Genomic DNA, 53,368 nt, shown 5'->3' with positions numbered 1-53,368 from the left:
AGCGTGAACATCGTGCGCGGCGCCACGCTCAAGACGGGGCCGCTGCGTGCGCTGGGCGAGGTGCTGCACTGTGGCCGCCAACTGGCCACGGCCGAAGCCCGCATCGTGGGGCCGGATGGCAAGCTCTACGCCCACGCCACCACCACCTGCTTGGTGTTTGAGCTGCCCAGCGCTTGAGCAGTGTGTTGGCTCACACTGCTCCGGGCTTCAGTTCTTGATGATAAATGGGGAATTTTTAGTGGACATAAAAAAGGCTACAGAATGCGCTTTGGTGATTTAATAGTCATTTAAACGGCTCTAATTTCATTCTGCTGTGACGCCCTCCGACCTCAACCTCGCCTCTTCAGCTGAGATCATGCAAGCGCTGGGTCAACGCCTGCGCGAGCAGCGCTTGGCCAAGCTCATGACGCAGGAGGAGTTGTCGCGTCGCGCAGGCGTGGCCCTGGGGGCCGTGAAGAAGCTGGAGTCCTCTGGCAAGGTCACCTTGGAGACCTTGGTGCAGGTGGCGCGCGTGCTGGGCTTGGTAAATGAGCTGTCGGGTTTGTTTGCTGTGCCCGCCTACGCCAGCATTGCCGACATGGAGCGACACGCCGCGCCCAAGCGTCAACGCGCACGCAAGCGAGCGGGTGTGGCGCCATCATGAAGAAGCTGGACGTCTTCTTTGGCGGCTGGGGCCAACGTTGGCTGCTGGGCACTTTGGCGGACGATGGGCGGCAGTTGTTGTTTGAGTATTCAGCAGAGGCCTTGAAGCAGGGCCTTGAGTTGTCTGCCCTGAAGCTGCCCTTGCGCGCGCAGGCCTATGGCGGTTTCCCGCCCTACCTCAGCCGCCTGCCTGGCTTGGTGGCCGATTCCCTGCCCGATGGCTGGGGCCTGCTGCTGATGGACCGCCTCTTCTTGCAGAGCGGGCGGCCCTTGGCAGGCATCTCGCCGCTGGATAGATTGAGCTTCATTGGTGAGCGGGGCATGGGCGCCTTGTCCTTTGTGCCGGCAAGCCAAGCCTCTTTGTCGGCAGACGACCTGAGCCTGTTGCAGATGGCCCAGGCGGTGCGCGAGGTGGTGGCGGACAGGGACACGGCGGCCTTGCAGCAATTGGCCATGGTGGGCGGCTCCCCCCATGGCGCGCGACCCAAGGTGCTGGTGCAAGTCGACGCCCAGCACCAGCACATCAGCACCTTGGATGGCGCACCCGGCACGCCCTGGCTCATCAAGTTCCCTGCCGGGCAAGAGCACAAAGAGGTCTGTGCCATTGAGCAGGCCTACTGCGGCATGGCTCGCCGCTGCGGCTTGGAGGTGCCCACCACGCGGCTGTTTGAGATCAATCGCAACCTGGCTGCGTTTGGCATCGAGCGCTTTGATCGCGAGCGTGGCATGCGGGTGCCGGTGCAGTCTTTTGCTGCTGCACTCCACGCGGATTTCAGAGTCCCGTCTCTGGACTACCAGAGCATTCTTCGGGCGACGCTGTACTTCACGGCAGATGTCAGGCAGGTCGAAGCGGCCTTCCGGCGCTGTGTGTTCAATGTGGTGTTCAACAACCGCGACGACCACGCCAAGAACTTTGCGCTGCGCATGAATGAGCAAATGCAATGGCAGCTCGCACCCGCCTATGACCTGACGTTCAACAGCGGCCCCGGCGGCTACCACCAAACTTCGGTGATGGGCGAGGCGCTTGAGCCGGGTCGTCGACAACTGTTGGCGCTGGCCGCCGATGCCAGCCTCAAGAAGCGCGTGGCCGAGGACATCCTTGACACGACGTTAGAGGTGGCCTCCAGCATTGCCAACGAATTGCAGGCCTACCCCTCGATCCGAAAGGGAACCGTGGCCATGATCACGTCTGCAGTCGGTGCCAATATGAATCGTTGCGCTTGAGTGTGGAGCGATTGGCGCTGCGAACAGGCCAGCCCGTGGCAGCGAGCGAGCCATCGTGCGGCTCTGCACTCGGGCTTAACGTCTGATCACCCCGCAGCCTCTGCCAACTCCCCCTGCACCACCTCCACGCCCTCCGTTTGCATGGGTGTCGCCTGCGCCAAGGCCATCCACACCTCAAAGGGCAGCGTGCAGGGCGCGTGCCGGGCAGGGCGCAGCATTTCAAGGCGGCCGCCTTCGGTGTCGCTGTGCAGCACCCACACGCCCAGGTCTTCGGGCAGTTCTTTGGGCTCGGCCATGCCGGCGGGGAAGACGTAGTAGCACTCGCTGCAAAGCCATTGGTACGAGGCCCGCTTGGCCTTGTTGCGCAGGTCGGAAAACAGATCCGCCCGGCTGACTTTGATCTCGTGCACCATGGCCTGCAGATAGGCTGGGTTGCTGGTGCGCCGCACCGAGAACAGATCAGGCCGGGCCAGGCGCCATTGGGCGGCGGGCTTGGGCGGCGTGGGGGTGGCGTCTGGGTTGGCTTCTTCATCGGCCCACAGACTGGGGCTCGCCATGAAGGGTGCGCGTTGCGGGCCTGGAGATGACGCAGTTGTTAAGGGGGGGGCCTCGGCGGGCGCTTCAATCTCAACCTGTGCCCGCAGCGACAACTCATGCCACACCAGCCGGCCGGTCTCGACCAGCAGGTCGGCCATGCGCAGGGCCAGCTTGTCATGCGTGCTGGCGGCGCGGCGCTGAGCTTGGCGGCTTTGGGCCAGCAGGGCCAGGCCAGCATCGGTCAGCTTCAGGCACTCTTGGGCGGGGTGATCACCCACCAAGCTCACCCAACCGGCGGCCAGCAGGTCTAGGTCTATCGGGTCTCGGCTGGGCCAACCGGCAGAGCGCCAGAGCTTCATCAGCCGAGTGAGGTGGGCCCGTGTCGGGAGAATGGAGGCGTGAATACTGCTGCTCATGGCCATGCGCCCGGATGAGTCATTGAAACTGTATAAATATACAGTATATGAACCAAGGTGAATGCGCCGCCGCGTAACGCCTATTCAAACCCCGGTGGCGGCACAAAGGCGCGGTATTCGGCCTCTAGCCAGCGGGCAAAGCGCAGGCAGACGGGGTCGCCAAAGGCGGGGCCAATGAGTTGGGCGCCGATGGGCAACTGGGCCAGGCCGGGGGCGCTGTGGGTGGCCAGTGGCACGGCGGTGGCTGGCAGGCCCACCACGCCGGGGTAGCCGGCCCAAAAGAGTTGGTCGGTGCTGGGCTGGGGGCGGCCGTTGACTTGCAGCATGCGCTCCCAGCGCTGGCCCGCTTGGTTGTGCTCAAAGGCGGGGGTGGTGGCGGTGGGGCAGATCAGCAGGTCGTAGCGTTCGAAGAACTGCGCCCACTGGCGCTGCAGCTTGCGGCGCACTTGGTCCAGCTGCACCCAGCCGTGGTGAGACAAGGTCTGGGCGCGTGCGATCCAGGCGCCGTAGCTGCGGTCGTCCTCCGCCAAGGCTTGGGCCTGTTGTGTGACCAGTCGGTGTTGCGCTGTGTCCATCATCGCGCCGGTGGCCGAGCGCAGCAGGCCGATGTAGGTTTGATAGGCCTCTTGGCTGTCGACGGGCCGCACGCCTTCGTCCACCTGCACGCCTTGGCTGCGCAGAAAGCGGGCCAGGTCGGCCAGGGCCTGTTGCACGCTGACGTCGACCTCGGCGCAGGGGTCATCCAGCAGCATGGCCACGCGCATGCGGCTGGCGGGTGCGCCTGCGTCGCGCCAAGTGGCAGGCTGCCAGCCATGCGGGCCAAAGCTGCGCACGGGGTGGGCCAGCACGTCCATGGCCAAGCTCAGGTCGTGGGCGCTGCGGGCCATGGGGCCTACCACGGCAATGTCCAGCGCGTCTATGCATTCGGTGCCCGGCAGTTGCTGGCCTTGCATGGCGACCACGCCCCAGGTGGGCTTGTGGCCATACACGCCGCAGTAATGTGCCGGGTTGCGGATGGAGGCGCCAATGTCGCTGCCCAACTCCAGTGCGCACAGCCCAGCCGCCAGCGCGGCGGCTGAGCCACCTGAGGAGCCACCGGGCACGCGGCTCATGTCCCATGGGTTGCAGGTGGTGCCGTAGACGGGGTTGAAGGTTTGCCAGTCGGCCAGGGCGGTGGGCACATTGGTCTTGCCAAAGACCACGGCGCCCGCGTCTTCCAGGCGCTTCACCGCATCAGCATGCTCAGTGGTCCGGTGCTGGCGCTGGGCTTCAAAGCCCCAGGTGGTGGGGGTGCCCACCACGTCGAAGGACTCCTTCACCGTCATGGGCAGGCCGTGCAGCGGGCCCCACAGCTCGCCGCGAGCCAGGGCGGCATCAGCAGCGTGGGCGCGGGACAGCGCGGCCTCGTCTAGGCGCACCACCACGGCATTGAGCTGGGGGTTGAAGCGGTCGACTCGATCTAGGTAGAGCCGCAGCAACTCCACCGCACTGATCTGCCGCTGCCGCAGCAGGCGGGCCAACTCATGGGCGGGCCGCATCGCCAGGGGGCTGGCGCTGGGTGGTGGGCTGGAGGAGGGCGTGGTCATGCGCGCGATCTTGTCCAGCCGAGGCTGCTTTGGCTAGCACGGATTGGCAAATCGATGTCGGTTCGGCTGGCGTTGTGCAAAGCCAATCATTGACAGCCTCCAGCGGCCAGTGCCATTGGCTCGTCATGTGGCGCACCAGCAGCCAATGCGGGGCGCGCTGCGGCTCAAACGGGCCGAAGTTGGCGACGTAGAGGGCCAGCATCTTCACGCTTTCGCTCAGGTCCTCGCCTTCACCCACCGTGGCGTCGAAGTAGCGCAGGTACTGGTTCGAGCTGTGATGGATGTAGCGCCCGGTGGGCAGGCGCTCGCAGAGCGCCATGTACTCCTGGGTTTGCAATATCCAGGCGTGCCAGATCTCGTCGATCTCGCGCGACACCGGGATGGAGCCGGTGCACTCGTCCGCGATGAACAAGAAGCGCAAGGTCTCCTCGATCTGCACGGCCAGCTCATCGGCGGATAGTTGGGGAAACTTGCACCGCAGGTAGTTCAGCATCGCTGCGTCCAAGAGCTGGGTGCTCAACATCTGCGCTGCGCTCATGGTGATGCGGCCTCAGAGTGACTTGATGGGGTTGGTCACGATCTGCCGCTTGGCATTGGGGCAGCAGGTGCCACCGTCGGGCTTGCAGCAGCCGTCTTGGGCCATCCTGGCGATGACGCCGCGCTCGATCAAATGACTGATCGACTCTTCATTGACCACGCGGGCGCGCTTGCTCAGCTCTTGCACCAAGTTGTCGAGGCGGTTTTGGGTGACGGTCTGCATGGCTTGCAGTTGCGAGACGATCTCGGTGTTCATGGTGGGCTCCGTTCGGGTGGGCTGCCTCCCAAGGTGGCAGGCATGCAATGCACAGTAACGGGCCTGCGGGCATTGGCTAACCCGGCGCACAGGGGGGAGTTGCTGGGCAAGCTGGGGGGGTGTTGGGCTTGTGCAGCTAGTGATCTAGGGGGGCGGACAGGTCGTGATCGGCGTACGCTGAAGTTGTGCGGCAAGAAGCGGCCAGGGCGTCTGGCGGTACGGGCCACTTGTACGAGGAGACGGGCCACATGACCTTCAAGAGCAAACTCATCAGCGTGGGCAGTCTGGGTCAATTGTTTTCCCACAGAAGCACGCGCAGCAACCCCGCTCCTCCCACCACCTCCGATGACTTGCGTCAGATCAACCGGGTGGTGGTGCCGGTGGTGGTGGGGGCCGTATTGGCGGCCTTGTGGGTGGGCTGGAAGGCCGACGCCGTTGGCCCGGTTTTGCTGTGGGTGTTTGCGTCGGTAGTGGCTGGCGGTATGGCAGGATTTTTATTCGGCATACCGAAGTCTGGGATGGCTGGCAAGGCGGAGGGCACGACCAACACCACGTCGCCCAACACCCCAGCAGCGGTGGCGGGCGCCGCAGCAATAGGCACCACAACGCCAGCCCAGGCGGGCGGCGCTTCCCCCAGCGACGCCGCCACGCGGGCGCGACCCAACACCAATCTGGAAGAGGTGTCCGACTGGTTGACCAAGATCATCGTCGGCTTGACCTTGGTGAACTTCACCGAAGTGCGCAATGAAATCACCGCCGTCTGCCACAACGCTGCAGCGGCCATGCGGCCGAATCCCACCGCAGCCGATGTCTCGGCCGCCACCGCTTTGGTGGTGGGCTTCGCGATGCTCGGCTTTCTGGCGGTGTACCTGTACATGCGCTTGTTTGTGCAAGGCGCCATTGGCCGGGCGGACGACGCCATCGCCCGCTCAGAGGCGCACTACCGTGATGCGCTGGACTACGCCAATCAGCTTGAAGAAAAGGAGCCGACCACAGCACAGTTCATGAGCGCCGATGGCTCAGACCCCGTGCCCGTAGTGCCCTCAGCCGCCAGTGTCAGCGCTGCACAAGCGGTGGCCGATGCGGCCCCTGCAGACGCTACTGTGGTGCTGCAACCGCTGCGCCAGTTGGCGGGCGAGTACGAAGCGCTGCGCGGCCGAAAGGAATACTCCAGGGAGCGCACGAATCAGATGACCGACATCGTCCGGCGCATGCGGCCCCATGCCATTGCCGCCGCACCTTACATCGGCGACTTGATCCGCAGCACGTCTACCGGCGAGCACCTTGCCGCCACCGTCATCTTGCAGATGAAGTACATGCCCGATCAGATGGAATGGCTGGCCCGCCGCTTGGTTGAAGAGCGGGCCTTCATCGGCTATCAAGCCGCCAGCGCCTTGCTGGCCCGCGTGCGCGTGGCAGGCCCGCCGGAATGCACAGCGCTGAAGGCGGCCGTGCGGCGCGCCCAGGAAGAGCGGGTCAGCAGCGGCAACGTCGAGGCATCGCTCGACAAACTGATTGAACAGATTCTGAATGCGGAGTGATAGGCCGCAGCACTGGCTCGGCTGCCAGGGCGTTTTCATCGCAGGCCGTGGGCTAGGCCACTGACACGCCCCAAGACAGACGCGCACGCAGTCCGCCCAAGGGGCTCTCGCTCAGGCTCAACTCGGCACCATAGAGCTCGGCCAACTCACTGACGATGGCCAGCCCCAGGCCGGAGCCTGGTGTGTGCTCATCCAGACGCTGCCCGCGCTGGCACATCAGGGCGCGTTGGGCAGCGGGGATGCCGGGGCCGTCGTCGTCGATGGTGACGGCTCCTGCCGCGTCCACTTGGATGCGCACCTGGCTGCGGGCCCACTTGCAGGCGTTGTCGATCAGGTTGCCGAGCATGTCGTGCAGGTCTTGTTGCTCAATCGGCGCATGCAGGTTCGGGTTGGCGCTCTCTATGCTGATGTGCAGCGAGCGCTGGGCGTGGACCTTGCTCATCACCCGCTGCAGGCCTTGCAGTGTGGGCAGCAGAGCACAGCTTGGCCGCTGCATGCTGGCGGCGCTGGCCGCAGAGCGGGCGCGGCGCAGATGCCAGTCGATGTGCTGTTGGGCCTTGTCGACCTGCTCTCGGATCTGCTGGCCCACCTGCTGCATGGCAGGGGCTTGCGCTGGCTGCGTGGCGCCCTCGGCCGTGTGGCGCAGCACCGCCAGCGGGGTTTTGAGCGCGTGGGCCAGGTTACCGGCTTGGGTGCGGGCGCGGGTCAGTCCCTCTTCTTGGCGTTGCAGTGCGCGGTTGAAGCCGTCGGCCAGTGGCTGTATCTCGGCCGGAAAGCGGCCACGCAGCCGAGCCTCTTGGCCGCTGTCCAGCGCCAAGACCGCCTGCTTGAGTGCGCGCAGGGGTGCCAGCCCCACCCACACTTGGGCGGCGGCGGCCAAGGCCAGCAGGCCCATCAACACGGCCAGGGTGCCTGCCAGCACACGGGCAAAGCGGCGGGCGGCGTCTTGGGCTTCGCTGGCGTCGGCCGCCACCACCAGGGTCCAGGCGCTGCTGTGGGGCGCGGGGGGGCGGACGGTGCGCTCAATCGCCAGCAGTGGCCGCCCCGAGGGGCCTGCAATCTCGTGCAGGTGGGTATCGCCGTCGGCCACCACATCGGCGGGCAAGGTCAGCACTTCATCCCACAGCGAGCGCGAGCGCAGCACACCGGCAGCCGCCGCCGGCTTGGTCGTGGGGGCATAGACATCGACCTGCCAGTAACGGCCCGACAAGGGCTTGAGCCAGCGCGGGTCACTCAACTGGCTGGGGTCTATCACGGGCTGGCCGCTGGCATTGAACTCCAGGCGGGCGGTGAGTTGTTCGAGTTGCACAGCCAGATCCGCTTGAAACTGGCGCTGCACGTGGGCGCTGAACAATTGGTAGAGCGTCAAGCCTGTCAGCGCCAAGGCCAGGGCAATGCCTGCCAGGGTGACAAGCAGCAGGCGCCATTGCAGAGAGCCGCGCAAGCCCGCCAGCCAGCGCTGGATCATGCCGGGGCCACCAAGCGGTAGCCCAGGCCGCGCACGGTCTCTATCAGGTCGGGCGGCAGCTTCTTGCGCAGGCGGCCCACAAACACCTCAATGGTGTTGGAGTCTCGGTCGCAGTCTTGGGCGTAGATGTGCTCGGTCAGCTCGGTGCGCGAAACCACCGCATCGGGGTGATGCATGAGATAGGCCAAGACCTTGAACTCATGGCTGGTCAGGCTGATGGCTTGGCCGTGCACGGTAACTCGGCTGCTGCGGGTGTCTAGCTCGATGGGGCCACAGGTGAGCAGTGGCGATGACAAACCACTGGCGCGGCGGATCAGGCCACGCAGGCGTGCCAGCAGCTCTTCGGTGTGGAAGGGCTTGGTCAGGTAGTCGTCGGCGCCAGCGTCTATGCCGGCTACCTTCTCGTGCCAGTTGTCGCGGGCGGTGAGGATCAGCACCGGCATATGGCGCCCCGCAGCACGCCAGCGCTTCAGCACCGTCAGCCCGTCTATTTGTGGCAAGCCCAGGTCAAGCACCACGGCGTCAAAGGGTTCGGCGTCGCCCAGCGCCCAGGCGTCTCGGCCATTCACACTCACATCCACGCTGTAGCCCGCTTGCTGCAAGACCATGTCGAGCTGGCGGTTCAGGGTGGGTTCGTCTTCGACCAGCAAAATCCTCATGGTTCGTCCTTGGGGTGGGGCAGGGCTTGCGCAGGGTTCAAGATTTGCGGCGCGGCTTGGCGTGCAGCAGCACGCCGGTCTTGGCGTCGAGCTTGAGCTTGACGATCAGGCCGCCTGTCTCCAGTTGCTTGATCTCATACACCCACAGCCCTTCTTCTTTCTCCAGCTCGACCTCCAGAACTTGGCCCCCAGGGCGCTGCTTCTCCAGGTGCTGAAGCACTTGCTTCAAGGGCAGCACCTCGCCCCGCGCCACCGCGCGGCGGGCTTGCTCGTGGTCGTCGTCGCTGCTGGCCAAGGCGCCACCAGCGGCCAGCAAGCAAGCGCACAGCAGGCCTTGCTGAAGCAGGCGCAACGGCCGGGCAAATGGGCTCATCACAGCTCCTTTCAGGGGCTCAGCATACCGTGGCGCGCCTCAGCGCAGCTCAAACGCTTCTTGATGAAAGCGCAAGCGCCAGCCCAGCTTTTGGCGCAGCGCGCTGCGCACCTGCTGCCCCAGGCCTGCCGGGCCGCAGAACCAGACTTCTGTGCGCTGGCGGGCCTGTGCCGATTCAGCCACCAGGTGCTGCGCGCTGGTCTGCGGCGCAGCCTGGCTGTCATGCACATGCAAGCGCACACTGGGTACGGCTGCACAGCCCGCTTGCAGTTGCTGTGCAAAGGGGTCTTGCGGAGCATTGCGGGTGAAGTAATGCAGGTCAGCGTCGGGCGTGCTTTGGCCCTGAGCTGCAGTGCGGGCCAGGCTGTCTAGCCAGGCGAGAAAGGGTGTCACGCCCACGCCACCCGCGACCCAAATCTGCCGCGCCTTCTGGCGCTGACGGCCCAGCTCAAAGCGGCCATAGGGCCCTTCGATGGCGACGGGTTGGCCCACTTGGGTGTGCTGGCCGAGGTGCCTCGTGAAGTCGCCCAAGGCCTTGATCTGGAAGGTGACCAAGCCGTCGCCATGGTCGGCACTGGCGATGGTGAAGGGGTGTGCGCCCTCAACCCAATCGAGTGTCAAAAACGCAAACTGCCCGGGCTGGTGGCCCCGCCAGCCGCCCGGGAGGCGGCAGACCAACTCCGTCACCCCCGGCATCGGCGTGGCCACGCTGACGATGGTGGCCGCATACCGCCGGCTGCGGCCGACTTGGCCCGTCAGGGTCCAGGCCGCGGCCAGAGAGCCCAGTGTCAGCAGCCCGGCCAGCAGCAGGCCCACGGGTTCAGCCCAGTAATGGGGTGGGGCCAGCACGGCGGCATGCAGGGCCAACACCAAGTACAGCACCGGCATGGCGCGGTGCAGGTGGCGCCACAGGTGGTAGGGGAAGCGCTTCCAAAGCGTCAGGGCCAGCATGGCCAGGGCGACATAGAGAGCGCCTTCGCCCAAGTCTTCGCCCAGCTCTTGCAGTGCGCCAAGCCAGCCGTCGTACTCCGACTCGGCGGGGCGGCCAGCGCGGCCATACACGGCCTTGACGAGGTCATCCGCCATCTCCAGCAACCAGTGCAGCGCGGCGAACAGCACGGCTGCGATGCCCGCCCATTTGTGCAGCCGGTACATGCGGTCAACCCCACCCAGGGGGCGCTCCAGCCAAGGGGCACGTACCGCCAACACCATGGTCAGCGACATCAGTGCGATGGACAGCAAGCCGCTCAAGTAGAAGGACTGGGTGTAGACGGCCCAGGGCAGAGAGTCCGTGCCCGCGCCATGCGCCCAGAGCGCGCTGCTCCAGGCCCAGGCCATGAGGGCGATGAAAGCAACAAGGGGGGTGAGCGCGGACATAGGGTGACCAAATGGCTAGGGTGATCACCATTCTGGGTGTCCGAAGGTGAACGTGGGATGAACGCCGGCTTCAGCAACGGTTCAAGCCTGGGCCGCGAGACTGGCCGCCATTGCTTCCCGCCTCCACTCTTCAAGGAACCACCATGACGCTTCCCCAGTTTGTCTCGCGCTTGGCCCCTGGCCCCCGCCGCAGGCATACCTTCTCTGCCTTGGCCGCCTGTGCGGCGCTGCTGTGCCTGGGTGCTGCTGCACAGGCCGCAGACACCAGCCCCGCCGGGCAGCTCCAGCGCTGGACGGCGGAAGCCGCCGTGCCGGCCTCCGCAGAGCGGGGCAAGGCCTTCTTCAGCAAGCGCTTTGGTGGGGAGTGGAGCTGCGCCTCTTGCCACAACGCGCCGCCCACCACTGAGGGCAAGCACCCCAACACCGGCAAGGTCATCCCGCCGCTGGCGCCGAGCTTCAACCCCAAGGCCTTTACCGAGGAGGCCAAGGTGGACAAATGGATTCGCCGCAACTGCAAAGACGTGCTGAGCCGTGAGTGCAGCGCGGGCGAGAAGGCGGATGTGCTGGCTTACTTGATCACCCTGAAGTGAAAGGCGCAGACACCATGACCACCCTTCAACGATGGGCGCATACCGCCGCCATGGCCCTTGGCATGTGGGCTGCAGCGGTGCCCCTGGCCGCGCTGGCGGACAGCAAGAACCTGCAGCCCCGCAATGAGCTGAAGATCTACAAGGAGGAATGCGGCTCTTGCCACCTGGCCTATCCACCGGGCTTGCTGCCAGCCGCTTCTTGGAAACGCATGATGGGCTCGCTGAACGTCCACTATGGCACCGATGCCTCCCTGGATGCCGCCACCGTGCAGCAGATCAGCACGTGGCTCCAAAGCAATGCCGGCAGCTACAAAAGAGTCAGCGCCCAAGACAAACCGCCCGAAGACCGCATCACCCGCAGCGCCTGGTTTGAACGCAAGCACAGCGACATCAACACGCCCAAGGTGTGGCAGCACGCGTCGGTGAAGAGTGCAGCCAACTGCGCGGCTTGCCACACCACGGCTGACAAGGGCAACTTCAGCGAGAAGAGCTTGCAGTTCCCCAAGGGTTTGGATGCCCGCTTCCGCCCCGCTTTTCAGGACGACTGATCATGAGCCAATCCACCACGCCCTTTGCTGGCCCCCTGGCGGACGCCGCTCCACAGGCCCCAGTGGCGCTACCCCGCGCCCCCACGCGGCGGGTGATTGATGCGCCGACGCGCATGTTCCACTGGCTGTTTGCGCTGAGCTTTCTGGGAGCCCATCTCACGGCTGAGGGGGAACGCTGGCGCATGCTGCATGTGACCCTGGGCTACACCATGGCGGGGCTGCTGGTGTTTCGCCTGGTTTACGGCTTGGTCGGCCCGCGCCCGGTGCGGCTATCGGCCCTCTGGGCCAAGCTCAGCGGCGGTGCCGAGTGGCTGCGCAGCGCGGGGCGTGCCCCTGCGCTGGCCAGCGTGAACTGGCGCCAAGGGCAAAACTTGATGATGGCGCTGGCTGTGGTGCTCATGCTGGTGGCGGTGCTGCCGGTCACCTTGACGGGCTATGCCAGCTTCAACGAGTGGGGCCCTGCGCCGCTGGCCGAGAGGCATGCCGCCGCAGGCGATGCCCTGCTCTACGTGGTGCTGGCCCACCTGGCCGCCTTGCTAGGCCTGAGCTTGTGGCGCCGCAAAAATCTCTCGGGGCCTATGCTCACCGGTCGCACCGAAGGCCGTGGCCCCGACCTCGTCAAAGAGAACCAGGGGCGCTTGGCTGCGCTATTGCTGCTGGTGGTGGGCGCTTATGTGGCCTGGGAGTGGCATCAGTCGCCTCAAGGCCTGATCGACTGGGCCAGCCTGCGGGCGGCCTGGGGCCGGTGATGGTAAAACCTTGAACAAGGAAACACGATGAAAGCATGGTTGTGTGTGGTGTGTGGCTTTATCTACGACGAAGCGGAAGGGCGGCCAGAAGACGGCATTGCGCCGGGCACGCCCTGGGCGCAAGTGCCCGAAGATTGGAAGTGCCCCGACTGCAACGTGGCCAAGAGCCAATTCGAGATGGTGGAACTCTGAGGCCAACACGGAGTCTCAGCACCGTCTCCTACCCTCTGAAAGCTAAGACATGAATTCGCAAGACCAAAAATCGCTACTCGCCATCGCCCTGCACGCCGCCTTCGCGGATGGGGCCAAGCATGACCGAGAGCGCGAAGAAATTCGCCGCATCGCCGAGTCTTTGGGGTCTGAGGCCTCGTCGCCGGACCTCCGCTCGCTCTATCAAGACGTGCTGCTCAAGCGCTTCACGCTGGAGCAGGCGGTGGCCGGCTTGGGCGACGAGGGCCTGCGCCACTATGCCTATGAGGTGGCGCTGTGCGTGTGCGAGGCCGACGGCCAGATCACCGATGTCGAGCGCAGCTTTTTGCAGCAGCTCAAGGCCCGCTTGGGGCTGGGGGAGGCGCAAGCGCAAGCCATTCAGCGCGAGGTAGAGCCCTTCATTCCGGTGGCGAGCGCTGCTGTGCCTGCGGCCGTCGTCGCTGCGGCTCCACTGCCCGCCAGCGCTGCGCCGGTGCGCGCCAACGATGCTGAGTTGGACCGCTCCATCCTCAACTATGCGATCCTCAACGGCGCGCTGGAGTTGCTGCCGCAGTCTTGGGCGTCGATGGCCATCGTGCCTTTGCAGATCAAGATGGTCTACAGCATTGGGCAGGCCCACGGCGTCGCGCTGGACCAGGGCCACATCAAAGAGTTCATCGCTGCGGCGGGGGTGGGCATCACCTCGCAGTACGTGGAGCAGATGGGCCGCAAGCTGCTGGGCGGCTTGCTGGGCAAGGTGGCCGGCAAGACCATGGGGAGCATCGGCGGCGCCGCCACCGGCATGGCCTTTTCCTTTGCAACCACCTACGCGCTGGGCCAAGTAGCCAAGCGCTACTACGCAGGCGGCCGGGTCATGAGCACCGATCTGCTGCGCGAGACCTTCCAAAGCCTGCTGGGGCCGGCCAAGCAATTGCAGTCTCAGTACCTGCCCCAGATCCAGAGCAAGGCCTCCTCGCTGGACGCCAGCCAAGTCATGTCCATGATCCGAGGCCGTTGAGCGTAAAGGCTGCCGTGCATCAGGAAAGAGAAGAAGCTTGATGTCTGAGTTTGTTGAACAGGCGCTGCGGGGTTTAGCCGCGCAAGCTGACGAGCTGTGCCGTGCCTATGGTCCTGACGGGCCAGGCTTTTGCGCCGCTTTGGTCGTCAAGGGGGAGGTGCTTGCACAGCAGGTCCATGGCCTGGCGCACTTGGAGTGGCAGCAGCCCATTGATGCCAACACGCGCTTCTACTTGGCCTCCGAAGCCAAGCCTTGGACAGCCGCATTCATCATGCGCAGCGTGGCGGCAGGCAAGATCGCTCTGGATGAGGATGTGCGTGGCCGCCTACCGGCTTTGGCCTCCTATACCCAGCCCATTTTGCTGGGCCATTTGCTGCGGCACACCAGCGGTATCGACGACTACCTCACGCTGTGGCACGCCCAGTTGGGGCGGGGTGACCACGATGTCTTGCAGCCCGAGCAAGCCTTGGAGTTGATCCGCAGGGCTCATGACGTCCGGTTTACCCCCGGCAGCCAATATGCTTACAGCAACAGCAACTATGTGCTCTTGGCCGAGCTTCTGGCGCAGTTGGAAGGTTGCAGCCTGGCCGAGTTGGCCGCGCAGCTTTGCTTCAAGCCCTGGCGCATGCCCAGCACTAGTTTTGAGCGGGATCCTTGGCGGGTGATGCCCCGCCGCGCCCGCAGCTACGAACCCGATCCCTTGCACCCCGGCGCCTGGCTGGATGCACCCGTGCCTTTGGCCACCTGGGGTGACGGCGGCTTATGGTCGACCTTGGCCGATTTGACCCAGGCCGAACGCCAGTGGCAGCAAGACCCGCAAGTCCCTGCCCATGAGCTCTTGCTGGCGCGCTGCTGTGCCGAAGATCAACGCTTCGCACCGGTCGGCCAAACCTACCGCTTTGGTGTGGAGGTGCTGCACCACGCGGGCCGCGAGTTCGCCTTTCATGGTGGCTGCTATGCCTCGTTCACGTCGCTGGTTTTGCGCTGCCCCGCAGAGCAGCTATCGCTGCTGGTCTTGAGCAACCGAGAAGGGTTTGATGCGCGTGGCCCGCGTTGGCTGAACGCCCTGTGGGGTGACTGTTGAGTGACGCGGCAGGGTGGCGTGCCTGCTGAGGGGCGGTAGCCTGCGCTCCGATAATGAGGGCTTCCCAAGGAGCCCGCTCATGTCCCCTGAAGCCCAACTGCTCAACGCCCTGGCCTTTGCAGCAGCCAAGCACCGCGACCAGCGCCGCAAAGATGCCGAGGCCTCGCCCTACATCAACCACCCGATTGCGCTGGCCCAATTGTTGGCCACCACGGGCGGCGTGACGGACCCTGTGGTGCTGCAGGCGGCGGTGCTGCACGACACCGTGGAAGATACCGACACCAGCTTGGAAGAACTGACCACGCACTTTGGCCCGCAAGTAGCCGCCGTGGTGGCCGAGTTGACTGACGACAGGCGCCTGCCCAAAGTTCAGCGCAAAGCCTTGCAGGTTGAGCACGCACCGCACAAGTCGGCTCAAGCCGCTCTGGTCAAGTTGGCCGACAAGACCTGCAATCTGCGGGACATCATCGCCTCGCCCCCTGCCGATTGGCCGCTGCAGCGTCGCCGCGATTACTTCGATTGGGCCTTGCAGGTGGTGCAAGGCCTGCCGGCGGTGAGCCCCGTGCTGCGCGCCGCCTTTGATGCGGCGTATGCGCAGCGGCCTTGAGTTGTAGGGCGAACACACCAATGCATGCAGCAAGACTTGATCTCGCGTTCAGGCCTGTTGCACAATCTCGCCTTCTGCGGCAAATGCCGTCCTTCAAATCTGATTTCCACCATGACTTCCCAAGTGTTCATTGCCAACGACATGCGTGATCTCGCGATCACCGCTTTGATGCAATAGCCTTTCGAATCATGGTTCGGAAGGCTGTGGGCCTTCCGGAAGCAACCCCGGTCGGTTCACTCCACCGGGGTTTTTTGTTTTCTGGAGTTTTCCATGCGCACCTACGACAAGTTGATCGCCACGATTTGGTCCGCCAAAGCACGTGCTGGCTTGCGCGTGTGCTTTGGCTCGTCTCTGCAAGCGCGGCGCTAGCCTATTGAAGCGGATCTCGCTCGAAGGCTGGCCCATCAGCCTTCCAATTCAGAGAGATCCGTATGAACTCGAAACTTCTTCATTCCCGTCGCAACATCGGCATCATTGCCCACGTCGACGCAGGCAAAACCACCACCACTGAACGTGTACTGTTCTACACGGGCGAGAGCCATCGCGTGGGTGAGGTGCATGACGGCACCACCACCATGGACTTCGACCCGCAAGAGCGCAAGCGCGGCATCACCATCAACAGCGCGGCGACGACCGTGTTCTGGCAGGGTGTACAGATCAATCTGATCGACACCCCAGGGCACATTGACTTCAACATCGAAGTCAATCGTTCACTGCGCGTGCTCGATGGTGCCGTCGTCGTGTTTGATGGCGTGGCCGGGGTGGAGCCGCAAACCGAGACCAATTGGCGCTTGGCCGACAAGTACCAAGTACCCAGGGTGTGCTTCATCAACAAGCTGGACAGGGTGGGGGCCGACTTTGCCCGCGTCAGCCAAATGATTGAACAGCGCCTGGGTGCCAAGCTGGCGGTGCTGCAGTGGCCGATTGGGCAAGAGGCGGGCTTTACGGGCGTGGTCGACTTGTTGAACATGCAAGCCTTGCTGTGGCACGGCGAGAAGGCGGGCGAGCCTTATGTGATGGCGCCCATCCCTTCCGACTTGATGAGTGTGGCTACAGCTCAACGCGCCCGCTTGGTGGAAGCCGTGGTCGAGCACGACGAACAAGCGCTTGAAGCCTATGTACGCGGTGAGCCCATCAGCGTGGAGACCTTGCAGGCCTGCATCCGACGCGGTACTTTGCAAGGCGCTCTGGTGCCGGTCTTGGCAGGGTCCGCCTTCAAGAACAAGGGGGTGGAGCCCTTGTTGGACGCCGTCGTGGCCTACCTTCCCTCACCGGAAGATCGGCACATGCAGGAGGCTGGGCCCGCTGCTGAAAAGCCCTTGTCGGCGCTGGCCTTCAAGCTGGTGGCTGACGAGCATGGGGCCATGGTCTTCGTGCGTGTCTACACCGGCAGGCTGAGGCTGGGTGATGTGGTTCTGAATGCCAGCACAGGCAAGAAGGAACGCATTGCCCGGCTGTATGAGGTGCATGCCGACCAGCGCATAGAGCGTACCGAGTTGGTGGCTGGCGACATCGCAGCCGTGGTGGGCTTGAAGGACACGCTGACGGGACACACCTTGTGCGCGCCCGGTCATCCGGTGGAGCTTGAGCACATCGTGGTGCCTGAGCCTGTCATCGATGTGGCCATCGAGCCCAAGGCTCGCGGCGACCAGCAGACCTTGGGTCGGGCGCTGCATGTCTTGACACGCGAGGACCCCAGTCTGCGCGTGCGGCAAGACGCCGAGTCCGGGCAGGTGCTGTTGTCTGGCATGGGTGAGCTGCAGCTGGAGGTGTCGCTGGAAAAGCTGCGGGCGCGGTTTGGTGTGGAGGTCTCTGTGGGTCAACCACAAGTGGCCTATCGTGAGACGATTGCTCAGGAAGTGACGGTGCATCATGTTCACAAGAAGCAGACCGGTGGACCAGGCCAGTTTGCAGAGCTGACGCTGAAGTTGGCGCCCCTGCCTCGTGGCGAGGGTGTGCAGTTTGAAAGCCAGATCACCGGCGGCGCCATACCGCGCGAGTTCATCCCGGCCATTGAGGCCGGGGTCAGGCGTGCGGCGCAGTCGGGCGTGTGGGGCGGCTTCCCGTGCGTGGACTTCAAGGCCACGTTGCTGGATGGCAGCTTCCATGAGCGCGACTCGTCGGCCATGGCTTTTGAGCATGCAGCGGGTGCGGCTTTCCGGGACGCGGCCCAAAAAGCCGGCCCGGTGGTGTTGGAGCCCGTGATGGCCGTGGAGGTGATGACGCCTGCAGAACATCTGGGCGACTGCTTGGGTGACCTGATGCGTCGCCGTGGTCACATCCGTGACCAAGATGTACGCGGCCTTGCCACCGTCATCAGTGCGCAGGTGCCCCTGAAGGAAATGTTCGGCTACATCGGCCAACTGCGCGCCCTCAGCTCAGGCCGGGCGCAGTTTGCGATGCATTTCGATCATTACGACGTGGTGCCACCTCATCTGCAAGCAGGCCTGAGCCTGTAAGCAGGTGACCCCAGAGCCAGGCCGCAAGGTCTGGCTCTTTTTTCTGGGCTATCGTGGTGCGCATGCTTCACCACCTTACCTTGCGCGTCGCCACCCCACACCACCTGCACGAGGTGGCCACCCATCACGCGGCCTTGGTGGCGGTGGTGCAGGGCGTTAAGCAGGTGTTTGCGGGTGGGCGGGTGCAGCGCTTTGCGGCGGGCACGCTGGTCTTGATGCCTGGCGGCATGCGCTGGGAGATTGCCAACACGCCGGCCGATAACGGTTGGTATGTGGCAGAGGTGTTGGTGCTTTCACCCGAGGTGTTGAGCCGCTTTGGCCAACAGTTTTCGGCGCAGTGCGCGGCGGCCCGAGTGCCCAAGGGCGCGGTGGGGCTGACGCTGGCTGGCGACTTGGCCGATGCGTTTGAGCGGGTGACTGCCGTGGCCGCCAGTAAGGCCTCAGAGGCCTTGCGCATGCACCGAGCTTTGGAGCTATTGCTGCTGTTGGCCGAAGCGGGCTGGGCTTTTGCACCGCCGCAGGCGCAGCGCTGGGTGGACCGTGTGCAAGCGCTGGTCGCGCATCAGCCCGATTGGCCTTGGACCTTGACCGAGAGGCCCGCACCGGTGCCCGCGCCACGCGGCAGGCCGGTGGTGTTGGCGGGCATGTTGAGCACCACCCAGTGCCAAAAGCCGCTGCCTGTGGGCGCGTCTGGGTCATGCATGAGCAAGGCCAAAGATTGCGTGCCTGCAGGCACGTTCTGCCAAGTCAAAGCTGGGGACACGTTCTGGCCGGTGCAGCCAAAGCCGTTGGCCACCAAGGGCAGGCTGAACTGACCGCTGGCCAGGTCCGGGCTGCTCAGCGTCATGGGGGCGGTGCTTTGGGCCTGAGCGCTGGGGGCGACGATCAGCAAGGCCGCCAGAAGGGTCGAAGAAAACTGAGGGAAAGATGGAAAGGACATAAGGACACTCCGTGTTGGAGTGCCTATTGAATCAGACCGTTAGCGGGTGAGCTAGCCCTCAGGGCGCATTGGCTGTGCCGAAGGTGGCAACGCCCTCAAGCCTGCGTCCACACATAGTCCATCTGGTGGGCCGTGGCCTCGGCCAAGGCGGCGCCGTCCCAGCCCAGCGACTCGGCCATGCGAGCCACGCAGCACACGCTGAACAGGTCTTTGGGGTCGGTGCCGGAACCGGCCATAGGCACCGGGAATGAGAAGCACTTGCGGGCCACACGAGAGGCCGTGGTGAACACTTCAAAAGGCCCGGCGAAGTCCAGGGCCTCCATGTTGTCAAAGGCCAGCAAGGCCACACTGAAATGAGCGGAAGATGAGGTCATGGCGATGCGCTTGGTGGGCGGTTGCGGAACAACTTAGACATCAATGGCCGAGGCCGACCCGGCTTGCTTGCGCAGCTCGAACTTTTGGATCTTGCCGGTCGAGGTTTTGGGCAGCTCCCCAAAGACCACGGCTTTGGGCACTTTGAAGCCCGCGAGGTGCTGTTTGCAGTGGGCGATCACGGCCTCAGCGCTGAGCTGTGAGCCGGGCTTTAACTCCACAAAAGCGCAGGGCGTTTCGCCCCACTTCGGGTCGGGCTTGGCCACCACGGCGGCGGCCAGCACATCGGGGTGGCGGTAGAGCACGTCTTCAACCTCGATGGAGGAGACGTTCTCGCCGCCCGAGATGATGATGTCTTTGCTGCGGTCCTTGATCTTGATGTAGCCATCCGGATACTGCACGGCCAAGTCGCCCGTGTGGTACCAGCCACCGGCAAAGGCCTCGGCGGTGGCGGCGGGGTTTTTGAGGTAGCCCTTCATCACGATATTGCCGCGGAACATGATCTCGCCCATGGTCTCACCATCCCAGGGCACGGGCTGCAGGGTGGTGGGGTCGAGCACCGCAGCGCCGCGCTGTAGGTGATAGCGCACACCTTGGCGGGCGTTCAAGCGGGCGCGCTCGCCGATGTCCAATTGCTCCCACTCGCCATGCTTGGCACAGGCCGTGGCGGGGCCGTAAACCTCGGTCAGGCCGTAGACATGGGTGAGGTCAAAGCCCAGGGCTTCCATGCCTTCAATCAACGAGGCTGGTGGTGCGGCGCCTGCCACCATGGCCTTGACCCCGTGCGGCAGCTTGGCCTTGAGCTCAGCCGGTGCGTTGACCAGCAAGCTGTGCACGATGGGTGCGCCGCAATAGTGGGTGACACCATGCTCGGCCATGGCTTGTGCCATCGCGGCGGCTTCGACCTTGCGCAGGCAGACATTCACGGCTGCGCGCGCCGCCAGCGTCCAGGGGAAGCACCAGCCGTTGCAATGGAACATGGGCAGCGTCCACAAATAGACCGCATGCTTGGGCAGGTCCCACTCCAAGATATTGGAGGTGGCATTGGTGGCCGCACCTCTGTGGTGATAGACCACGCCCTTGGGGTTGCCGGTGGTGCCGCTGGTGTAGTTCAGGGCAATGGCATCCCATTCGTCGGCCGGCAAGGCCCAGTCGAATTCGGGGTCACCTTGGGCCAAGAAGGCCTCGTAGGTGGTGCTGCCCACGCGCTGGGCCTCGCCGGTGTACAGCGCATCTTCAGCGTCAATCACCAACAGAGCGTGGTTGCTCTTACGCAGGGTCAGCGCCTTGTGCAGCGTGGCCGCAAACTCCACATCCACGATCACTGCTTTGGCCTCGCCATGGTCCAGCATGAAGGCAATGGTCTCGGCATCCAGCCGGGTGTTGAGTGCGTTCAACACCGCACCGGCCATCGGAATGCCAAAGTGCGCTTCCACCATGGGCGGCGTGTTGGGCAACATCACGGCCACGGTGTCGCCCTCACCGATGCCCGCTTGGCTCAAGGCGCTGGCTAAGCGACGGCAGCGGGCGTAGGTTTCGCCCCAGCTTTGCCGCAGCGCGCCGTGAATGATGGCGGTGCGCTGCGGATAGACCTCGGCCGTGCGCTCGATGAACAGCAGCGGCGTGATGGGCGCGTGGTTGGCAGGGTTGCGGTCCAGGTGCTGTTGGTAGATGGAGGGCATGGGAGGGGCTTTCTATCGCTGGGGGCAGGGTGTCTCCACATCATAGTGGCGCCTTGCCGCTACCATCGTCACCCTTGGCTCACACCTGCTCCATGAACCCCGAAGATCTGCAGAAGCTTGTCACCACCCCCATGCCTTTTGGCAAGCACAAGGGCGTGTTGCTGGCCGACCTGCCGGGCAACTACCTGAACTGGTTTGCACGCGAGGGCTTTCCCAAGAGCGAGATCGGCCGCTTGCTGGCGCTGATGCAGGAGATCGACCACAACGGCTTGAGCGATTTGCTCAAGCCGCTGCGGCGATAGGACTATTGCGCGCTAGGCTCGACTGACACAAAGCGCCAATAATCGCGCATGAAGGGATGCGGGCGAAAGCCCTGCACCCGCTGCTGCATCAACCAGGTGTTGACGTCATGCCCGCTGGCTTTGTAGGGCATGTAGGCCAGGCTCAGCTTCACTGCTTGGTCGATCACCGCTTGGCGCTCGGGGCCGTCGGGCAGCACGCGTTGCTGCTCGTTGAGCGTGTTGAAGGCTGGCAGGTCAAAGCGCGCGTAGTTGCTTTGGCCCTTGTTGGGGCCGTACATCAGGTCCAAGAAGTAGCTGCCATCGGGGATGGCGGCGCTCCAGCCGGTGGTCCACATCATCAGCTTGCCCGCCCGTGCGGCCTTGATGTTCTCTTGCCAAGCGCCCATGCGAAAGCTCATCTTCACGCCAATGGCATCCATAGAGCTCTTCCAGTGCCCTTGCCATTGGCGGGATAACTGGGTGGGCTCGGTGTGCAACTCAAGCTGCAAGGGCTGGCCGTCGGGCTGGTCGCGCCAGCCGTCGCCGTCCTTGTCCACATAGCCGGCCAAGTCCAGCAGGGCTTTGGCGCGCTGTGGGTCGTAATCACTCATCTCCGACTTTAAGTTCGGGTCATAGCCGCTGACCTGGGGCGGGATCACGCTCTGCGCTGGCTTCATCTGGCCACGCCGCATCAGGGCGCGTTCGCGCGGTGAGTTGTAGGCCAGGGCCAGGGCACGGCGCAGCGCCACCTTGTCGGGCGTGTAGCCGCCCACCACCGGGTGTTCCAAATTGAAATACACATGCCGCGTGGTGGGGGCCACCACGCGCGTCATGCGCACCCCCCGCTTGGCCAGATAGGGTGCTACCTGCCCTTGGGGTGCTGCGCTGCCCACAAATTCGTCCGGCACCCAGACCACGTCCAGCTCGCCGTTCAAGAAGGCCAACCAGCGCGGCTGCGCCTCTTCAATGATGGAGACTTCCACCCGATCCACCAGCGGCAGCTTTCGGCCCCGGAAGCGCTGCGCGATGGCCTGGCCCTCGGCATCGTCGGCGGCCGGCTGTTCATCGTGCACGCTGTGCTGATGCGCCGGGTTGCGCTCCAGCACGATGCGTGAGCCGCGCCGCCATGCCCCCAGCTTAAAGGGGCCAGTCCCGACAGGATGTTCCATCGCCGACTTGGTGTCGGGCAGGCTCTCAATGACCTCGCGGGCCAAGGCGCCACTCAAGGCCGGTGTGGCCAGCACATAAGGCAGGCGCGGCGCGGGCTTGGCCACCCGGATCTGCAAGGTGTAGCGGTCCAAGGCCCGCACGCCTTCCACTTCGGTGTCATACGGGAAGGGCGTTTTCGTGTCTAAGGCCTTTTGGCGCAGCTCGTCTAAGCCCAGCAGCCCGGCGCTTTGGTAATGGAAGAGGGTGGGGCTGCGCACGGCCGGGTCGTAGTAGCGCTTGATGCTGTAGACGTAGTCTGCAGCCACCAGCTCGCGCTTGACGGGGCGGCCCTCTTTGTCTTTGAAGGCAGGGTGCTCGCTGAAGGTGATGCCCGGCTTGATGCGAAATACAAAGCGGGTGTAGTTGTCGCTGACTTCGGGCAGGCTGACGGCGGTGTTGGGCTTGAGCCGGGCCGGCCGCGCGAGGTGGTCGTAGGTCAGCAGCGCGTCAAACAAGCTGCCCACCAAAGCGGCTGACACCACATCCGAGATCTGAGCCGGGTCAAAGCCGTTCTCTTGGCCGTGGAAGGCCACCCGAACGGTGCTGGGGGCTGCGCTCGCCTTGCTCTGAGATGGCTCGGTTGCTGCGGCGGCTGCGGCCAGGGTCAGCGTGCAGAAGGTCGTCAAAGCCCAACGCCAGCCCTTGTCAAGCGGGGCGGCAGGTCGGCCAAGGCTAAGCGAAGCGGTGTCAGGGGGCATGGGCAGTGCATTCGTCATACAGGCCCGCGCATTGTCCACATCTTGCAACGGCGCGGATGCGGGCTTACACGGTGTTGGCATAAGATGGCCCGCATGTCTTTGATCGCCTTCTCCTCCACCAGCGCTGCCCAAGCGCGAGCTGCACGAGCCGCACGAGCCCGTTGCTCGCTGCCGTGCGCTGCGCGTGAGAGAAAGCCGAAGTCGATCTAAGCCCCAGACTCCTACTTCTCCCCCCCAAGGCCACGGTTCACCCCCGTGGCCTTTTTCTTTGTCTCGCCACTTTTGAAAGGCCCATCATGACTTGCCCCATGCCCTCCACGCCCTTGAATGTCCACACCTTGATGCCCGTCACAGACCGCCCCGCGCAGGTCTTTGTGCGGGGCGAGGGCGCCTGGCTGTGGGATGCGGCGGGCAAGCGTTACCTTGATTGGCTTCAGGGCTGGGCGGTGAATGCACTGGGCCACTGCCCACCCGTCATCAGCCAGGCCTTGCAGGCGCAAAGCAGCTTGTTGCTGACGCCCAGCCCGGCGCTCTACAACTTACCCGCTTTGGAATTGGCCCAGCAGTTGTGTGGGCTGAGTGGCATGGATCAGGTCTTCTTTGGCAGCACGGGGGCGGAGGCCAATGAAGGGGCGATCAAACTGGCGCGCAAGTGGGGGCGGCTGCATCGAGCGGGGGCGCACGAGATCATTACGTTTGAGAATGGCTTTCATGGGCGCAACTTGGCCACGATGGCGGCCAGTGGCAAGCCGGGCTGGGACCAGATGTTTGCGCCGCGCATGGAAGGCTTTGCCAAGGCGCGGCTGAACGACCTGGGCAGTGTGAAGGCGCTGCTGAACGAGCGCACCGTGGCCATCATGCTAGAGCCGGTGCAGGGCGAGGCCGGAGTGCGGCCCGCCACGCCAGCCTTTTTGCAAGCCCTGCGCGCGCTGTGTGACGAGCAGGGCATGCTGCTGATCTTTGACGAGGTGCAGACCGGCTGTGGCCGCTTGGGCGAGCTGTTTGGCTTTCAGCACTTTGGGGTGCGGCCCGACATCCTGACCCTGGGCAAGGGCTTGGGCGGCGGCGTGCCCATCTCGGCCGTGCTGGCGCAGGCCCATTGCAGCGTGTTTGAGCACGGCGACCAAGGCGGCACCTATGCCGGCAACCCGCTGATGTGTGCGGTGAGCTTGGCGGTGCTGGCACAGTTGAGCCAGCCCGACTTTCTGGCCCAAGTGCGCAGCTTGGGGCAGCAACTGCGGCGCGGCTTGGAGGCGCTCTCGGCACAGCATGGTCTAGGCGAAGTGCGCGGCGCGGGCTTGCTGTGGGCGCTGGAGTTGGGCCGCAACCAGGCCCCAGCCCTGGTGAGCGCATGCCGCGAGCGGGGCCTGTTGCTCAATGCGGCCCGCCCGCATTGCCTGCGCTTCATGCCCCGGCTCAACAGCACGGCTGAAGAGATAGCGCAAGGCCTTGCCATCTTGGATGCGGCTATGACAGCCCAAGCTGCCATCGGCATGGCCGCATAGCGCCTAGGCTTGCTCTCTGCGCCATCCGCAGGGCGATTGGTTTGCAGGCATCATCGCGACATGCACACCGCTCGCCCTGTTCCCCTCTCGATGTTGGATCTGGTCGCCGTCCGTGAGGGCGGCAGCGTGGCCGATGCGCTGGCCGTGGCGCGCCGCACCGCCCAGCATGTGGAGGCCCTCGGCTTCACGCGCTATTGGCTGGCCGAACACCACAATATGGCGGGCATTGCCAGCTCCGCCACCGCCGTCTTGGTGGGCCATATTGCTGGGGCCACCCAGCGCATCCGCGTGGGCTCGGGCGGGGTGATGCTGCCCAATCACGCGCCACTGGTGGTGGCCGAGGCCTTTGGCACCTTGGCGGAGCTCTACCCCGGCCGCATCGATCTGGGCCTGGGCCGCGCCCCGGGCACCGACCGCGAAACCATGCGCGCCCTGCGCCGCGACAGGCCGGAGACCGAAGAAGACTTCCCGCGCGAGGTCCAGGCCTTGCAGCAGTTTCTCTCCCCCGCGCAGCCGGGCCAGCGCGTCGTGGCCATGCCAGGCGCGGGCACACAGGTGCCGATCTGGCTCTTGGGCTCCAGCTTGTTCTCAGCACATTTGGCAGCCGAGCGCGGCCTGCCCTATGCCTTCGCCTCGCACTTTGCGCCGCGCATGTTGACGCAGGCCTTGGAGGTCTACCGCAGCGCGTTCAAGCCCTCGGCCACGCTGACCAAGCCCTATGTGGTGATCGGGGTGCCCCTGGTGGCTGCGCCCACCGACGAGGAAGCGCAGTTTTTGGCCAGCAGCATCTACCAGCGGGTGCTGGGCATTCTGCGCGGTGACCGCCGCCTTCTAGGCCCACCGGTGCCTGACTATGTGGCGCAACTCAGCCCTGCTGAACGTGCCGGCATTGCGGACTTTCTGGGGGCAGCCGTCATCGGCAGCCCCGAGACAGTGCGCGAGGGCTTTGCTAACTTGCTGCAAGCGACGGGAGCGGACGAGCTGATGCTGGTGTGCGATGTGCATGATCCGGCCTTGCGTTTGCGCGCACTGGATATCGCAGCAGAAGCGATGCAGAAAGTGGCGGATATACCCACTGAAAATTGAGGTTAAAGAAACCTTTGTCTTGAGTGACAGCTGATTGACAGATTTCATCCGACACATGTCGGAATCCACTTGATTAGACAAGGGTTGAGAGAGTTATCTCCCCACTGAGAAGAACTTGCTCTGTACACACTTCCGTCTAGCGTTTGGCATCGCGGTTGCTCACCATCTCGGTTGAGCCGGTGTCCAGATTTATAGATAAGAAGTTGCTGTTGATGATTGTTGCTCTCCGATCTTTGCGCGGCCGCATGGTGGCTGCGACGGGTGTGCTGATGTTGCTGAGTTTGCTCAGTTTGGCCGCCTACAACGCCTTTGCCGCCAATGCCGCAGCCATGCATGCCTTGCGCGATGAAGCCTTCTCTATCGGGCAGGCCCATGTCGGTGGAGTGACAGAGTGGTTGGACTCGCACGCTGCGGTAGTGGAGTCTTTGGCGCCAGCCGTGGATGACCCAGACCCTACGGGCAAGCTGCTGCAGGCGGCCCAGTCGGGCGGCTTTGAGATCACCCACTTCGGCTATGCAGACAAGCGCTACGTCAGTTCCAAGCTGGCGGGCATGCCACCCGAATACGACCCGACCCGTCAGCCTTGGTATCAGCAGGCAGCGCAGTCAGACCAAGTGGAGCTGACCGAGCCCCATCTGGATGCGACGAGCGGCCATCTGATGGTGGGCTTTGGCAAGGCGATCCATCAACAAGGACGGGTCTATGCTGTGGTGGCTGCCGATGCCTCTTTGGCGAATGTGAGCAAGAGCGTCTCGAAGATTCAGCCCACGCCTTTGAGCTACGGCTTCATCGTCTCTCGCACCGGCAAGGTGGTGGCGCACCGCGATCCAGGCCAACTTCAAAAGGCCGCCACCGAACTGAGCCCTGTGTTGACGGCTGATTGGCTCAGCGGCACTGACAAGTCCCTGTTGGAGGCTCGCATCGGCGAGCACGACATGCTGTTGACGGCGCAAGCCATTGGTGACTCGGGCTGGAGCCTGGTGGTGGCCATGCACCGTGATGAATCTTTGGCGGAAATCCATGCCTTGATTTGGAAGTCCATGATCGGCGGTGTCTTGCTATCTGTGCTGTGCGTGCTGCTACTGGGCAGCCTGGTGGCCAGCCAGTTGCGGGGCTTGGGCCGCTTGCGCGATGCCATGCGGGAGGTGGCGCAAGGCGATGGTGATCTGACCCGTCGCCTCACACAGGAGGGCCGAGACGAGCTCTCTGAGATTGCGCATGATTTCAACCAGTTTGTCGGCAAGATCCGAGGCACATTGGTAGAGATACGTGCCACCAGTGAGTCGGTGCGCATCGCGGCGTCGGAGATTGCTGTGGGCAATCTGGATCTGTCAAATCGCACCGAACACACGGCCTCAAATTTGCAAGACACGGCCAGCTTCATGGCGCAGATGACAGACCGTGTCATTCACTCCGCAGATGTGGCGCTTCAAGCCACGCAGTTGGCCCGATCTGCCGCCGAAGCCGCCGAGCGAGGCGGTGAGGCGGTGGGCAGGGTGGTCAACAGCATGGAGCGGATGTCGGACAGCTCTAAGCGCATCTCCGAGATCATTGGGGTGATCGACTGCATTGCTTTTCAGACCAACATCCTGGCCTTGAACGCCGCCGTAGAAGCGGCCCGCGCTGGCGAACAGGGCCGAGGGTTTGCCGTGGTGGCAGCGGAGGTGCGCAGCTTGGCGCAGCGCTCAGCAGTGGCAGCCAGAGAGATCAAGGGCTTGATCGATACCTCGGTGAACCATGTCGAGGCGGGGGCTGCGCAGGTGTACCGTACGGGCGAGGTCATGCAAGACATTGTGGCTGGGGTGCGCCGCGTAGCGGACTTGATTGGTGACATTGCCGAGGGCGCGCGCGAGCAGCGTGATGGCTTGGCCCAGGTGAACCAGTCGGTGACCCAGCTCGATCAAATGACCCAGCAAAACGCAGCCTTGGTGGAGCAATCCGCCGCCGCCGCCGCCAGCTTGAACGAGCAAGCCACACGGCTGGCCTCTTCCGTGGGCGGCTTTCGCACCGGCCAAGAGGCCAGCGCTGCGTTGGCGTGAATCAGGCTTGGCGTGCAAACACCAGCACCTTCAAGGCCCGGTCTTCATCGACATCCGCAAACACTGCGGGGTTGGCCACGCGCGTCACCAACTGAAAGCCTGGGGCTTCTTGTTGCACCAGGTTCAACAGAAACTGGGGGCTCAACTCCGGCGCGTTCAGGGCCAAGAGCGCGTGTCCGCCTGGGGGCACTAAGTCGGGCAGGCGTCGCACCAGGCGGGCATAGTCTTTGCTGGCCACAAAGCTGCCCTTTTGGTAGCTGGGCGGGTCGGCGATCACCAGGTCATAAGGGCCTCGCCGGGTGATCTTGCCCCAAGAGCTGAAGATGTCATGCGGCATGAAGGCCGTGCCCTCTTGCACGCCGTTCAGCTCATGGTTGCGTTGGCCCTGGGCCAGCGGCCCCTTGGCCATGTCAAAGTTCAACACAGAGCCCGCGCCCGCCAGCCGCGCCACTACCGAAAACGCACAGGTGTAGGCAAACAGGTTCAGCACCCGGCCGCGCGGGTGAGCCTGTGCCCAGCGCTGCACCCATTGGCGGCCCGCAGCCATGTCCAGAAAAAGGCCGTGGTTTTGGCCGCGCAGCAGGTGCACCTCATAGCGCGCGCCGTGTTCACTCACGATGTGCGGCGTGGGTACGCTGCCCGCCATCAGTCGGTTGTGGGGGCGGTACTCATCTCGGTGCTGAAAGACCCAATTCAAGGGCTGGCCCGGAGCCAGCTCAGCCCAGCGGGCGGCCAGCGCTTTGCCGACCTGGGCCAACTCCTCGTCAGTGACCGGCGCAAAGCTGGTCAGCAGCCAGACCGGTGGATAGAAATCGAGTGACCACTGCTCGCTGCCCAGGTGCAAGCCGCCGCGCCCATGAAAAACGCGGCAGGACTCGGTGGGCAAGGGCAGGGCGGCGATGGTGTCGAGTAGAGCGTGCATCGTGTGGCGACCTAGGCTGACAGCGCGCTCAGCGTGCCGCCACCGTTTCGATCAGCTCGTGGCGGCCCAGGGTGGTCTTGCGGCCATCTTGCCAATGGGTCAGTTCATAACCGTTGGTGTAGAGCAGTTGCCCACTGGCCAGCACATCAAAGCCCGCCACATGGTTGGCCACAATTTGCAGCTGGCGGCCGGGCGGTTGGCGAACCAGCTCCCAACTGCCCGGTACCAAATGGCCCGCATAACCCGGGTCGTTGCGGACCTTGCTGAGCTCGATCATCCGGCCATGCAGCCAGAGCCGACCCAGGTCTTGGTCCAGCTCTGGGGTGCGCGGGCCACCGGCCGAACGCAGCGGCTCTTTGCCATACAGCATGGAGAAGATATTGAGGAAGCCAAACACCGCCTTGATGAGCCGGATGGGCATCATCACGGTGTCGAGCAAGGCGTTGCTTGCGCGCTCGGTGGGAGGCTTTTCAATAGGGCGGCGGATGGCATAGAGCGTGCCGTCTGCGCCCATCTTCGGCGCGATGAAGTCAAAGTGTTGGTCGTCCAACAGTGTTTCTAGTTGGCCGCTGCGGTAATCCAGCTTGCAGACCGTGGCGTGGCTGGCCGCCACCACATAGCCATGCTCGGGGTGCCGGGCCACCCCGGTGCTCTGGAACACAATGGTGCTGGCGCTGCCGGGAACGAGGGACGGCAAGCCGTCTTGGCTGTCACCGCCGGTGATGGCCCCTTTGAGGTTGCCGTCCTCGTCGTAGACCTCCAGTTGCGCCGTGCCATCGTTCATGCGCACCCCCAGCACCAAGCGCTGGTCGTGCGGGTTGTAGGCCAAGCCGTCGATGCTGAAGCCTGTGCGATGGAATAAGCGGACTTCGCGGTCCTCATCCAAATGTTGGCGGAACAGGCCTGTGGCTTCACCGACTTTGAGCACGTAATAGACCGTCTGCTCATTGGCGCCAAAGCAGGCCTGCAAAAACTTGGGCGGCGCCATCGCGCTGCTCTGCTGGGTGCCCCAGAGCGAACTGCTGGGAATGACGCCGTTCTGCTGCTCGCGGGGCGCGTGCTTCCACGAGGTGGTGCGACGGCTGCGCTCGTCGCGCTCTATCACCTCGCGCGCAAAGGCCGACACGATCTGGCGTGGGCTGCCTGCTCCGTCATGCAGCCACAACTCTCCCTTGGCAATGGCCAATGTTTTCATGCGCTCCTCCTATCTTGGTGGGCGCAGATGATAGCTAAAGTGCCATGGCAGGCCGTAGGGCCATCTCGGCGCGCCAGCGCAGCAGGTGCGGGTGTTGTTCGGCATCCGGCTTGACCTTGACCACCCGCGCAAAGTCCACCGCGACCACAGCGGTGATGTCGGCAATGCTGAACTGGTCGGCCGCCACAAAGCGTCGCCCCGCCAGGTGAGCGTTCAGGTCACTGAAGAACTGCTGCAGACGGTGCAGGCCGCGCTGGGCCAACTCAGGGATCTGGCCATAGTCCACCGGGCCGGGTAGCGCTCGGTTGGCCATGGCCGGGCTGCTGTTGCGCAGCGCCTCGGCAATCGCCATCAGGCCTTCAAACTCGGCTCGCCAGTGCCAACTGGCAATCTCGGCCTTGTCGGCCGGGCTGCGGCCCATCAGCGGGGGCTCGGGAAAGCGGGCTTCCAGGTAGGCGGCAATGGCAGCGTTGTCGGTCAGGACCAAGCCTTCATCGGTGCGCAAGGCAGGCACCGTGCACTGCGGGTTGATGGCGCGGAAGGCCTCGCCCAACTGCTCGCCTTGCCGCAGGTCGATGTGCACGGTTTCATGGGCCACGCCCTTCTCGGCCAACAAGATGCGAGCCCGGCGTGGGCTGGGCGCGGTGGCGCAGTCGTAGAGCGTGATCATGGCTGCGCGGCCTGCAGCTTGTCTTGCGTTTGGGTCTCGAAGTCGCTGGCTTCGTGCCGCTCATGCAGTTGGCTGGCGGGTTCACCGAAGGTGCGGTTGACCATGCGGCCACGCTGCACCGCCGGGCGCTGGGCGATGAGATCGGCCCAGCGTCGCACATAGGTGTACTCGTGGACCTGCAGGAACTCACCCGCGTTGTAGAGCACGCCCTTGACCAAGGCACCATACCAAGGCCAGGTGGCCATGTCGGCAATGCTGTAGTCCTCGCCCGCCAAATAGCTGTGGTGGGCCAGGTGCTTGTCCAACACGTCGAGTTGGCGCTTGACCTCCATGGCATAGCGGTCGATGGCGTACTCAATCTTGACCGGCGCGTAGGCATAGAAGTGCCCGAAGCCACCACCCAGGAAGGGCGCGCTGCCCATCTGCCAGAACAACCACGACAAGCAGGCGGTGCGCGCGGAGGGCTCGGCGGGCATGAAGGCGCCGAACTTCTCTGCCAAGTACATGAGGATGGCGCCCGATTCAAACACTCGCTGCGGCGCGGCCCCGCTGTGGTCCACCAGGGCGGGGATTTTGGAGTTGGGATTGGCCTCCACAAAGCCGCTGCCAAACTGCTCGCCCTGGTGAATGCGGATCAGCCAGGCGTCGTACTCGGCCCCGCTGTGGCTCAGGGCCAGCAGTTCCTCCAGCAAGATGGTGACTTTCACACCGTTGGGTGTGCCGAGCGAGTAAAGCTGCAAGGGGTGGCGGCCCATCGGCAGGGCTTGCTCGTGCGTGGCCCCGCTGATGGGGCGGTTGATGCTGGCAAAGGTGCCGCCATTGGCTTGGTTCCAGGTCCAGACGGCGGGTGGGGTGTAGGTGTTGGCGTCACTCATGGCGTGCTCACTCGACTACGGTTTCAACCAGCTTGCCCAGCAGCAGCAAAGACTCCTGCCAGCCCACATAACAAGCCTCGGCCGGAATCACATCCGGAATGCCCGCTTGCTCAATCCGCAGATCGGTTCCCAGTGACACGGCCTTCAAAGTGATGGTGACCTCGATGGTGCCCGGCAGGCTGGGGTCTTCAAATTGGTCGGTGTAGCGCAGACGCTCCTGCGGCACCAGCTCCAGGTACGTGCCTCCAAAGGCATGGCTGTGGCCGCTGCTGAAGTTGGTGAAGCTGATCCGAAAGCCGCCACCCACACGGGCGTCGAGGTGATGCACTTTGGCGGTGAAGCCGTTGGGTGACATCCACTTAGCAAGCGCATCGGCATCCAAGAAGGCGCGGTAAACGCGCTCAGGTGGCGCCTTCAAAACGCGGTGCAGGCTGACGGTAAAGGGCATGGGAGCTTCCTGTGAGGTGGCGCGCCTGAGCAGCGCGGGGTGGTGGCGGGATCATAGCCATGGCGCACTTAACTTGTGAGTGGGGCAGTCGATAGGAGCGATGTTTCGTCAACCACTTTCCACCCACTTCAGGACGGCCCCATGTCGCGCAACTTGACCACCCTCTCTATGGCCATGGTGTCTGCCGCTGTGCTGATGCTGGGCGCTTGCTCCGAGAAAGCAAGCCAATCTGCTGCGCCCAGCGCGGCCTCTGCGGCAGCCTCTGCCGTGGCCGCCGCACCGGACTTGGCGACCCAAATCATTGGCAAGTGGAAGTATGAAACCTCCATGCCCTTGCCGGATGAAGCAGATGCCAAGGATCAGGTCATCACCTTGCAGGGGGTGAGCGAGTATTTCCCCAGCAAGAGCTCGCAGTTCAAGGGCACGGGCACGGTCAAAGGCGTTCACCTGGATGACAAAGGGGGCAAGAGCCAACTCGACATCAAGTTCGACTTCCAGATGACGGGCGAGTGGAGCGTGAAGGACCGCTTGGTTTACGAGAAGACCATCGACACCCGCATGGTCGTGACCGGCTTCATCGTCAACGGCCAAGAGGTGAAGGACCCCGCCGTGCTGCAAGAGATGGAGAAGGAAATGGCCAAGTCCTTCATGCGCGGGGAGACCAGCACCTCCAAGACCTTGAGCATTGACGCCACGCGCTGGACCTACGAAGAGGACTTGGGCGAGGGCAAGATGGTCACCATCAGTGCCACTCGCGTTTAACGCTGGCCGCTCAATCGGGCTTGATCTTGGCCCGCTGCACCACGGCCTTCCAGCGCTGCTGCTCCTTGGTGATGAAGGCTGCAAAGTCGGCGGGGCTGCTGCCCACGGCCTGGGCCGCGTCGGCCGTGAGCTTGTCTTGTGAGCTTTGTTCCTTCACCGCCTTGATGGCGGCGTTGGCCACCTTGTCTGCCAAGCTGGGGTTGAGCGTGGAGGGCGCCATCAGGCCATACCACTGCGTCATCTCAAAGCCTGGCCAGCCTTGCTCGGCCACGGTGGGCACGTCAGGCAGTTGCGGGATGCGCTGAGGTGTGCCGGTGGCAATACAGCGCAGCTTGCCGGTCTTGATGAACTGCAAGACCGCAGGCGCACCGACCGAGGCCAGGTCCAGCCGCCCCGCCAGCAGGTCGGTGAGTTGCGGGCCGGTGCCACGGTAGGGCACATGCAGCATGAAGGTCTCGGTGACCATCTTCAGATACTCCATGGCCAGGTGCCCGGCGCTGCCGTTGCCCGCAGAGCCGTAGTTCAGCTTGGCGGGGTTCTTCTTGGCATAGGCGATCAGATCTTTCAGGTTCTTGACGGGCAGATCCGGGTGCACCAAGTAGAGGCTGGGCACTTTGGCCAGCAAGGTCAGCGGCCGGAAGTCCTTGTTGGGGTCATAGGGCAGCTTGTCGAACATATAGGGGTTCACGGCCAGGGTGCCGATGTGACCCAGGATCAATGTGTGCTCGTCGGTCGCGCGGGCCACTTCCTGCATGGCCACATTGCCAGCGGCGCCTGGTTTGTTCTCGACAAACACGCTCTGGCCCAGGTGCTTGCCCATCTCGTGCGCCGTGGTGCGGGCCACGATCTCGGAGCTGCCGCCCGGCGCAAAAGGCACCACCAGTCGCACCGGCTTGCTGGGCCAGGCTTGGGCGTGGGCGGAGGGCAGGATCAAGCCTGCAGCGCTGGCAGCGCTGGCTTGTAAAAGGGTGCGGCGGTCAATCAAGGCGTCAGACATGGATAGGGCTTTCTTGATGTGCAAGGCGATGTGTGCAGTGTCTCAAGTTTGCGGTGACCTCTACATCCGGCTTACCCGAAGGTGCTGCGCTGGCGTGACCCTTTAACATGGCCTTTTGTCGCCCCATTGCAGCCCCGCATGACACGCCCACCACCGACGCTCCCGCGCGACCCTGGCCCCTTGTTCTGGGCTTTTTCTTGGATGGCTTTGCAAGGCTTCGGCGGCGTGTTGACGGTGGCCCAGCGTGAACTGGTGGAACGAAGGGCTTGGTACACCCACGAGGGCTTTCTGGAGGATTGGGCCTTGGCCCAAGTGCTGCCCGGTCCCAATGTTTGCAATCTGGCCGTGGTGTTTGGCGGGCGCTGCTGCGGATGGCGAGGGGCTGCGGCCGCGCTTGCGGGCCTGCTCCTGTTCCCGCTGTGTTTGCTCTTGTTGGTGCTGGTGGCCTATCAAGAAGCGGCACAGTGGCCCGCAGTGGCTGGTGCGCTGCGCGGCATGATGGCGGTGGTGGTGGGCCTCATCGCGGGCGCTTGCCTCAAGCTGGCCAAGCCGCTGCTGAAGCACCCTATGGGCCCGCTGTGGTGCGCCGCTGTAGCGGGTGCGGCCTTGCTGGCCATTGCCTGGTGGCGGGTGCCGCTCGTGGCCTGCGTGTTTGGCCTGGGCGGGCTGGCTTGTGTGTGGACAGGCTGGCGCCTGAAGGGGGCCGCATGAGCCCGGCAGACTGGCTGCAATGGCTGGGATTCCAGCTTTCGCTGTCGGTGCTGGCCGTGGGCGGCGCGATGACGTTGGCCCCTGAATTGCATCGTTATTTGGTGACCGAGCATGGCTGGATCAGCGAGGTGCAGTTTGGCGCTGCCATCACGCTGGCCCAGGCCGCACCCGGCCCCAATGTGCTGTTCATCGCCGTTTTGGGCTGGCAGGTGGGCTGGGCGTCGGTGCCCGCAGCAGCAGGGCCGGTTTTGCAAGGCAGCCTCGCCGCCTTGGGCTTGTTGGTCGCCCTGCTCGGGGTGATGGCGCCCAGCACGGCTCTCACCTATGGCGCCAGCCGCTGGGTCCAGCGCCACCGCGAGCGCTTGGTGGTCCAAGCCTTCCAAAAAGGCATGGCCCCCATCGTGGTGGGTGTCATGCTCTCCACCGCGTGGCTGGTGGGTCAAAGTGCCGGCATCTGGGCTGAGCCCAAACTGGCGGCCTTGGCCGCCGTCAGCCTGCTGCTGGTGTGGCGCACGCAAGTTCACTTGCTGTGGTTGCTGGGCGCGGGGGCCTTGGCGGGCGCGATGGGGTGGGTGTGAGGGGGTCAGTCGCCCAAATCCACCACTGCGGCCATCTCTACACCCGCCAGCCCAGCGGGCAGCGCGTAGTCAGCGATGACCCAGATTTGCGCGCTGCTGTCCGCCGCGTCACTCAGCAGCTCGTCCAGCAGACGGCAAGAACGCATGTCCAGCGCGGCGTAGGGGGTGTCCAGCAGGACGAGGTCAGCTCCGCAGGCAGCGGCAGCCAGCAGCCCAACTTTGCGGCGGCTGCCTGCGGAGAGCATGTAAAAGGGCTTGGGCAGGTGTTCTGGCAGGCTGAAGGCCTCGCCCAAGGCGGCGGCGAGAGCGGGCTGCCAGGTGGGGTATCGCGCCTGTTGTTCGGCCAGCCAATCTTGGGCGGTGATGTTGTCGAGGGCCGGGTCCAAGGCGTGCTCGCCCCAGCAACTGAGTAGTGGCTTGATCAAGCGGCCACTCAGCGGCGTGCGCTGTTCAGCCAGCATCTGCAGCAGGCTGCTCTTGCCGCGCTGCTCGCCGCCACGCACCAGGTTCAAGCCGGGCCGCAGGGTGAAGCTGTGCGCCGGGCCAGCGGGCCACCAGCACAATTGCTCGGCGGTGATGAGGCGTTCGGGCTGGGCGTTCAGATTCATGGCGTGGCGAGGGAGCAATGCAGAGAATCCAGCGACTGTAAACAAAGCGGCTGTCATCCCTTGGTAGCATGCTGTCATGACTTCACGCCACGCCCCTGTCATTCTTGACATTGCCGGCCCGTCACTCCATGCCGACGACCGCCGCCGCCTTGCGCACCCTTTTACCGGGGGTGTCATTTTGTTTGCTCGCCATTGGCAAGACAGGCATCAGCTGACCAATTTGGTGGCCGAGATGAAGGCCATTCGCGAGGACTTGCTGGTGTGTGTGGACCACGAGGGCGGCCGCGTGCAGCGCTTCCGCACCGACGGCTTCACGCACATTCCACCCATGCGCCATTACGGCGAGATGTGGATGAAAGATGCGCTGACCGCCACGGATGCGGCCACCGCTGCGGGCTTTGTGTTGGCCAGTGAGCTGCGAGCCTGCGGCGTGGACTTGAGCTTCACGCCCGTGCTGGACCTCGATTGGGGCAGCAGCGGCGTGATCGGCGACCGCGCCTTCCATGCCGATGCCCGCGTGGTCACCATGCTGGCCAAGAGCCTGATGATGGGCTTGCTGCAGGCCGGCATGGCCAATTGCGGCAAGCACTTCCCCGGCCATGGCTTTGTGAAGGCGGACAGCCACACCGAGATTCCGGTGGACAAGCGCTCCAAGAAAGCGGTGCTGGGCGACGACGCCAAGCCCTATCAATGGCTGTCCAGCTCACTCAAGAGCGTGATGCCGGCCCACGTGATCTACCCCAAGGTCGACAGCCGTCCGGCAGGCTTCTCGGGCACCTGGTTGCAAGACATCTTGCGCGTGGACCTGGGCTTTACCGGCGCGGTGTTCAGCGACGACTTGAGCATGGAAGGCGCCCGTGTGCTGGACGGCAAGCCCGTCAGCTATGTGGAGGCGGGCGTGGCCGCACTCAACGCAGGCTGCGACATGGTGCTGCTGTGCAACCAAAGCCAGGTCAACGGTGGTCGTGCGGTGGATGAGTTGCTGGAAGGCTTGGCCAAGGGCGCTGCGCGCGGCCAATGGGCCACCAACCCGCACAGCGAATTGCGCCGTCGCGCCTTGTTGCCACAGACCGCACCCCTGCCCTGGGATGACCTGATGCGCCATGTGCCCTACCAGCAAGCGCTGGAGCGCATGGAAGGTTGATTCCGTCTCTAAATCATCCGTGTCTTTGTTGCTTCGCCTCGCCGTGCTATTGCACTGTCTTGGGCTTAGCGCCTAGGCATGACTGATTTGGGAACGGAATGCTCGCGGCCCTGCTGCGTGCGACCAAGCCATGAAAAAAGGCCGCTCTGAGAGTGGCCTTTTTGTTGGGCAGAGGGCGGGGCCGGTGATCGGCCCCACCGCACGGCTTACTGCTGCTGTTGTTGTTGCTGCTGTTGCACTTGCTGGTCAAACGGCAACACCAGTTGGCTGAGGTCCTTGCGGGTCTCGACCAGCACCAGCGGGCCTTCATCGACCACCACTAGGGGTGGGCGTTCGCGCGGCACATGCACGGGCTTGGGCTCAGCGGCGATGGCGGCTTGGGCTTCGCGGATCTTGTCGGCATCCGAGTTGACCCAGCTCAGGCCGGCGCCTTCGGCAATGCGCTGCAACTCGTCCATGGCCAGCACATAGGGCTCGACACGGACGGGCTCGCGGCGGGCTGCCGGGGCGGGGGCCGGTGCTGCTGCGACAGGGGCGGGCGCGGGGCTGGCCACCGGGGCGGGTGCTGGCGCAGCCACTGCGGCGGCCGGGGCCGGTGCAGCAGCGCCGTCAGCGCTTTCCCACCAGGGGCGCACAGCCGTGGCGTCGTCGGCCGAGGCATCAGCCGCCACCGGGGCGTCTTGCGCAGGGGCGGCTTCGTCGCGGCGCTCGCGGCGGGGGCGGTCACCACGGTCGCGGCCACGGCGGCGGCCACCGTCTTCACTGCCTTCGGCGGCAGGGGCGGCGTCCGGGCGGCTGCCTGCGTCCAGGCTTTCGGCTTCCGCAGTGCTCAACTCAGCTTGCGGCTGGGTGTCGCTGAAGTCGTCGCCCTCAGCGCGTGCGGCGTTGTCGTCGCGACCTTCTTCGCGGCCACCACGGCCACGGCGGCGGCGGCGGCGGCTGCGCTCGGCATCACTGCCAGCCTCAGGCGTGCTGCCGTCAGCCATGGGCACCAAAGCCAAAGCGTTGGCGTCTGCCGGTGTGGCGTCGGCGGCGGCTTCGGTTTGGCGGTTGCGGCGTTGGTTTTGGCCTTCGCTGCGCTCAGCGACCGGGGCATTTAGGCGGGCTGCATCAGCCTCTTCCGTGCCACGCTGCTGCTCGGGGCGGCGGTCGCCACGCTGGTCGCGGCGGCCACCGTCGCGGCGGCTGTTGCCACTGCTGCGTTGCTCGTCGCGGCTGCCTTCGGGCTTGTTCTCGACACGGCCTTGGCTGGGCTTGCTGTTGCGGTCGCCGCGCTCATTGCGCTCGCCACGCTCGCTGCGTTCACCGCCACGGTCGTTGCGGTCACGGCGGCCGTTACGAGACTTGCTGTCACGCTGGCCGTCGCGGCCACCGGCGGCCGGGGCTGCTTCAGGCGCCTTGGGAGCGGCCACCGGGGCGGGCGCTGCTGCGGGGCTGGCGCCACCGAACAGGCTCTTGAGCCAGCCGAAGAAGCCGCCACCGTTGGCCGGTGCTGCTGCGGGTGCAGCAGGCGCAGCCACGGCCACAGGGGCCGGTGCGGCCACGGGGGCGGGCGGCGGCACGATGGGCGCGGGCTGGTCGGGCAACACACCCTTGATGACCGGCTCTTGCTTGGGCTTGGCCTTTTCGCGGCGGGAGATGGCGACTTCGTCGTCCGGCTCCTCGATCATGGTGTAGCTGGCTTGCAGGTTTTCCAGACGCGGGTCGTCGTGGCGCAGGCGCTCTAGCTTGTAGTTCGGGGTCTCCAGGTGCTTGTTGGGCACCAGCAGCACGGTGGTGCGCTGCTTGAGTTCGATCTTGGTGATCTCGGTGCGCTTTTCGTTCAGCAAGAAGGAGGTCACTTCCACCGGCACTTGCACGTGCACGGCGGCGGTGTTTTCCTTCAGCGCCTCTTCTTGGATGATGCGCAGGATCTGCAGCGCCGAAGACTCGGTGTCGCGGATGTGGCCGGTGCCATTGCAGCGCGGGCAGGTGATGTGGCTGCCTTCCGAGAGCGCCGGACGCAGGCGCTGGCGGCTCAGCTCCAACAGGCCGAACTTGGAGATGGAGCTGAACTGCACGCGGGCGCGGTCAAAGCGCAGCGCGTCTTTCAGGCGCTGCTCGACCTCGCGGCGGTTCTTGCTCTCTTCCATGTCGATGAAGTCGACGACGATCAGGCCACCCAGGTCGCGCAGGCGGCACTGGCGGGCGATTTCATCGGCGGCTTCGAGGTTGGTGCGGGTGGCGGTCTCTTCGATATCGCTGCCACGGGTGGCGCGGGCCGAGTTGACGTCCACGGCCACCAAGGCCTCGGTGTGGTCGATCACGATGGCGCCGCCAGAAGGCAGGTTCACCGTGCGGCTGAAGGCCGTTTCAATCTGGTGTTCGATCTGGAAGCGGCTGAACAGCGGCGCGTCGTCGCGGTAGCGCTTCACACGCGAGGCCGATTCCGGCATCACGTGGTTCATGAACTGATGCGCTTGATCGAAGATGTCGTCGGTGTCGATCAAGATCTCGCCGATGTCGGCGGTGAAGTAATCGCGGATGGCGCGGATGACCAGCGACGATTCTTGGTAGATCAGGTAGGCACCCTTGCCCGCCTTGGACGCGCCGTCAATGGCGTCCCAGAGCTTGAGCAGGTAGTTCAGGTCCCATTGCAACTCGGCGGCCGTGCGGCCAATACCGGCGGTGCGGGCAATCAGGCTCATGCCCTTGGGATATTCGAGCTGGTCGAGGTTTTCTTTCAGCTCTTCGCGCTGCTCGCCTTCGATACGTCGGCTGACGCCACCGCCGCGCGGGTTATTGGGCATCAGCACCAAATAACGACCGGCCAGGCTGACAAAAGTGGTCAGGGCTGCGCCCTTGTTGCCACGCTCTTCTTTTTCGACCTGCACCAACAGCTCTTGGCCGTTGCTGATGACGTCGGAAATCTTGGCGTCGCGGACGTTGACGCCCTCTTTGAAATAGGACTTGGAGATTTCCTTGAACGGCAAAAAGCCGTGGCGGTCTTCACCGTAATCGACAAAGCAGGCTTCGAGCGAGGGCTCGACGCGGGTCACCACTGCCTTGTAGATATTGCCTTTACGTTGTTCGCGGCCTTCGATTTCGGTCTCGAAATCCAGCAGCTTCTGGCCATCGACGATGGCTAGGCGACGCTCTTCAGGTTGCGTCGCATTGATCAGCATGCGCTTCATGTGCACTCCTTCCACGCGTGCTGGCCTGAATGTTCACAGGCCAGCACAACTCACGTGAAGGCCCCGCACAGCAACTTGAGGTTGCCGGGCGAAGCCCCAACCGATGCACGAAAAACAAGTGTTGGCCGGTGGAAGGAATCGCCCTGGACTGCTTAAAAACTGCGGGGAAGCCTGAAAAACAGGCCGCTCAGCAAAGCAGCGTTGGCGCATGCGCGGAAGGTTTGCCCCAAGGCTCTCGCTGGCTCTCTCGCTCCAAGCCGGGCTTGTAGAGCGCCCGGCTTGGCCCACCGCAGCGCTCGGGCTCGGGCCACGTCGGCGCAATGCCGGGGCCTGCCATGGGCGGGTGGGGGTGGTGGAGGGAGTTCATGCAGGAGCGATGAAAACGAAACTTCTTTACGCGCGAGCCCGGCGCGCCCTGACACTTTGCGAAGTGCTGGGGCGCATCGTGCTCGTCAAAAACCTTTGGGTCTCCCGGCATGGCACAAAGCCCAAGCGCCGGGGACGGCACATCCATTGTTCTTCTGCCACCCTTGAATTTGCAGCCGACGGTCACATCGGGACCCGTCATTCCGCCTCTCCAAAAGGTGTTGCATCACCTTTTTCAATACGCTTTCCAGCGTACCGGCGCACGATATCCCTGTGAGAGCCCGGGTAAACTCAGAATAATCAAGCACTTACAGCTCAATCGTGGCGCAGCCCATTATAAATGCGAAATCCCGGCGTCCTGCCGTCGATAACAAGGGCGCCAAATCAAGGGCAATCCCTAGGCCCAAACCTGTCGCTGCTCAGGCAACGCCTGCAGCGGTACAAGTGCGCATGGTCACCATTGATGAAGGCAGCGCCGGGCAGCGGCTGGACAATTTTTTGCTGCGCGAGCTCAAAGGCGTGCCCAAAACCCATGTCTATCGCATCATCCGCGCCGGTGAGGTGCGGGTGAACAAGGGCCGCGCCCAGGCCGACACCCGGCTGGCGCTGGACGATGTGGTGCGCGTGCCGCCGGTCCGCGTCTCGGCCACCGCACCGGGGGGCGAGGCAGCGGCGCCCCCGGCCCCGGCGCGCCAGTTCCCCATTCTTTATGAAGACGACCACCTGCTGGTGATCGATAAGCCTTCGGGCGTGGCCGTGCACGGCGGCAGCGGAGTCAGCTTTGGGGTGATCGAGCAATTGCGCAGCGCCCGCCCTGACGCCAAGTTCTTGGAACTGGTGCACCGGCTGGACCGCGAAACCTCGGGCCTGCTGCTGGTGGCCAAAAAGCGCAGCGCGTTGACGAACCTGCAAGACCAGTTCCGCCAGCGCGAAACGGGCAAGACCTATGCCGCCTTGGTGGTGGGCACCTGGCCGGCCAAGCTCAAGGTCATCGATGTGCCGCTGCACAAATTCTTGACGCCCGAAGGTGAGCGCCGCGTGCGTGCCACCACGCCAGACGATGAAAACGGCCAGCGCTCTGTTTCGCTGGTGCGTGTGGCGCGGGCTTTTGAGGGCTACACCTTGCTGGACGTGACCATCAAAACCGGCCGCACTCACCAGATCCGCGTGCACCTGGCCCACAGCGGCCATGTCATCGTGGGTGACGACAAATACGGCGACTTCTTGCTGAACAAGGCCCTGGCGCGTGGCGATGGCCTCGCGGGCTTGCGCTTTGAGCGCATGTTCCTGCATGCCCGCCGCCTGGCCTTTGACCACCCCGCCAGCGGGGAGCGCATTGAGCTGGAGGCCCCGCTGCCGCCCGAATGCGCGACACTGCTGGGCCGGCTGTCTGACCCCCATTGAAACCCTTTGCTGCTCTCTGCATGCCCGACCGCACGACACCCCCTGCATTACGCTATGACCTGATCGCCTTTGATTGGGATGGCACGCTGTTCGACTCCACCGCGCTGATCGTGCTGGCTATTCAGGGGGCCTGTGCCGACCTGGGCGTGGCTGTGCCCAGCGACGAGCAGGCCGCTTACGTCATTGGCCTGGGCCTGCAAGACGCACTGCGCCATGCGGCACCGGGTTTGGCACCCGAGCGCTACCCCGAGCTGGGCCAGCGCTACCGCCATCACTACATGGCGCGCCAGCATGAGATCACCCTTTTCAAGGGCACGCTGGAGATGCTGCATGCGCTCAAGGCGCGCGGCCACATCCTGACCGTGGCCACCGGCAAAAGCCGTCGTGGCCTGGACGAAGCCTTGGCCCACACCGAGCTGCACGGTTTGTTTGACGACAGCCGCACCGCAGATGAGACCTTCTCCAAGCCGCACCCGCGCATGCTGCATGAACTGATGGAAGCCCACGGCCTGCCGGCCCACCGGGTGCTGATGATCGGCGACACCACCCATGACCTGCAAATGGCGGTCAATGCGGGCGTCGCCTCGGTCGGTGTGAGCTATGGTGCGCACGACCCGGCAGAGTTTGCGCCCCTGAACCCGCTGTTTGTGGCGCACTCCACGGCTGAACTCAGCCAATGGCTGCTGAGCCATGCTTGAGCCCAAAGTCTCCGAGCCCCAGGCCTTGTGCGCCAGCGATGAGCTGCTGGAACGCGGTGACGCCGTGGTCTTTGACGTGATGCTGTGGCGCGAGCCCGCCCGCGCCTTTGCCCTGCGCTTTGACGGCAAAGTGGTGTGCTACCTCAACCGCTGCGCCCATGTGCCCACTGAAATGGACTGGCAGCCCGGCAAGTTCTTGGACGAGGACAAGCGCTGGATCATCTGCTCCATCCACGGCGCGGTGTATGAGCCCTCCAATGGCCGCTGCGCAGGCGGGCCCTGCCGGGGCGATGGCCTGCAGGTGGTCGACGTGTATGAGCAAAACGGCCAGGTGTTCTGGATTCCCAACCCCGACGTGCAACCCGTCGTTTTTTGAGCGCCCAAGGCCTGATCCTTGCGCATTGGTGGTGACACATGCAATCTCATGATCCTTCCGCGTCACCGCAGGCCGAGCCTGCGCCCGGCCCGGTAGAGCAGGCCAGCCCGACAGCGCCCCTGGTGGCAGCTGCCGCCGGGGCGGCTCCGGCCCCCAGCCCCGCCAGCCCCACGCCCGAGGCCCAGCGCTTGGCGGGCCTGGAGGGCATGGTGCGCGAGTTGGGGGTTGAGCTTCTGGCCGAGCGTCGCCGCGAGCGGCGCTGGCGCTATGGCTGGCGCTTTGCACTGCTGGGGCTGGTGCTCGCCAGTTTCTGGGTCCTAAACAGCCCAGGCTGGGTGCATGGCACCGCGCCCAGCACCCCGCACACTGCCCTGGTGGAAGTACGCGGCGAGATCGCGGCCGACAGCGAGGCCAGTGCCGATTTGTTGGTGGGGGCTTTGCGACAGGCCTTTCAAGACGAAGGCGCCCAAGCCGTGGTCTTGCGCATCAACTCGCCCGGCGGCAGCCCGGTGCAAGCGGGCATCGTCTATGACGAGATTCGCCGCCTTAAAGCCCTGCATAACAAGAAAGTTTTCGCAGTTGTCGAGGAAATCTGCGCTTCTGGGGCTTATTACATCGCCGCAAGTGCCGATGAGATCTACGTGGATAAGGCCAGCATCGTCGGCTCCATTGGGGTGCTGATGGACGGCTTTGTTTTCTCTGGCTTGATGAACAAGCTGGGGGTCGAGCGCAGGCTGCTGACGGCCGGTGAGAACAAGGGCATGTTGGACCCGTTCTCGCCGCCCAACGCCAAGCAAGACGCTTATGCCAAAGCCATGTTGGATCAAATCCATCGCCAGTTCATTGCCGTGGTCAAAGAAGGCCGAGGCGAGCGGCTCAAAGAGCAGCCCGACACCTTCTCCGGCCTGTTTTGGAATGGCGAAGAGGCGGTCAAGCTGGGCTTGGCTGACCATTTCGGCAACCTCGACTTCGTCGCACGCGAGGTCGTGAAAGCGGAGGATGTGATTGACTACACGCCCCAAGACAACGTCGCTGAACGACTGGCCAAGCGCTTTGGCGCAGCCGTGGGTCAGGGCGCGGTCAAGGCCATGCGTCAACTCTCTCCCATCCATTGATGAGCGGCGCGCCGCTCAAAGGCGCGCCCCATGAGTGAAGCCCACGCCGATGCGCCGGAGCTGACCGAGCGAATCGACCCTCCCAGCGCGGCAGCGCACACTGCGGCACCTGCTGACGCCGCACCGGCCGCACACGCCAGCGCAGTCATTCAAGACGAAGGCTTCTTTGCCGTGCATGCACCCGGTGCTGCGGCCGGCACCAGCCCCCAAGCCCTTGTTCAAGCCGTGGTGGATTGGCACAACCGCCACCCCTTGGCCGCCCGCATCACTGCGGCCGACGTGGGCGGCTTGGGCTTTGTACAGCTCCCCTTTGAAGCGCCCTTGATGGTGCGGGCAGAAGAGCCGACCGGCTGGAAGCGCTGGTTCAGTCGTGGCCCGACCGGCCCCAAGCCGGCATTTTTTGATGAACAACTGATCGACGGCTTGGCGCACACGCGCATTGTGAAGTTCGCGCAGCGCCACGGCGCCCTGCAGCGCACGGGCGATAGCAGTTGGCCCACCCGTGTGCTGCTGACCCGCGCGGGTGCCGCGAGCCCGCAGCCGCTGTATCTGCTGACCGCTGCCTTCAAGACGCCCAAGGGCGAGGTGCGCCGCGTGTTGGTGGCGCCGGGCAGCTTGAAGCAGGCCATGGGTCGGCGGCAGTTCAGCTTGAAGCGCATCGGCATCCTGGCTGGTGGTGTGAGCTTGGCGGTGGCACTGACCTTTGGCGGCATCGCTGCCTACAAGGCCTTGACCGCACCGGCGGCCCACCCGCCGGCCAAAGCCAAGGCGGGTGCCGCATCAGCCGCTTCTGCAGCGGCCCATGGCGACGACCACGCGGCTCAGGGCGACAGCCATGCCAAGCCCGCTGCCGCTGCAGAGGCCGGCCATGCGGCCTCTGGCGCCGCGCCGGGTGCGCATGCCGACGCCGCGTCGGCAGCAGTAGGCCACGACGCTGAACACAAGGCCGAGGCTGGGCAAGGTGAGGCCACCGCCAAAGCCGCAGACGCTGGCCATGCGGCTGAGGCCACACCCGCCAAAGCCGCTGCCGCCGACACCAGCCCCGCCGCTGCAGAGCCCAAAACCGCAGCCGCTGCGCCCAAAGACGCCAAGCCCGACCCGGTTGCCGGCTCTATTCATGCCCTGGTGACCGTGCCCACTTGGCGCCGGGCGGAGATTGAGGCCACCCAGCGCGAGCTGGCCAAGATCCTGGGTCGCCACCTCAACGGCATGCGCGCGGAGATCCTGCGCCTGCCCGAGGGCGAAGTGCTGGCGCTGATGCCCCTGCCCAACCAAACGGCGGCCGAAGAGCTGGCCGCCCGCTTGGCCAAATATGACATTCTGATGGCGCCCGTCAGCTTCTGAATCAGGCCGGCACCGAAGGCAGGCCTGACAGCGCCATGGCCAGCTCGGCCTCGTCGTAGTTCAGGTCTTGCAGCTTGCCCGCAAAGTAGTCGGTGTAGGCCTGCATGTCGAAGTGGCCGTGGCCGCAGAGGTTGAACAAGATCACCTCGCTCTTGCCCTCGCGCTTGCAGCGCAGCGCTTCTTCAATCGCGCCCTTCACCGCATGGTTGGCCTCGGGCGCGGGCACGATGCCCTCTGCCCGCGCAAAGGTCACACCGGCCTCAAAACATGCCGTCTGGTGATAGGCCGTGGCCTCGATCAAGCCCAGCTCCTTCAGGTGCGACACCATGGGCGCCATGCCGTGGTAGCGCAAGCCCCCGGCATGGAAGCCCGGCGGCGTGAAGGTGGAGCCCAGCGTGTGCATCTTGGTCAGCGGCGTCAGGTGGGCCGTGTCGCCAAAGTCGTAGGCATATTTGCCGCGCGTCAGCGACGGGCAGGCCGCAGGCTCCACCGCCACCACGCGGCGCTTGCGCCCACCGCGCAACTGCAGGCCCAAGAAGGGGAAGGCAATGCCCGCAAAGTTGGAGCCGCCACCCGTGCAGCCCACGATCACATCCGGGTCGTCCCCGGCCATAGCCAACTGCGCAATCGCCTCTTGGCCGATGATGGTCTGGTGCAGCAGCACATGGTTGAGCACCGAGCCCAAGGCGTACTTGGTGTCGTCGCGTTGCGCGGCCAGCTCCACCGCTTCAGAGATGGCAATGCCCAGGCTGCCGGGGTGGTTGGGGTTCTGCGCCAAGATGGCTCTGCCAGACTGAGTCAGCTCGGACGGCGAGGCCACGCACTGCGCGCCATAGGTTTCCATCACGGCGCGGCGGTAAGGCTTTTGGTTGTAAGACACCCGCACCTGAAACACCTGCACCTCAATGCCGAACAGCGAGCCCGCAAAGGCGAGGGATGTGCCCCACTGGCCCGCACCGGTTTCGGTGGTCAGCTTCCGGATGCCCGCCTCGCGGTTGTAAAACGCCTGCGGAATGGCGGTGTTGGGCTTGTGCGAGCCGGCGGGGCTCACCCCCTCATATTTGTAATAGATGCGGGCTGGTGTGCCCAGCGCTTTCTCTAGGCGGCGGGCGCGGAACAGTGGCGAGGGCCGCCACTGCCGAAACACCTCTTGCACCGGCTCAGGGATCTCGATGTAGCGCTCGGTCGACACCTCTTGCGCAATCAGCGACATCGGGAACAGCGGTGCCAAGTCATCCGGCCCCACCGGCTGCAGGGTGCCGGGGTGCAGCACGGCGGGCAGCGGCACGGGTAGGTCGGCTGCTAGGTTGTACCAATCCTTGGGCATTTGCTCTTCGCTGAGCAGGTATTTGATGGTGTCGGCCACGGTGCTCTCCTGAGGATGAAAAAGGGCAGGCACAGTGCCAGCCTCCGTCTGATCCTAGTCGTTAAGCTTGAGTTTGCGCCCTGGGGGAGACACGGGCTGTGACGCCTAGCGTGTCACTTTACGGAACAGACACCCAGCAGCGTCACAATCGTCGGCATAGATCAACTCAGTGGGGAGCATGCGTATGTCAAAGGGTTTGGTCAGGCCTTGGGCCTTCAGTGTGTGGAGTGTGCTGGCGCTCGCGCCCCTGGCGCAGGCGGCCGAAGTGGCCTCGCGGATTCACAGCGTCACGGTCTACCCTGGCGTGGCGGTGGTCGAGCGGGTCGCGCGGGTGCCCGCAGGTGCCAAAGAAGTGGTGCTGGGCTGCCTGAGCACGCAGTTCGACATGGCGGCGCTGCGAGTGGAGGCCACGCCGGGCATCCGGGTGGGGGCGGTCAGCGCCCTGAGCCTGCCTCGCGACGAAGCCACGGCCTGCCAAAACGGCCCGCTGGAGGCCCGCATCACCGCCTTGGAAGAGCGCATTCAGGCCCTACAGAACGAGCAAGCCTCGCATGAGTTGGTGCTCAATGTGCTGAAGAGCCTGGGCCAGGCCGAGGGCGCCAAGCCTGCTTTGAGCGGGCCGCTCGGCCCCACCCTGGCCCAGGTGCAGCGCAGCGGCCTAGAGGCCGGGCAGCAACAGCAGCGCTTGCAGCGCGAGCGAGAAAAGCTGGAGCTGGAACTCAAGCCCCTCAAGGCCCAGCGTGCGCGCCAGCAGCCTCCGGGTGATGTCCGCCAGTTGACGGTGCAAGTGGCGGCCGGGCAAGAGGGCGAGTTGCGCTTGAGCTACCAGGTGCCCGGTGCCACGTGGGCGCCGGCCTACCGCGCCACCCTGGACCTGGCGGCAGCGCAAGTGGATGTGGAGCGCATGGCCCATGTCAGCCAGCGCAGTGGCGAAGACTGGGTGGGGGTGAGCATGCGCTTGTCCACCGGCTCGCCCCAAGCTGCAACGCAAGGGCCGCTGCCTCGGCCTTGGCAGATTTCACCTCGGCCGCCCGTGGTGGCGGAACGAGCCAGCGCCTATGGCATGCCTTCTCCGGCACCCGCGCCGGTGGCTCCCAAAGCAGCGCCGCTCAGCAACTTCGGCCGTGTGGCCGACGCTGAAGCCGACATGAGCTTTGCCGTGCAAGTCAGCCAAAGCGAGTTCGCGACCGAGTTTGCAGTGCCCGGCAAGGTGGACGTGGCCAGCGGCAAGCAGCGGGTTTCCTTCAGCCTAGAGACGGCCCGCTGGCCCGCCACGGTCTTGGTGCAAGCCGTGCCCGTCCAAGAAGCCAGCGCGTGGTTGCTGGCTGAGGTGGCACGCCCGGCCGGTGTGTGGCCCGACGGGCCGATGAGCTTGATGCGCGGCACCCAAGCCGTGGGCCAAAGCGTGTGGCGCATGGGCAATGCCGAGCGCCTGAGCTTGCCCTTTGGCCGCGATGAGCTGGTCAGCGTGCGCTCTTTGCCGCCTGATGAGCGAACCTCCACTACGGGCTTCATCAGCAGCCGCCAAGTGCGCCGTGAGGCACGCCATTACGAGGTTGAGAGCCGCCGCAAGACGCCCATCGCTCTGCGGGTGATCGAGGCCTTCCCCGTCAGCACCGACGAGCAGATCACTGTGCAAACCAAGTTTGAACCTGCGGTGGACACGCAGCTTTGGCAGTCCCAGCCCGGCATGGCGCAGTGGCAAACCACGCTCAAGCCGGGTGAGGTGCAGCGCTTCAAGGCTGAATACCTGATCAGCCTGCCCAAAGACTTGCAGGTGCAAGAGCGGCGCTGAGCCGCGAGGGGCGTTGCGCTGCGCTTCAGCCCTTGGGCTGTTGGCGCTTCAGGTCGCGCAGCATGAAGAGGTAGAGCCCCTCGACCTTCTCGCGCGCCCAAGGTGTTTTGCGCAAGAACTTCAAGCTAGAGGCCACGCTGGGTTCGCTTTGAAAGCAGCGGATCGGAATGCGCTGGCCCAGCTCCGCCCAGCCGTAATGCCCGGCCAGGGCGGTGACGATGGCCTCCAGCGTCAGCCCATGCAAGGGGTTGCGCGGCTGCTCGGGGGTGGGGGCGTCGCTCATTCGTGCTTGTGGCCGTGGCCGTGCTCATGCCCATGGTCGTGGCCGCAACCCGGCCCATGCACATGCGGCGCAGGCGCTGCGGCGGCGGCTGCAGGCCGCTGGCGCACAAACTGCACCGGCACCGCTGCCGCCGCAGGGGCGTGCGCGTGGTCGTCGTGGCTGTGGTCATGCCCGCAGCCGGGGCCGTGCACATGGCCGTGGTCGTGATGATCGTGGGCCTGGTGTGAGTGGCCATGGTGCTCATGCCCACAGCCCGGACCATGCACATGTCCGTGATCATGGCCATGCTCATGCCCGCAAGCGGCCGGGGTCACATCGGGTGCAAAACCTTGCGTCACCTCAGCGATAACCATGTCCCAATGGCCCAAGGTGTGGCCCAGGGGGGCATCGGGCTGTACGAGCAAGTGGTCGGCTTCCATGGCCACCGCCACACCCTGCTGGCCCAGGCGATAAGCCGTGCGCAGCAGGTCGGCCGGGCTGCCATGCTCCGGGCATGGGCTGACGCGCCACAGCAGCTCGGATGCGGCCTGCACCACCGCCAGCGAGCCGTCTTCGGCCAGCAGCGCATCACCCACCGTCAGCGTGCTGCCCTCGGGCAAGGCCAGCGTCAAGGTGCGGCCGTTGGCATCAGTGACCTGGGCAGGCAGGTGCTGGCGCTGGGCCCAGCTCAAGGCCAGTGCCGGCGCGCGGCGCAACAACACAGCGGCCAAGCCTTGGCCTTGGGGAATGAATTTACGGACGGTGGTCATGGCACAAAAGCTCCTGCATGCTGGCGTTCAGGCTTGCTGGCTCTCTGACAGCGAGCGGCAAAGTCCTCAATGGTACGTTGGGCGCGGGCCGAGCAAGCCCTGTGTGGCCATGCTCGCGCTGAAACTGCCCTTTGCTCATGCCAAAATGCGCCGCTTGGCTTCGCCCAAGGATGCCGCCGTAGTTCAATGGATAGAACGGGGACCTCCTAAGTCTCAGATGCAGGTTCGATTCCTGCCGGGGGCACCACAGTGCTGGCTCCATCAAGCCTTGCGCAGGGCTCTAGAGAGCATCAGCACCGGAATCAGCCCCACCGCCACGATGGCCAAGGAGGGCAGGGCGGCTTCGGCCAGGCGCTCGTCGCGGGCGAATTGATAGGCCACCACGGCCAGGGTGTCGCTGCCAAAGGGGCGCAGCACCAGGGTGGCGGGCAACTCCTTCATCGCGTCCACAAACACCAGCAGCGCGGCGGCCAGGCCCGAGCGGGCCAGCAGCGGCAGGTGCACCTCCATGAAGGTGCGCTGGGCATTGGCGCCCAGCAGCAAGGCAGATTCGTCCATGGACGGCGGCAGCTTGGCATAGCCCGCCTGCACCGACTGCAAAGCCACGGCCGAGAAGCGCACCAGATAGGCGTACATCAGGCCAAACACCGTGCCGGTGACCAGCACCGGCACGCCCCATTGCGGCGCCCATTGCTGCAGCAGGCCGGTGATCATCAAAATCCCCACGGCCACCACCGCGCCCGGGATGGCATAGCCCAAAGACACCAAGCGGGCCGCACCGCGCAACAGGGGGGCGCGCTGGGCGGCATGGCGGCGCAGGGTGAAGGCCAGGGCCAAGGCAAACACCACGGCCAGCACGGCAGCGCCCCCGGCCAGGCGGAAGCTGGCCCAGGCCCACTCGCCAAAGCGGGCCAGGTAGTCGGGCACAAAGACGGGCGTCTCGCTGGATTGGGCCTCTAGCCACAGCAGGCGCAGCAGCCACAGCACAGGCGCCACAAAACCCAAGAACACCGGCAGGCCGCACACGCCCCAAGCGCCCAGTTTGCCCAGCAGGCTCAAGGGAGTGGGCTGGGCTGTCAGACCGCCGGGCACACCGGCGCGGGTGCTGGCAAAGCGGATGCGGGATTGCGCGCGCTGCTCCAGCACCAAGAGCACGCCCACCACGATGAGCAGCAGGCTGGCCAACTGCGCCGCGGCAATGCGGTCGTCCATCACCAGCCAGGCGCGGTAGATGCCGGTGGTGAAGGTGGACAGGCCAAAGTAAGAGCCTACGCCGTAGTCGGCCAGGGTCTCCATCAGCGCCAGGGCCACGCCGGCGGCCAGGGCCGGGCGGGCCATGGGCAGGGCCACTTCCAGCACGCGGCGGCGCAGCGGCGCACCCAGCAGCCGCGCGGCTTCCATCACCGGGCCGGCGTGGTCGGCCAGCGCCGTGCGGGTGAGCAGGTAGACATAGGGGTAGAGGCTGATGATGAACAGCAGGGTGGCGCCACCCAGGCTGCGCACATCGGGCCACAGCGCACCCTTGGCGCCCAAGGCGCTGCGCAGGCCCGATTGAATGGGGCCAGAGAACTGCAGGGCGTCGGTGTAGGCATAGGCCAGCACATAGGCGGGCAGGGCCAGGGGCAGCAGCAGCGCCCATTCAAAAAAGCGCCGACCGGGAAACTCAAACAGCGTGACGGCCGCCGCACTGGCGCCACCCAAAAGTGCCACGCCCAGGCCCACGCCCACCACCAATTGCAGCGTTTGAAGGGTGTAGGCGGGCAGCACGGTGTCCCACTGGTGGGCCAAGAGGCTGAAGGCTTGGGCGTCCATCAGGCCCCAGGCGCCCAGCACGCCCAGCACGGGCAGGGCCAGCAAGCCGGTGATGAGCAAGAGCAGCAGCCTCATCATCACGCGCGGCCCCTCTTGCCGCAGATACGAATAATCCTCATTTCCATTGGGTCGCTATCATAGGCCGATGTTTTTGCAATTGGATCGAGTCAGCATCCGCTACGGGCTGGGCAAGAGTGCCAAATTGGCAGTCGACGGCGTTTCCTTGGGCCTGGGTGTGGGGCAAATAGGGGTGTTGATCGGCCCCTCTGGGTGTGGCAAAACCTCGCTGTTGCGCGCGGTGGCCGGGCTGGAGCCCATCAGCGCCGGGCAGGTGCGCATGGAGCGCAATGTGCTGAGTGACGGGGCGGCAGGCCACCATGTGGCGCCCGAGGACCGGGGCATTGGCATGGTGTTTCAAGACTATGCGCTGTTCCCCCACATGACCGTGGCCGAGAACATTGCCTTCGGCATCAAGCACCTGCCCCGCGCCGAGCGGGCGGCCCGAGTGGCCGAGATGCTGGACTTGGTAGGCCTGGCCCACAACGCCAAGCGCGCGCCGCACCAGCTTTCAGGCGGCCAGCAGCAGCGCATTGCCTTGGCCCGCGCCCTGGCCCGCCAGCCCAAACTGCTGCTCTTGGACGAGCCTTTCTCTAGCCTGGACGTCGACCTGCGCGAGCGCCTGGCCCACGATGTGCGCGCCATCTTGAAGCAGATTGGCGCCACCGCCTTGTTCGTCACCCACGACCAATTGGAAGCCTTCGCCATTGGCGACGCCATCGGCGTGATGCACCAAGGCCGCCTAGAGCAATGGGGCGACGCTTACGCGCTCTACCACCGCCCCGCCAGCCGCTTTGTGGCCCAGTTCATCGGCCACGGTGTCTTCACCCCGGCTTTGATCACCGGCACGCCCCCGCATGTGGAAACCCCGCTGGGCCCGCTGACCGACGCTGATGAATGCCCCCTGCCCAGCGCCTACCCCGGCGGCCAGTGCGACGTGCTGCTGCGCGCCGACGACATCATTCACGACGACGCCTCGACCGTGAAGGCCCAGATCGAACGCAAAGCCTTCCGGGGCTCTGAGTTCCTCTACACCCTGCGCTTGGCCAGCGGCGAGCAAGTGCTGGCCCATGTGCCCTCCCACCACGACCACCAAGTCGGCGAGTGGATAGGCATCCGGCCGCAGGTGGACCATGTGGTGACCTTCGAGCGGCAGTAGTGAAGTCAACCTTGCGCGTTCGCACTACCTTGCGAAGCGGCACGGCACCAGCGGGAAGCTGAGCCATATGCTCAATGAGGCCGCGCAGATGAACAGGTATAGAGAAATGTCAGTGCCGCAAAGCCAGAATTCAGAGAAATCACATTGCCTGCGCTGTATTGGTTTGGATACGACTGACCTCAGTGGCCGGAAAGTCTTACAGGACGATCTATCGGATCAAGCATGACATGCTTTCGAGATACCTTCGTCAAGAACTTCGCAGTCCTTCCGCTAGCATGGCTTTGCGTAAGTCCTACATTACAAGCTCTTGCTCAATTTGATAATAATCAATGTGGCGACTGAATCATGAGGGAAAAGATGTCATTTTTTGTACTTGCGGCACTCATTTTGAGTGCGCTTCAGTATGTATACTATTTGCATGTGAGGGAGCGATATTTTAATCTCGCCCCCGAAACACTTGTAATCTCTGGAGTTTTTGTTCGAACTGGTGGGCCAGGAGTCGGGTACAGAACTTTCGTGAATGATCAGCCATTGACATGTAGCGTAAGTGGGGCATTTGCAGTATTGGGAATGTCGGGTAGCAAGTTAAATTGCTCACAAATAGGGGATGAATATAATGGAAAATCAGTTTCGATTAGTTATCTGAAGACGCCCCAGTGGTGCGCAAATGATGGTATAGGGCGGACGGTTCTGGGAATTGATGCTGAAGGGCGCAATATTTACCGCAGATCGGTTGCGGAAGCAAGAGATATCTGGGAAATGCTGAGTGTTGCTCATATTATTTTAAATACCCTCGCTATCTCATTCTGTATCACTAGTATTCAGTTTTCATTGAAGGATTAATCATGGTAGCCTTTAGATGATGCAGGCAGGGTACTGGTTGAAAGTGAGTTTAAAAGCGTTCCATATTCATGGAGGATTTGGGCGAGATCAAACAAGTGACCAAACTGTCGGTTTGGATTAATTGCTGAAATTGAATTTCAGTACCCAAAGTGTCACGTCTCATGTGATCATTGGCCGATTCGAAGCTGGCCGCTACTTCAGGCCAGAGCTGTCCTGAGCGAGTTGCTGGCTTCGATCCCAGAGAGT

54 protein-coding genes, 1 tRNA gene and 1 pseudogene (1 of these 56 cut by a window edge) are annotated in these 53,368 nt (G+C 64.4%); 30 read left to right on the top strand and 26 right to left on the bottom strand.

The window, feature by feature from the left end:
• From ACIQ3Q_RS12685 to ACIQ3Q_RS12675, 3 genes are all read left to right on the top strand, one after another.
• Nucleotides 1–177, top strand: the final stretch of a protein-coding gene (locus ACIQ3Q_RS12685; protein WP_396269444.1) for a PaaI family thioesterase. The gene continues 369 nt to the left of window position 1, outside the view; 177 of the gene's 546 nt are visible here — the last part of the coding sequence; its start codon lies beyond the left edge, outside the window; it ends in the stop codon at nt 175–177.
• A gap of 136 nt (nt 178–313) precedes the next feature.
• Nucleotides 314–643: a helix-turn-helix domain-containing protein gene (locus tag ACIQ3Q_RS12680; RefSeq protein WP_396269443.1), complete on the top strand. Its 330-nt coding sequence runs from the start codon at nt 314–316 to the stop codon at nt 641–643.
• Nucleotides 640–1,866 (top strand): type II toxin-antitoxin system HipA family toxin, encoded by a 1,227-nt coding sequence (locus ACIQ3Q_RS12675; protein WP_396269442.1) that lies wholly within the window; start codon nt 640–642, stop codon nt 1,864–1,866. Before ACIQ3Q_RS12680 ends, ACIQ3Q_RS12675 begins: the two co-directional genes overlap by 4 nt.
• An 86-nt stretch (nt 1,867–1,952) precedes the next feature.
• Here ACIQ3Q_RS12675 and ACIQ3Q_RS12670 read toward each other — a convergent pair whose 3' ends face one another.
• The 4 genes from ACIQ3Q_RS12670 to ACIQ3Q_RS12655 all read right to left on the bottom strand — a co-directional run bounded on the left by ACIQ3Q_RS12670 (nt 1,953) and on the right by ACIQ3Q_RS12655 (nt 5,198).
• Entirely contained in the window at nt 1,953–2,819 is an 867-nt protein-coding gene (locus tag ACIQ3Q_RS12670; protein ID WP_396269441.1) for a hypothetical protein, read from the bottom strand.
• Nucleotides 2,820–2,899: 80 nt separating this feature from the next.
• Complete coding sequence (locus ACIQ3Q_RS12665) at nt 2,900–4,405, bottom strand: amidase (RefSeq protein ID WP_396269440.1); 1,506 nt, start codon at nt 4,403–4,405, stop codon at nt 2,900–2,902.
• Complete coding sequence (locus tag ACIQ3Q_RS12660) at nt 4,341–4,943, bottom strand: hypothetical protein (protein WP_396269439.1); 603 nt, start codon at nt 4,941–4,943, stop codon at nt 4,341–4,343. The genes ACIQ3Q_RS12665 and ACIQ3Q_RS12660 overlap by 65 nt, the downstream gene beginning before the upstream one ends.
• A 12-nt stretch (nt 4,944–4,955) precedes the next feature.
• Nucleotides 4,956–5,198, bottom strand: a complete 243-nt coding sequence (locus tag ACIQ3Q_RS12655) for a hypothetical protein (protein WP_396269438.1) — start codon at nt 5,196–5,198, stop codon at nt 4,956–4,958.
• Between the two features lie 248 nt (nt 5,199–5,446).
• On the opposite strand from ACIQ3Q_RS12655, the gene ACIQ3Q_RS12650 reads away from it, so the two are divergent.
• Nucleotides 5,447–6,739 carry a hypothetical protein gene (locus ACIQ3Q_RS12650; RefSeq protein ID WP_396269437.1) on the top strand — a complete coding sequence of 431 codons (1,293 nt, stop codon included), beginning with the start codon at nt 5,447–5,449 and terminating at the stop codon, nt 6,737–6,739.
• A 52-nt stretch (nt 6,740–6,791) separates the two neighbouring features.
• Here the strand turns inward: ACIQ3Q_RS12650 and ACIQ3Q_RS12645 are convergent, their stop codons facing one another.
• The 4 genes from ACIQ3Q_RS12645 to ACIQ3Q_RS12630 are packed head-to-tail and all read right to left on the bottom strand — an operon-like array spanning nt 6,792 to nt 10,616.
• A complete protein-coding gene (locus ACIQ3Q_RS12645) occupies nt 6,792–8,207 on the bottom strand; it encodes an ATP-binding protein (RefSeq protein ID WP_396269436.1) in 1,416 nt (471 codons plus the stop codon).
• Nucleotides 8,204–8,866: a response regulator transcription factor gene (locus tag ACIQ3Q_RS12640; protein ID WP_396269435.1), complete on the bottom strand. Its 663-nt coding sequence runs from the start codon at nt 8,864–8,866 to the stop codon at nt 8,204–8,206. The genes ACIQ3Q_RS12645 and ACIQ3Q_RS12640 overlap by 4 nt, the downstream gene beginning before the upstream one ends.
• A gap of 37 nt (nt 8,867–8,903) precedes the next feature.
• Nucleotides 8,904–9,239, bottom strand: coding sequence for a PepSY domain-containing protein (locus tag ACIQ3Q_RS12635; protein ID WP_396269434.1), 336 nt, complete (start codon nt 9,237–9,239; stop codon nt 8,904–8,906).
• Between the two features lie 39 nt (nt 9,240–9,278).
• Nucleotides 9,279–10,616 (bottom strand): ferric reductase-like transmembrane domain-containing protein, encoded by a 1,338-nt coding sequence (locus ACIQ3Q_RS12630; protein WP_396269433.1) that lies wholly within the window; start codon nt 10,614–10,616, stop codon nt 9,279–9,281.
• Nucleotides 10,617–10,759: 143 nt separating this feature from the next.
• On the opposite strand from ACIQ3Q_RS12630, the gene ACIQ3Q_RS12625 reads away from it, so the two are divergent.
• From ACIQ3Q_RS12625 to ACIQ3Q_RS12585, 9 genes and pseudogenes are all read left to right on the top strand, one after another.
• A complete protein-coding gene (locus tag ACIQ3Q_RS12625; protein WP_396269432.1) occupies nt 10,760–11,206 on the top strand; it encodes a DUF1924 domain-containing protein in 447 nt (148 codons plus the stop codon).
• Nucleotides 11,207–11,220: 14 nt separating this feature from the next.
• Entirely contained in the window at nt 11,221–11,754 is a 534-nt protein-coding gene (locus ACIQ3Q_RS12620) for a diheme cytochrome c (RefSeq protein ID WP_396269431.1), read from the top strand.
• Nucleotides 11,755–11,756: 2 nt separating this feature from the next.
• On the top strand, nt 11,757–12,503 hold the full coding sequence (locus ACIQ3Q_RS12615) for a cytochrome b/b6 domain-containing protein (protein ID WP_396269430.1): 747 nt from the start codon (nt 11,757–11,759) through the stop codon (nt 12,501–12,503).
• 27 nt (nt 12,504–12,530) lie between these two features.
• Nucleotides 12,531–12,695, top strand: a complete 165-nt coding sequence (locus tag ACIQ3Q_RS12610; RefSeq protein WP_396269429.1) for a rubredoxin — start codon at nt 12,531–12,533, stop codon at nt 12,693–12,695.
• A gap of 49 nt (nt 12,696–12,744) precedes the next feature.
• On the top strand, nt 12,745–13,710 hold the full coding sequence (locus ACIQ3Q_RS12605) for a YcjF family protein (protein ID WP_396269428.1): 966 nt from the start codon (nt 12,745–12,747) through the stop codon (nt 13,708–13,710).
• 40 nt (nt 13,711–13,750) lie between these two features.
• Complete coding sequence (locus ACIQ3Q_RS12600; protein WP_396269427.1) at nt 13,751–14,794, top strand: serine hydrolase domain-containing protein; 1,044 nt, start codon at nt 13,751–13,753, stop codon at nt 14,792–14,794.
• A gap of 79 nt (nt 14,795–14,873) precedes the next feature.
• Nucleotides 14,874–15,401, top strand: coding sequence for an HD domain-containing protein (locus ACIQ3Q_RS12595; protein ID WP_396269426.1), 528 nt, complete (start codon nt 14,874–14,876; stop codon nt 15,399–15,401).
• 431 nt (nt 15,402–15,832) lie between these two features.
• Complete coding sequence (gene fusA / locus ACIQ3Q_RS12590; RefSeq protein WP_396269425.1) at nt 15,833–17,860, top strand: elongation factor G; 2,028 nt, start codon at nt 15,833–15,835, stop codon at nt 17,858–17,860.
• Between the two features lie 62 nt (nt 17,861–17,922).
• Nucleotides 17,923–18,288, top strand: a pseudogene (locus tag ACIQ3Q_RS12585) (AraC family transcriptional regulator N-terminal domain-containing protein); the annotation flags it as partial.
• Between the two features lie 134 nt (nt 18,289–18,422).
• Here ACIQ3Q_RS12585 and ACIQ3Q_RS12580 read toward each other — a convergent pair.
• The 3 genes from ACIQ3Q_RS12580 to ACIQ3Q_RS12570 all read right to left on the bottom strand — a co-directional run bounded on the left by ACIQ3Q_RS12580 (nt 18,423) and on the right by ACIQ3Q_RS12570 (nt 20,854).
• A complete protein-coding gene (locus ACIQ3Q_RS12580) occupies nt 18,423–18,707 on the bottom strand; it encodes a YbhB/YbcL family Raf kinase inhibitor-like protein (protein WP_396269447.1) in 285 nt (94 codons plus the stop codon).
• 188 nt (nt 18,708–18,895) lie between these two features.
• A complete protein-coding gene (locus tag ACIQ3Q_RS12575) occupies nt 18,896–19,174 on the bottom strand; it encodes a hypothetical protein (RefSeq protein ID WP_396269424.1) in 279 nt (92 codons plus the stop codon).
• A gap of 33 nt (nt 19,175–19,207) precedes the next feature.
• Nucleotides 19,208–20,854, bottom strand: a complete 1,647-nt coding sequence (locus ACIQ3Q_RS12570) for an acyl-CoA synthetase (protein ID WP_396269423.1) — start codon at nt 20,852–20,854, stop codon at nt 19,208–19,210.
• A 92-nt stretch (nt 20,855–20,946) separates the two neighbouring features.
• Here ACIQ3Q_RS12570 and ACIQ3Q_RS12565 point away from each other — a divergent pair, with 92 nt between their 5' ends.
• Nucleotides 20,947–21,156: a DUF3820 family protein gene (locus tag ACIQ3Q_RS12565; protein WP_396269422.1), complete on the top strand. Its 210-nt coding sequence runs from the start codon at nt 20,947–20,949 to the stop codon at nt 21,154–21,156.
• A gap of 2 nt (nt 21,157–21,158) precedes the next feature.
• On the opposite strand, the gene ACIQ3Q_RS12560 is transcribed toward ACIQ3Q_RS12565, so the two are convergent.
• Complete coding sequence (locus tag ACIQ3Q_RS12560; protein WP_396269421.1) at nt 21,159–23,042, bottom strand: ABC transporter substrate-binding protein; 1,884 nt, start codon at nt 23,040–23,042, stop codon at nt 21,159–21,161.
• Nucleotides 23,043–23,350: 308 nt separating this feature from the next.
• Here ACIQ3Q_RS12560 and ACIQ3Q_RS12555 point away from each other — a divergent pair, with 308 nt between their 5' ends.
• The 3 genes from ACIQ3Q_RS12555 (at nt 23,351) to ACIQ3Q_RS12545 (ending at nt 27,672) form a co-directional block, all read left to right on the top strand.
• A complete protein-coding gene (locus ACIQ3Q_RS12555; RefSeq protein ID WP_396269420.1) occupies nt 23,351–24,547 on the top strand; it encodes an acetylornithine transaminase in 1,197 nt (398 codons plus the stop codon).
• Nucleotides 24,548–24,607: 60 nt separating this feature from the next.
• A complete protein-coding gene (locus ACIQ3Q_RS12550; RefSeq protein ID WP_396269419.1) occupies nt 24,608–25,633 on the top strand; it encodes an LLM class flavin-dependent oxidoreductase in 1,026 nt (341 codons plus the stop codon).
• A gap of 212 nt (nt 25,634–25,845) precedes the next feature.
• Nucleotides 25,846–27,672 carry a methyl-accepting chemotaxis protein gene (locus tag ACIQ3Q_RS12545; protein WP_396269418.1) on the top strand — a complete coding sequence of 609 codons (1,827 nt, stop codon included), beginning with the start codon at nt 25,846–25,848 and terminating at the stop codon, nt 27,670–27,672.
• A 1-nt stretch (nt 27,673) separates the two neighbouring features.
• Here ACIQ3Q_RS12545 and ACIQ3Q_RS12540 read toward each other — a convergent pair whose 3' ends face one another.
• From ACIQ3Q_RS12540 to ACIQ3Q_RS12520, 5 genes are read right to left on the bottom strand one after another with little or no spacing between them, the layout of a single operon-like run.
• Nucleotides 27,674–28,594 (bottom strand): class I SAM-dependent methyltransferase, encoded by a 921-nt coding sequence (locus tag ACIQ3Q_RS12540; RefSeq protein WP_396269417.1) that lies wholly within the window; start codon nt 28,592–28,594, stop codon nt 27,674–27,676.
• 28 nt (nt 28,595–28,622) lie between these two features.
• Nucleotides 28,623–29,789: a hypothetical protein gene (locus tag ACIQ3Q_RS12535; protein WP_396269416.1), complete on the bottom strand. Its 1,167-nt coding sequence runs from the start codon at nt 29,787–29,789 to the stop codon at nt 28,623–28,625.
• 34 nt (nt 29,790–29,823) lie between these two features.
• Entirely contained in the window at nt 29,824–30,459 is a 636-nt protein-coding gene (locus ACIQ3Q_RS12530; RefSeq protein ID WP_396269415.1) for a glutathione S-transferase family protein, read from the bottom strand.
• Nucleotides 30,456–31,334 carry a glutathione-dependent disulfide-bond oxidoreductase gene (yghU, locus tag ACIQ3Q_RS12525; RefSeq protein ID WP_396269414.1) on the bottom strand — a complete coding sequence of 293 codons (879 nt, stop codon included), beginning with the start codon at nt 31,332–31,334 and terminating at the stop codon, nt 30,456–30,458. The genes ACIQ3Q_RS12530 and yghU overlap by 4 nt, the downstream gene beginning before the upstream one ends.
• Before the next feature lie 7 nt (nt 31,335–31,341).
• On the bottom strand, nt 31,342–31,782 hold the full coding sequence (locus ACIQ3Q_RS12520; RefSeq protein ID WP_396269413.1) for an SRPBCC family protein: 441 nt from the start codon (nt 31,780–31,782) through the stop codon (nt 31,342–31,344).
• 141 nt (nt 31,783–31,923) lie between these two features.
• Here ACIQ3Q_RS12520 and ACIQ3Q_RS12515 point away from each other — a divergent pair, with 141 nt between their 5' ends.
• Complete coding sequence (locus ACIQ3Q_RS12515; protein WP_396269412.1) at nt 31,924–32,544, top strand: hypothetical protein; 621 nt, start codon at nt 31,924–31,926, stop codon at nt 32,542–32,544.
• A 10-nt stretch (nt 32,545–32,554) separates the two neighbouring features.
• Here ACIQ3Q_RS12515 and ACIQ3Q_RS12510 read toward each other — a convergent pair whose 3' ends face one another.
• Nucleotides 32,555–33,541: a Bug family tripartite tricarboxylate transporter substrate binding protein gene (locus ACIQ3Q_RS12510; RefSeq protein WP_396269411.1), complete on the bottom strand. Its 987-nt coding sequence runs from the start codon at nt 33,539–33,541 to the stop codon at nt 32,555–32,557.
• A 138-nt stretch (nt 33,542–33,679) separates the two neighbouring features.
• On the opposite strand from ACIQ3Q_RS12510, the gene ACIQ3Q_RS12505 reads away from it, so the two are divergent.
• Both ACIQ3Q_RS12505 and ACIQ3Q_RS12500 read left to right on the top strand, forming a co-directional pair.
• Nucleotides 33,680–34,252: a chromate transporter gene (locus ACIQ3Q_RS12505; protein ID WP_396269410.1), complete on the top strand. Its 573-nt coding sequence runs from the start codon at nt 33,680–33,682 to the stop codon at nt 34,250–34,252.
• Complete coding sequence (locus ACIQ3Q_RS12500) at nt 34,249–34,830, top strand: chromate transporter (protein ID WP_396269409.1); 582 nt, start codon at nt 34,249–34,251, stop codon at nt 34,828–34,830. Before ACIQ3Q_RS12505 ends, ACIQ3Q_RS12500 begins: the two co-directional genes overlap by 4 nt.
• Before the next feature lie 5 nt (nt 34,831–34,835).
• Here ACIQ3Q_RS12500 and ACIQ3Q_RS12495 read toward each other — a convergent pair whose 3' ends face one another.
• Nucleotides 34,836–35,438 (bottom strand): ATP-binding cassette domain-containing protein, encoded by a 603-nt coding sequence (locus ACIQ3Q_RS12495; protein WP_396269408.1) that lies wholly within the window; start codon nt 35,436–35,438, stop codon nt 34,836–34,838.
• Between the two features lie 76 nt (nt 35,439–35,514).
• Here ACIQ3Q_RS12495 and nagZ point away from each other — a divergent pair, with 76 nt between their 5' ends.
• Nucleotides 35,515–36,582, top strand: coding sequence for a beta-N-acetylhexosaminidase (gene nagZ / locus ACIQ3Q_RS12490; protein ID WP_396269407.1), 1,068 nt, complete (start codon nt 35,515–35,517; stop codon nt 36,580–36,582).
• A gap of 206 nt (nt 36,583–36,788) precedes the next feature.
• Here nagZ and ACIQ3Q_RS12485 read toward each other — a convergent pair whose 3' ends face one another.
• Both ACIQ3Q_RS12485 and ACIQ3Q_RS12480 read right to left on the bottom strand, forming a co-directional pair.
• The gene (locus ACIQ3Q_RS12485) at nt 36,789–39,755 is read right to left on the bottom strand and encodes a ribonuclease E/G (protein ID WP_396269406.1); all 2,967 of its coding nucleotides are present in this window, start codon (nt 39,753–39,755) and stop codon (nt 36,789–36,791) included.
• Between the two features lie 187 nt (nt 39,756–39,942).
• Nucleotides 39,943–40,122 carry a hypothetical protein gene (locus ACIQ3Q_RS12480; RefSeq protein ID WP_396269405.1) on the bottom strand — a complete coding sequence of 60 codons (180 nt, stop codon included), beginning with the start codon at nt 40,120–40,122 and terminating at the stop codon, nt 39,943–39,945.
• Between the two features lie 449 nt (nt 40,123–40,571).
• Between ACIQ3Q_RS12480 and ACIQ3Q_RS12475 the strand changes: the two genes are divergently transcribed.
• The 5 genes from ACIQ3Q_RS12475 to ACIQ3Q_RS12455 are packed head-to-tail and all read left to right on the top strand — an operon-like array spanning nt 40,572 to nt 45,058.
• A complete protein-coding gene (locus tag ACIQ3Q_RS12475) occupies nt 40,572–41,525 on the top strand; it encodes an RluA family pseudouridine synthase (protein WP_396269404.1) in 954 nt (317 codons plus the stop codon).
• Between the two features lie 20 nt (nt 41,526–41,545).
• The gene (locus tag ACIQ3Q_RS12470; RefSeq protein WP_396269403.1) at nt 41,546–42,223 is read left to right on the top strand and encodes an HAD family hydrolase; all 678 of its coding nucleotides are present in this window, start codon (nt 41,546–41,548) and stop codon (nt 42,221–42,223) included.
• Nucleotides 42,216–42,599, top strand: coding sequence for a Rieske (2Fe-2S) protein (locus tag ACIQ3Q_RS12465; protein WP_396269402.1), 384 nt, complete (start codon nt 42,216–42,218; stop codon nt 42,597–42,599). Before ACIQ3Q_RS12470 ends, ACIQ3Q_RS12465 begins: the two co-directional genes overlap by 8 nt.
• A gap of 38 nt (nt 42,600–42,637) precedes the next feature.
• Complete coding sequence (locus ACIQ3Q_RS12460; RefSeq protein WP_396269401.1) at nt 42,638–43,714, top strand: S49 family peptidase; 1,077 nt, start codon at nt 42,638–42,640, stop codon at nt 43,712–43,714.
• Between the two features lie 30 nt (nt 43,715–43,744).
• Nucleotides 43,745–45,058, top strand: a complete 1,314-nt coding sequence (locus tag ACIQ3Q_RS12455; protein ID WP_396269400.1) for a hypothetical protein — start codon at nt 43,745–43,747, stop codon at nt 45,056–45,058.
• Between the two features lies 1 nt (nt 45,059).
• Here the strand turns inward: ACIQ3Q_RS12455 and ACIQ3Q_RS12450 are convergent, their stop codons facing one another.
• On the bottom strand, nt 45,060–46,424 hold the full coding sequence (locus ACIQ3Q_RS12450; RefSeq protein ID WP_396269399.1) for a TrpB-like pyridoxal phosphate-dependent enzyme: 1,365 nt from the start codon (nt 46,422–46,424) through the stop codon (nt 45,060–45,062).
• A gap of 178 nt (nt 46,425–46,602) precedes the next feature.
• Here ACIQ3Q_RS12450 and ACIQ3Q_RS12445 point away from each other — a divergent pair, with 178 nt between their 5' ends.
• Nucleotides 46,603–48,219, top strand: a complete 1,617-nt coding sequence (locus ACIQ3Q_RS12445; protein WP_396269398.1) for a DUF4139 domain-containing protein — start codon at nt 46,603–46,605, stop codon at nt 48,217–48,219.
• Nucleotides 48,220–48,244: 25 nt separating this feature from the next.
• On the opposite strand, the gene ACIQ3Q_RS12440 is transcribed toward ACIQ3Q_RS12445, so the two are convergent.
• Both ACIQ3Q_RS12440 and ACIQ3Q_RS12435 read right to left on the bottom strand, forming a co-directional pair.
• Nucleotides 48,245–48,502, bottom strand: a complete 258-nt coding sequence (locus tag ACIQ3Q_RS12440) for a VF530 family DNA-binding protein (RefSeq protein WP_396269397.1) — start codon at nt 48,500–48,502, stop codon at nt 48,245–48,247.
• Nucleotides 48,499–49,251 (bottom strand): urease accessory protein UreE, encoded by a 753-nt coding sequence (locus ACIQ3Q_RS12435; RefSeq protein ID WP_396269396.1) that lies wholly within the window; start codon nt 49,249–49,251, stop codon nt 48,499–48,501. The genes ACIQ3Q_RS12440 and ACIQ3Q_RS12435 overlap by 4 nt, the downstream gene beginning before the upstream one ends.
• 172 nt (nt 49,252–49,423) lie before the next feature.
• Between ACIQ3Q_RS12435 and ACIQ3Q_RS12430 the strand changes: the two genes are divergently transcribed.
• Nucleotides 49,424–49,498 (top strand) — tRNA-Arg (locus tag ACIQ3Q_RS12430).
• A 14-nt stretch (nt 49,499–49,512) separates the two neighbouring features.
• Here the strand turns inward: ACIQ3Q_RS12430 and ACIQ3Q_RS12425 are convergent.
• The gene (locus ACIQ3Q_RS12425) at nt 49,513–51,138 is read right to left on the bottom strand and encodes an ABC transporter permease (RefSeq protein ID WP_396269446.1); all 1,626 of its coding nucleotides are present in this window, start codon (nt 51,136–51,138) and stop codon (nt 49,513–49,515) included.
• Between the two features lie 70 nt (nt 51,139–51,208).
• On the opposite strand from ACIQ3Q_RS12425, the gene ACIQ3Q_RS12420 reads away from it, so the two are divergent.
• A complete protein-coding gene (locus ACIQ3Q_RS12420) occupies nt 51,209–52,279 on the top strand; it encodes an ABC transporter ATP-binding protein (protein ID WP_396269395.1) in 1,071 nt (356 codons plus the stop codon).
• Nucleotides 52,280–52,636: 357 nt separating this feature from the next.
• Nucleotides 52,637–53,122: a hypothetical protein gene (locus ACIQ3Q_RS12415; RefSeq protein WP_396269394.1), complete on the top strand. Its 486-nt coding sequence runs from the start codon at nt 52,637–52,639 to the stop codon at nt 53,120–53,122.
• Between the two features lie 49 nt (nt 53,123–53,171).
• Here ACIQ3Q_RS12415 and ACIQ3Q_RS12410 read toward each other — a convergent pair.
• Nucleotides 53,172–53,368: hypothetical protein (locus tag ACIQ3Q_RS12410; RefSeq protein WP_396269393.1), on the bottom strand; the 197-nt coding region annotated here is incomplete at its 5' end.

Origin of the sequence: Ideonella sp. (assembly GCF_044358605.1) — a bacterium.
Classification (GTDB): Bacteria; Pseudomonadota; Gammaproteobacteria; order Burkholderiales; family Burkholderiaceae_C; genus Ideonella.
Note: the sequence above shows the minus strand (reverse complement) of the source record. Positions and strands in the feature narration are given on the sequence as shown.

Bases quoted from the DNA above. Each gene is read 5' to 3' on its own strand.
- ACIQ3Q_RS12675 (WP_396269442.1), top strand. From the start codon at position 640: ATGAAGAAGCTGGACGTCTTCTTTGGCGGCTGGGGCCAACGTTGGCTG.
- ACIQ3Q_RS12670 (WP_396269441.1), bottom strand. From the start codon at position 2,819: ATGAGCAGCAGTATTCACGCCTCCATTCTCCCGACACGGGCCCACCTC.
- ACIQ3Q_RS12665 (WP_396269440.1), bottom strand. From the start codon at position 4,405: ATGACCACGCCCTCCTCCAGCCCACCACCCAGCGCCAGCCCCCTGGCG.
- ACIQ3Q_RS12660 (WP_396269439.1), bottom strand. From the start codon at position 4,943: ATGAGCGCAGCGCAGATGTTGAGCACCCAGCTCTTGGACGCAGCGATG.
- ACIQ3Q_RS12655 (WP_396269438.1), bottom strand. From the start codon at position 5,198: ATGAACACCGAGATCGTCTCGCAACTGCAAGCCATGCAGACCGTCACC.
- ACIQ3Q_RS12650 (WP_396269437.1), top strand. From the start codon at position 5,447: ATGACCTTCAAGAGCAAACTCATCAGCGTGGGCAGTCTGGGTCAATTG.
- ACIQ3Q_RS12645 (WP_396269436.1), bottom strand. From the start codon at position 8,207: ATGATCCAGCGCTGGCTGGCGGGCTTGCGCGGCTCTCTGCAATGGCGC.
- ACIQ3Q_RS12640 (WP_396269435.1), bottom strand. From the start codon at position 8,866: ATGAGGATTTTGCTGGTCGAAGACGAACCCACCCTGAACCGCCAGCTC.
- ACIQ3Q_RS12635 (WP_396269434.1), bottom strand. From the start codon at position 9,239: ATGAGCCCATTTGCCCGGCCGTTGCGCCTGCTTCAGCAAGGCCTGCTG.
- ACIQ3Q_RS12630 (WP_396269433.1), bottom strand. From the start codon at position 10,616: ATGTCCGCGCTCACCCCCCTTGTTGCTTTCATCGCCCTCATGGCCTGG.
- ACIQ3Q_RS12625 (WP_396269432.1), top strand. From the start codon at position 10,760: ATGACGCTTCCCCAGTTTGTCTCGCGCTTGGCCCCTGGCCCCCGCCGC.
- ACIQ3Q_RS12620 (WP_396269431.1), top strand. From the start codon at position 11,221: ATGACCACCCTTCAACGATGGGCGCATACCGCCGCCATGGCCCTTGGC.
- ACIQ3Q_RS12615 (WP_396269430.1), top strand. From the start codon at position 11,757: ATGAGCCAATCCACCACGCCCTTTGCTGGCCCCCTGGCGGACGCCGCT.
- ACIQ3Q_RS12610 (WP_396269429.1), top strand. From the start codon at position 12,531: ATGAAAGCATGGTTGTGTGTGGTGTGTGGCTTTATCTACGACGAAGCG.
- ACIQ3Q_RS12605 (WP_396269428.1), top strand. From the start codon at position 12,745: ATGAATTCGCAAGACCAAAAATCGCTACTCGCCATCGCCCTGCACGCC.
- ACIQ3Q_RS12600 (WP_396269427.1), top strand. From the start codon at position 13,751: ATGTCTGAGTTTGTTGAACAGGCGCTGCGGGGTTTAGCCGCGCAAGCT.
- ACIQ3Q_RS12595 (WP_396269426.1), top strand. From the start codon at position 14,874: ATGTCCCCTGAAGCCCAACTGCTCAACGCCCTGGCCTTTGCAGCAGCC.
- fusA (WP_396269425.1), top strand. From the start codon at position 15,833: ATGAACTCGAAACTTCTTCATTCCCGTCGCAACATCGGCATCATTGCC.
- ACIQ3Q_RS12580 (WP_396269447.1), bottom strand. From the start codon at position 18,707: ATGACGCTGAGCAGCCCGGACCTGGCCAGCGGTCAGTTCAGCCTGCCC.
- ACIQ3Q_RS12575 (WP_396269424.1), bottom strand. From the start codon at position 19,174: ATGACCTCATCTTCCGCTCATTTCAGTGTGGCCTTGCTGGCCTTTGAC.
- ACIQ3Q_RS12570 (WP_396269423.1), bottom strand. From the start codon at position 20,854: ATGCCCTCCATCTACCAACAGCACCTGGACCGCAACCCTGCCAACCAC.
- ACIQ3Q_RS12565 (WP_396269422.1), top strand. From the start codon at position 20,947: ATGAACCCCGAAGATCTGCAGAAGCTTGTCACCACCCCCATGCCTTTT.
- ACIQ3Q_RS12560 (WP_396269421.1), bottom strand. From the start codon at position 23,042: ATGCCCCCTGACACCGCTTCGCTTAGCCTTGGCCGACCTGCCGCCCCG.
- ACIQ3Q_RS12555 (WP_396269420.1), top strand. From the start codon at position 23,351: ATGCCCTCCACGCCCTTGAATGTCCACACCTTGATGCCCGTCACAGAC.
- ACIQ3Q_RS12550 (WP_396269419.1), top strand. From the start codon at position 24,608: ATGCACACCGCTCGCCCTGTTCCCCTCTCGATGTTGGATCTGGTCGCC.
- ACIQ3Q_RS12545 (WP_396269418.1), top strand. From the start codon at position 25,846: ATGATTGTTGCTCTCCGATCTTTGCGCGGCCGCATGGTGGCTGCGACG.
- ACIQ3Q_RS12540 (WP_396269417.1), bottom strand. From the start codon at position 28,594: ATGCACGCTCTACTCGACACCATCGCCGCCCTGCCCTTGCCCACCGAG.
- ACIQ3Q_RS12535 (WP_396269416.1), bottom strand. From the start codon at position 29,789: ATGAAAACATTGGCCATTGCCAAGGGAGAGTTGTGGCTGCATGACGGA.
- ACIQ3Q_RS12530 (WP_396269415.1), bottom strand. From the start codon at position 30,459: ATGATCACGCTCTACGACTGCGCCACCGCGCCCAGCCCACGCCGGGCT.
- yghU (WP_396269414.1), bottom strand. From the start codon at position 31,334: ATGAGTGACGCCAACACCTACACCCCACCCGCCGTCTGGACCTGGAAC.
- ACIQ3Q_RS12520 (WP_396269413.1), bottom strand. From the start codon at position 31,782: ATGCCCTTTACCGTCAGCCTGCACCGCGTTTTGAAGGCGCCACCTGAG.
- ACIQ3Q_RS12515 (WP_396269412.1), top strand. From the start codon at position 31,924: ATGTCGCGCAACTTGACCACCCTCTCTATGGCCATGGTGTCTGCCGCT.
- ACIQ3Q_RS12510 (WP_396269411.1), bottom strand. From the start codon at position 33,541: ATGTCTGACGCCTTGATTGACCGCCGCACCCTTTTACAAGCCAGCGCT.
- ACIQ3Q_RS12505 (WP_396269410.1), top strand. From the start codon at position 33,680: ATGACACGCCCACCACCGACGCTCCCGCGCGACCCTGGCCCCTTGTTC.
- ACIQ3Q_RS12500 (WP_396269409.1), top strand. From the start codon at position 34,249: ATGAGCCCGGCAGACTGGCTGCAATGGCTGGGATTCCAGCTTTCGCTG.
- ACIQ3Q_RS12495 (WP_396269408.1), bottom strand. From the start codon at position 35,438: ATGAATCTGAACGCCCAGCCCGAACGCCTCATCACCGCCGAGCAATTG.
- nagZ (WP_396269407.1), top strand. From the start codon at position 35,515: ATGACTTCACGCCACGCCCCTGTCATTCTTGACATTGCCGGCCCGTCA.
- ACIQ3Q_RS12485 (WP_396269406.1), bottom strand. From the start codon at position 39,755: ATGAAGCGCATGCTGATCAATGCGACGCAACCTGAAGAGCGTCGCCTA.
- ACIQ3Q_RS12480 (WP_396269405.1), bottom strand. From the start codon at position 40,122: ATGAACTCCCTCCACCACCCCCACCCGCCCATGGCAGGCCCCGGCATT.
- ACIQ3Q_RS12475 (WP_396269404.1), top strand. From the start codon at position 40,572: ATGGTCACCATTGATGAAGGCAGCGCCGGGCAGCGGCTGGACAATTTT.
- ACIQ3Q_RS12470 (WP_396269403.1), top strand. From the start codon at position 41,546: ATGCCCGACCGCACGACACCCCCTGCATTACGCTATGACCTGATCGCC.
- ACIQ3Q_RS12465 (WP_396269402.1), top strand. From the start codon at position 42,216: ATGCTTGAGCCCAAAGTCTCCGAGCCCCAGGCCTTGTGCGCCAGCGAT.
- ACIQ3Q_RS12460 (WP_396269401.1), top strand. From the start codon at position 42,638: ATGCAATCTCATGATCCTTCCGCGTCACCGCAGGCCGAGCCTGCGCCC.
- ACIQ3Q_RS12455 (WP_396269400.1), top strand. From the start codon at position 43,745: ATGAGTGAAGCCCACGCCGATGCGCCGGAGCTGACCGAGCGAATCGAC.
- ACIQ3Q_RS12445 (WP_396269398.1), top strand. From the start codon at position 46,603: ATGCGTATGTCAAAGGGTTTGGTCAGGCCTTGGGCCTTCAGTGTGTGG.
- ACIQ3Q_RS12440 (WP_396269397.1), bottom strand. From the start codon at position 48,502: ATGAGCGACGCCCCCACCCCCGAGCAGCCGCGCAACCCCTTGCATGGG.
- ACIQ3Q_RS12435 (WP_396269396.1), bottom strand. From the start codon at position 49,251: ATGACCACCGTCCGTAAATTCATTCCCCAAGGCCAAGGCTTGGCCGCT.
- ACIQ3Q_RS12425 (WP_396269446.1), bottom strand. From the start codon at position 51,138: ATGAGGCTGCTGCTCTTGCTCATCACCGGCTTGCTGGCCCTGCCCGTG.
- ACIQ3Q_RS12420 (WP_396269395.1), top strand. From the start codon at position 51,209: ATGTTTTTGCAATTGGATCGAGTCAGCATCCGCTACGGGCTGGGCAAG.
- ACIQ3Q_RS12415 (WP_396269394.1), top strand. From the start codon at position 52,637: ATGTCATTTTTTGTACTTGCGGCACTCATTTTGAGTGCGCTTCAGTAT.